Below are 42474 nucleotides of genomic sequence, written 5' to 3'. Positions count from 1 at the left end.
GGCGCGCCTGCGCCCAGGCGATTTCGTGACCGGCCCCGGCCCACGGTTCGTCCGCGGCCAGCACGGCGCGCACGGTCAGCCAGGCCTCGCCCCCGCCCACCGCGGGCAGGTCGGGCACGGGGATCTCCCCGGTGTCCCGCGCGGCCACGTCGGGCGTCTTCAACTCGCCCTGCGCACCAGGCACCCCGTCGACCTCCAGGGTCCACAGGAAGCGCAGGTGCGCGAGGTCCCGCACGTCGTACCTGTTGCGGACGCTCACCCGGCCCGCGGCGAGATCGATCGCCATGCGTACGGGTTCGACGGCCCTCCGGTAGGCGGCCAGCCCCGGGGACGGCGTGCGGTCGGGGCGGATCAGGCCGTCCACGCAGAACGTGCCGCCGTGCGGCCGGTCGCCGAAGTCGCCGCCGTACGCGAAGTACTCCCGGCCGTCCTCGGTGGTGCGGCGGAATCCGTGGTCGATCCACTCCCAGACGAAGGCGCCGGCGCACCGCGGATGCCGCTCCAGCGCCTCCTGGTAGTCCTCCAGTGAACCGGGGCCGTTGCCCATGGCGTGCGCGTACTCGCACAGCAGGAACGGCAGGCCCCTCCTGCGCTCCTCCAGTTCGGGCAGTCCTTCCGTCTCGGGCGGTGCGTCCTCGGCGCGGCGGCCGATGCGGTCGACGTCGGCGACGGGCGCGTACATGAGGCTGTAGAAGTCGGAGTGCCGGTAGGTGCGGTCGCGCTCGTAGTGCAGGGGCCGGGAAGGATCTCGGTCTCGCGTCCAGGCCTCGAGGGAGGCGAGGTTCTCGCCCGCGTGGCTCTCGTTGCCGAGCGACCAGATGACGATGCTCGGGTGGTTCTTGTCGCGCTCCACCATGCGGCGCATCCGGTCCATGAGCATCGGCCGCCAGCGCGGGTCGTCGACGGGGTTGCCCTCCCATGCCGCGTGGATGAAGCCATGGGTCTCGATGTCGCACTCGTCGACGACCCACAGGCCCAGTTCGTCGCAGAGGTCGAGGAAGGCCGGGTGGGGCGGGTAGTGGGCGGTGCGGACGGCGTTGACGTGGTGCTGCTTCATCAGGAGCAGGTCGGCGCGCATCGTGTCGACGGTGAGGGCGCGGCCGTGGTCGGGGTCGTGCTCGTGGCGGTTGACGCCGCGCAGCAGGACGGGGCGGCCGTTGACGGTGAAGCGCCCGTCGACGACGGCGACCGTGCGGAACCCGATCCGCAGCCGGACCCGCTCCCCGGCGGACGTCAGATCGGCGTCGTACAGGCGGGGTTGTTCGGCGCTCCAGGGCGCGACACCGGGCAGGGTGACGGGTTCGCCGGCCGGGTGGCCGTGCAGGCCGAGTTCGGGGACGGAGACGCGGGCGGGCAGCGGGGTGTCGATGCGCAGGTGTCCGAGGCGCCGCTCGTGGTCGTAGCCGGCGTGCACGAAGAAGTCGTCGATGCCGTCGGCGGGGCGTTCCAGCAGGGTCACGTCGCGGAAGACGCCGGGCAGCCACCACATGTCCTGGTCCTCCAGGTAGCTGCCGGACGACCAGCGGTGGACGCGGACGGCGAGGTGGTTGCGGCCGGTGCGCAGTGCGGTGCCCGCGGCGAACTCGGACGGCAGTCTGCTGCCCTTGGACATGCCGAGCTCGCGGCCGTTCAGCCACACCTTGAAGCACGAGTCGACCCCGTCGAACCGCAGCACGGTGCCGTGCCGGCGCCATTCCGCGGGCAGGTCGAAGACACGGTGGTGGTCACCGGTCGGGTTGGCGTCGGGGACGTGCGGCGGGTCGATGGGAAACGGGTACGCGGTGTTGGTGTAGCGGGGCGTGCCGTGGCCGTGCAGCACCCAGTGCGACGGCACGGGCAGCGGGGACCAGGCGGGGTCGGCGGGCGCGGGCCCGGCGAGGAAGTCGAGCGGCGCGTCGGCGGTCGGCGAGAGCCTGAAGGACCAGGTGCCGCCGAGGTCGAGCCGGGCGGCGTCGGAGGGCGGCGGCGCGACGCGGGGCGGACGCAGGCCCGCGCCCGGAGTCAGGTCCTCCCAGTACGGCAGCGCTTCCGTGGCGTCCGGCATCAACGACCCGTCCCCTCTTGACTTTTGACCTGCGTGGCGTCTCCATGGACACAATGGAGACATATACGGAGATACCGGCTGGAAGTGTGCAACTGCTTCCCCATCTCGGCCGCATCGACTACCTGGACGTCCCCAACCCCTTCGCCCAGCGCCTCGCCCTGGTCAGGGCGTATCTCATGAGCCTGGACAGCGACTGCCTGCTGCGCGCCCACCGCTTCGAGGCGGGCCTGTTCGCACCGGGTGCACCCGCGCCGACGACCGCCTGGCACGGCGGCTGGGAGGCCCTCGACTCGCAGTTGCGCGGCCACTTCCTCGGGCACTGGCTGTCCGCCGCCGCGCGCCTGTGCGCCACGGCCGCCGACGGAGATCCGGTGCTGCGCGCCCGCGTCGACGACGTCATCGCCCAACTCGCTCTGCTCCAGCGGGAGAACGGCGGCGCCTGGGTGTTCTCGATCCCCGAGAAGTACCTGCACCGCATCGCCGCGGGCCGGCCCGTGTGGGCGCCGCACTACACCGTGCACAAGACCCTGATGGGTCTGATGGACGCCCACCGCCTGCTGGGCAGCCAGGTCGCGCTCGACATCGTGGTGCGGGCCGCGCCCTGGTTCCACCGCTTCACCGAGGACCTCGACCGGACGGCGCTCGACGATCTGCTCGACCACGAGACGGGCGGCATGCTGGAGGTGTGGGCGGACCTGTACGCCGCGACGGGCGACAAGACGCATCTCGACCTCGTCCGCCGCTACGACCGGCCGCGTCTGTTCGAGCCGCTGCTCGCGGGCGACGACCCGCTCACGAACCGGCACGCGAACACCACGATCCCCGAAGTCCTCGGCGCAGCACGGGCGTTCGAGGCGACCGGCGACGAGCGGTGGCGGCGCGTCGTCGAGGCGTACTGGCGGTGTGCGGTGACCGGGCGCGGCCGGTTCGCGACGGGCGGGCAGACCAGCGAGGAGGTATGGACACCACCGCACGAGTTCGCCGCCCGCCTGGGCACGCGCACCCAGGAGCACTGCGTCGTGCACCACATGGTCCGCCTGGCCCACACCCTGCTGCGCTGGACCGGAGACCTCGCCTACGCCGACCACATCGAGCGCACCGTCCACAACGGCGTCCTCGCCCAGCAGCATCCGCGGACCGGGATGCCCGCCTACTACCTGCCGTTGCGGCCCGGCTCGGTGAAGAAGTGGGGCACGCCCACCGACAGCTTCTGGTGCTGCCACGGCACGATGGTGCAGGCCCACACCCTGCACACCGCGCACGCCTGGTACCTCCACGGCGACGGGAGCGGGCTGCTGCTCGCCCAGTACGTGCCGTCCACGGTGCGGTGCGAACTGCGCGGCGTGCGGATCGAGTTGGAGCAGCGTCCCGATACGGGGATCGGTTCGCACATCGCCGCGGGCGGGGCGGCAGGGGCGGTGCGGCGGCCGGACCGGTGGGCCGTGGAGGTGGTGGTGCGGGCCCGGCGGCCCGTGGAGTTCACGCTCGGGCTGCGGGTACCGGAGTGGGTGACCGGCCCCGTGACGGTCGAGGTCGACGGGGTGCCGCAGCCGGTGCCCGACGGGCCGGGGCTCGTGCAGGTGCGCCGGTCCTGGCACCGGCAGACGGTGCGGATCTCGCTGCCGACCGGGCTGCGCGCCGAGCCTCTGCCGGACCGGCCGGACACCGTGGCGTTCCTCGACGGGCCGGTGGTGCTTGCGGGCCTGTGCGACGAGGAGCGTGAGCTGGTGGGGGACGTGACGCGCCCCGAGTCGTTCCTGGCTCCCGACGAGGAGCGCGAGCCGTTCCGCTGGAGCGGCGCGTGGCGGGCCCGCGGGCAGAGCGCCGGACTGCGGTTCATACCGTTGCACGAGGTGACCGACGAGCGGTTCGCGGTGTACTTCCCGGTGCGGACCGCCCCGCTCACGCATCGAAACCCCACTCCCCCGGCACCGTGAACTCGTGGCTGCCGGGCGGCACTTCGCGGACGTCACGGCCGCCGCCCGGCAGCGGCAGCTCCACCCGTGAGTCCGCGCCGGGCGGCAGGGTGACGGTGAGCCGGAACGCGTGGGGCGTCCGGTGCCAGGCCACGGACACCCGGCCGCGCGGGGTGTCGTACCAGGCGCTCGCCCAGGTCAGATCGCCGACCGGGGCGGGCCGGACGACGATCCGCTCGTACGCGACGGAGTCCGCGGCCTGCCGCAGCCCCGCCAGCGACCCGGTGAGCCACTCGGCGGCGGCCCCCAGCATGTAGTGGTTCTGCGAGGAGCCGCGCGTGGGCCCGTCCCAGCGTTCGGTCAGCGCGGTCGCGCCGTGGGCGAGCTGGTAGCCGTAGCTGGGGTTGTCGGTCCGGCTCAACAGGTCGAGGACGACGTCGTCGCGGCCGCCGTCGGACAGCGCGCGCAGCAGGGACGGCAGGGCGATCTCGCCGACGGTGACGTGGTCGCCCGCCGCCCTGATACCCGCGACGAGGTGGTCGAGGACGGCCGCCCGCTCCCCCTCCGGCACGGCGCCGGCGGCCAGCGCGAGCGCGTCGCAGGCCTGGCTGCCGCTGCCATACGTGGGGTGGCGCGGGTCGGAGAACTCGTCGTGGAAGGCGCGGGCGACGGCGGCGGCGCGGGCCCGGTGGGCGGCCGCGTCCCCGGTCCTGCCGATCGCTTCCGCGATGTCGCCGAGCGCGGCGAGGATCCGCTGGAGGGCGAAGGTCGCGGTGACGGCCTTGGGCGTGGAGTCGTCGAACGCGATCCAGTCACCGAGTCCGTGCTCCAGGATCAGCCCCGCGCCGTCGCGGGAGCGGGAGTCGAGGTGGGCGAGGTAGCGCAGCATGTGCGGGTAGTGGGCGCGCAGGGTGGCGGTGTCGCCGTAGGTGCGGTGCAGCCACCAGGGGGCGAGGACGATCGCGCCGCCCCAGTTCGCGTCGTCGCGGAACTTGTCCTCGAAGACGGTGTACTCGGGGGCGATGTCCGGGACGAGTCCGGTGTCGGTCTGGGCGTCGGCCATGTCACGCACGAGCTTGCGGTAGTAGGCGGCGACGTCGTAGCAGCCCGCGACGGCGGGGAACACGAGGTGGGCCTGTTCCAGCCAGCCGAGCTTCTCGCGGTGCGGGCAGTCGGTGAGGACGCTGTACATGTTGCCCTGCACGGCCCGGTCGATGAGGCGGTGGATCCCGTTCAGCAGGTCGGACGAGCAACGGAAGCCTCCCGCCCGGGTGTTGGCGACGCGCATCGCCTCGCCGCGCACCGCGTCCGGGGCGGGTGGTGCGGGCAGCCCTTCGACCTGGAGGTAGCGGAAGCCGTGGTAGACGGTCGCCGGGTGCCAGCTCTCGCCGTCCGGGTCGCCGCGCAGGGTGTAGCGGTCGAAGCAGGGGGTGCCGGTGAAGCGCTGGTTCACCGTGCCGTCGGGGGCGAGGAGTTCGGCGGGGCGGATCACGACCGAGGTGCCCGCGGGACCGGTGACGTCGAGACGGGGGCGGCCGGCGATGTTCACGCCGAGGTCGAAGACGTGGACGCCGGGCCGGGGTTCGCTCAGGGCGACGGGGGTCAGGGTCTCGACGACCTCGATCGGCGGGTGGGCCCGAGCGGTCAGGGCCACCGCTCCCGGCAGGGGCGCGGCGACGGCCGGACGCCAGCCGCCGCGGTCGGCGCCGGGGCGGTGCCAGCCGGCCTGCTCCAGGCGTGCGTCGTGCTCCTCGCCGCCGAACCAGGCCGAGACGGTGACGGGACCGGGCGCGGCGGACCAGTGTTCGTCGCTGACGAGGGTCGTCGACGTGCCGTCGGCGAACTCGGCGTACAGCAGGGCGAGAGCGCGCGGGTCGCCGTGGTCGGCGCGCAGTTTGGTGTAGCGGCCGTCGGTGTCGAGGACGCGCGCGATGCCGTTGCCCAGGCTGATGCCGACGGTGTTGGGCCCCGCGCGCAAGGCGTCGGTGATGTCGTACGTGGCGTACAGCAGGCGCTGGTCGTAGGCGGTGCAGCCGGGTTCGAGGAGGGCGTCGCCGGCCCGGGTGCCGTTGACGAACGCTTCGTACACGCCGAGCGCGGTGGCGTACAGGCGGGCCCGCACCGGGGCGTCGGGCAAGGTGAAGTCGCGGGCGAGCAGCGGCAGTCGGTCGCCCGCGCCGAGGTCCGGCGCCGTGATCCACCGAGCGTCCGACCAGTCGTCCTCGGTGGGCAGGCCGGTCTCCCAGGTGGCGGCGGCGCTCCACGGCGAGGGCCCTTCGTCCCCCCAGACGCGTACCCGCCACCACACGCGCTGCCGGGCGCCCGGCGGCTTGCCCGCGTAGCGGACGCCGACGTGCGCTGGACCGGGTACGCGTCCGCTGTCCCACAGATCGCAGGTGCCGGAGGCGAGGAGTCCCGGGGCGGTGGCTGCTTGGACCTGGTGGGCCTGCTGAGTTCCGGCTGACAACTGCCAGGTGAGGTCGGGGTGTTGGTTGTCGATGCCGAGGGGATCGGTGAGGTGGTCGGTGCGCAGGGTGTGCGGGGCGGCGGTCATGGGGCTGGCTCCCTGGGGGCAGTCGCGGTCGGTACGGCTCCGGTGCGGCCGGCGGCCCGTTCGAACAGATCGACCGGTCCGGCCTGACCGCCTTTGAGGAGCGCGGTGACACCGTTCAGGGCGGGGTCGGCGAAGGTCAGTCGGCACAGGGCCGCGCCGGGGGCGAGCAGCGTGTCGATCTCGGCGGTGCGGGCGTCCAGGCGACGCAGGACGCGGCCTGCGGTGTCGCCGCCCGCCACGACGAGCCGGGTCGCCCCGGCATCGGTGACGGCGGTGCGGGCGGCGTGCGCGAGGGCGTCGCCGAGCGTGTCCCCGGGGTCTGTGCCGCTGTTGGGGCCCGCGTGAACCATGGCTCCGGGTGCCTGTCCGTCGAGCGCTTCGCGTACGGCGTCCCGTAACCGGGCGAGAGCCGCGGGTGTGGTGTCGCAGCCGCGCCTCGGGTCGGCGGGCACCTCCACCGTCCGCCAGCCGCGGTCGCGGGCGTGGGCGATCTGGGCGGCGGTGCGCGGGGCACGGCTGCCGGAGACGACGAGGGTGCGGGCGGGCGAAGGCGCCGAGTACGGTCTCGTCGCCGGTGCTCCGGCCAGGACTTGGGCCACGGCCAGCGTGAGGCCGCCCGAGCCGATGGCGAAACGGGCCGGGTCGGCGGCTCCGGTGGTTCCGATGGTTCCAGTGGTTTCTGTGGTGAGGACGAGCCGGGCCGCGTACCGCGCGTGCGCGGCGGTCAGGGCGTCGAGGACGACCAGGCCCGGCGCGGCGGCGAGGACGGCTTCGTAGCGCGATCGGGCCTGCGCGAAGGGCAGTTCGTAGGCGCTCACGTCGAGCGAGGCGACGGGAAGCCGGGTCTGCCGTGCCAGGTGGCGGCGCAGATCCGACTCGGTCATGGGGGTCACCGGGTGCCGGGACATGGTGGGCTGCCGGTCGAGGCGGTGCACGTGGCCGTCGTCGTCGGTGGCGAAGTGGTGGCCGAAGACGGTGTGGCGGCCGAAGTCGGGCTGTGCGGCGAGCAGCGGGACAGGCGCTGCGCCGAAGACGTCGCGGCCGATCTCCGCGGCTCGTCCCAGGCTGCCCCGGTGCGGGGCCGAGTCGGCGGTGGAGCACATCTTGTACTGGACGAACCCGGCGCCGGTCGCCCGCAGCGCTTCGAGCGCGGGCCCCACCTCGGCGTCCATGGCGTCGGTGGACAGGGCGCGGGCGGTGCCCGCGATGCCGATGACGTCGCCGACGGGAGCAGGTGACGCGGCGACGCGGCCCGCCCAGGAGAAGACCAGCGTGCCGCGCAGTCCGGCCCGATGGCACTGCGCGAGGGCGTCCGTGGAGCCCGTCACGTCGTCGCCGTAGAACGCGAGGCGGGGCCGAGGGCTCATGCGCCGAACCGTTCGAGGGCGCGGGCGAGCGGCCGGTCGCGGGCGGCACGCCGGTCGAGGGACTCGCCCGCCACGGCGGCGTGCCAGGCCGAGCGCATGGCCGCGACCCCGTCGGCCGGCCCGTCCGGGTGAGCGTGGATGCCGCCGCCCGCGAGCACCAGCAGGTCGCTGGTGCCCAGGAGCCGGTACGTGCGGTGGGCGAGGCCCGGGTGCTGGCCGGAGGACAGGACGGGCAGCGTCTCGTAGCCGTCGAACAGCGGGCTGCGGACGGCGCGCACGGTTGCGGCGACGTCGGCGTCGGACTCGTAGAACTTGCTCGCGACGCCGCCCACGTGCAGCTGGTCGACGCCGACCAGGCGGGCCAGCTTCTGGAAGACGACAGGACCGAGGCCGATCTGCGGGCTGCGCAGCAGGGCGCCGCTCATCGCGCGGTGGCCGTGGATCGGCAGGGTGCTGCGGCGGCGCAGGTACGCGACGCCCGCCGGGCCGACGGTCTGGACGCACACCATGACGCAGGTGCCGCCCGCGTCGCGCACGAGGTCGTGATGGGCGGCGAGGCGGTCGATGTCGTCGGTGATGTTGAAGGCGTACATGGTGCGTCGGCCCGTGCGGCGTGCGGCCTTGTCGAGTTCCTCGGTGACCACGGCGACGCGGTCGCGCAGTGGGGCGTGCGGTGGGTTCGCGGTGAGTTCGTCGTCCTTGACGAAGTCGATGCCGGCGAGGGCGAGTTCGCGGACGAGGGTGCGCAGCGCGTCCAGGTCGAGGCCGACCCCCGGTTTGACGATGGTGCCGATCAGGGTTCCGTCGGGCCTGCCGGTGAGCCGCCGGGTGCCGGCGACGCCGAACGCGGGGCCCGGGTAGCGGCGGGCGAACGCGGGCGGCAGGTCGAGGTCGACGAGGCGTACGGCGGCGAGTTCGCGCAGTTCGAAGAGGTTGCCCGCGACGGCCGCGAGGAGGTTCGGCAGGGAGGGGCCGAAGTTGTGGAGCGGGAACGCGATCCGGACGCGGGCCCGGTGCGGCACATCCGTGGCGCCCGAGGGTGGTCCGGCGGCGCCGGGCAGCGGCGGGAGGCCGTCGTCGGGCAGCTCGGTGACCTCGATGACGCGTGCCCCGAAGCGTTCCCGCAGCCGTGCGGACTCACCGGGTACCCGCACGAACGTGCCGGTCGACTGCTCGCCGGCGAGGATCTCTGCGGCTTCCGCGGGTGGCAGATGGGTCGCGATGTCGTAGGTGGCCAGCACGTGTGTGGCGCTCATCAGGGCCTCCTCACTGTTCGGCGCGGGTCAGCGGCCCGGCCAGTAGGCGGGCCGGCTGGTCAACGGGACGGATCCAGGCGGTACTTGACCGTGTCGTGGCCCCCGTCGAACGCCTCGAAGACGTCCTGCGCGGCATCGAGCGGCAGCGCCTCGGCCGTCGCGAGCGGGCGTACGTCGAGGGTGCGGGCGCCCACCGCGCGGGCCGCGGCGCGGAAGTCGTCGGGGGTGTACAGGCAGGCGCCCCTGACGTGGATCTCCTTGAGGACGAGCGGGTTGAGGGCGGCCGTGACGGGCCGGGCGAACATGGGCAGGACGATCACGGTGCCGCGCGGGCGGCACAGGGTGAGCGCCTCGTCCAGGCAGGTGGGGTGGCCGGAGGCGACGACGACCGCGTCGAAGGCGTCGGCGGATTCCGTGAGGTCCTCCGTGCCGACGTCGCCGACGCGGCGGGTGCGGCAGCCGGAGACGTACGCGGCCAGCGTCAGGGCCGCCTCGCGCACATCGCTGACCAGGACGTCCGCCGCCCCGTGGAGCCGGGCCGTGGCCGCGGTGAGCGCACCGACGGCGCCCGCGCCGAGCACCGCGACCCGGCTGCCGTGCCGCACGCCCGCCGCCCGTACGGTGTGCCAGGCCACGGCGGCCGGCTCGATCAACGCGCCCTCGTCGTAGGTGAGTTCGTCGTCGATGGGGACCAGGGTCTCGACGGGCAGGGCGACCCGGCCCGCGAGCAGCCCCGGGAGTCCGGCGCCGGGCACCCTGCGGTGCGGGCACAGGTGGGCGAGGCCGCTCTCGCACCGCTCGCAGCGGCGGCAGGCGGCCAGGGGCAGGACGGCGACGCGCGTGCCATCGGCCGGTCCCCGGCCGGACGCGGCGCGCACGACGCGGCCCGCGCCCTCGTGGCCGAGGACGACGGGTGGGCTGCGGAAGGGATGGTGGCCGCGGAACGCGGCGAGATCGCTGCCGCACAGGCCGACCGAGCGCAGCTCGACGAGCGCCTCGCCCGCCGCGGGCCGCGGAGCCGCGACCCGCTCGACCTCGATTCTCCGGACCTGTCTCAGTACGGCTGTGCGCATCAGCCCTCCGAACCGTCTCCGTCCACCCGATCCGAGAGGCTGGCATGCCACCTGGTGCGAGCGGTTGTCCGGAACCGTAAAGCCGGTGCGACGCCTCGTCAACACCCCCGATTCATCGATGAGTTGGCGCTGTCCTGCACTTTCTGACCCCTTGACGCTCCTCGTCGGCCGCGCCTAGCGTTCTTGACGTTCGCCCTCATCAGCGCTCCTCCGGACTCCGAGACGGCGAGATCCCCATGCCTGGCATACCAGCAACACTCCTTCTGGAAGAACGGGCCGAGCTGGCCATGAACGCGGTCGTCAACCTGGCCGACCCGGACCTCGACGGCCTCCCCTTCTTCAGCGCCGACCTGCTCGCCGACCCGGCGGAACTGCGGCACGGCGACTGGGACTACGGCTCCAGCCACGGCCGGCTCACCGACGCCTGCGTGCTGGCCCGGCGGATGACCGGCGCCGCCTGGTGGGCACCGGCCGAGAAGGCGTACAAGAAGACGCTCCTCGACCTGCTCGGCCCCGACGGCCTGACCTGGCGGCGCACCCATCCTCGCGGCCACTGGGAGGCGACCGCCGGCCTGATCGACCAGCGGGCGACGCTGCTCGCGCTCACCACCTGGTTCCAGGACGACGGCGACGAGCAGGTGCGCGCGGCCGCCGACCGGCTGGTCGGGGCACTGCACCGGATCGCGGTGAAGGAACGCGACGTCTGGTACTACCCGGCCTCCGAGTACACGCGCGACGGCTGGCCGTCGGCGCACGCCGTGCAGCTGCACCTGGCGCCGGACCCGGCGTCGTTCTGCGGCCGCCTGATCATGCCGCTGCTGCGCTGGCACCGGCTCACCGGCAACGCACAGGCGTTGGAGCTGTGCGGCTGGTTCGCCCGGCTGATCACCGAGTACAGCGGGGTGTTCGCCGATGACGGTTCGTTCAACGCGGCGCTCGCCTACCGCAGCGGCCACTTCCACACCCGGCTCGGCACCCTCGACGGACTCGCCAAGTACGCCGTGCACACCGGTGATCACGCGCTGACCGCGTACGTGCGCCGTTCGTTCGACTGGGCACTCGCGCGGTGCACCGCGTACGGCTGGACGCCCGGCGATCTGGCCGGGCAGCGGTTCGAGCACGAGACGTGCTCCCTCGTCGACCTGATCGGCATCGGGACGACGCTCGCCGGGGCGGGGCACACGCGGTACTGGGCGGTCGTCGAGCGGTTCCTGCGCGGGCACCTGACGACGTCCCAGCTGACCGACGTCGACTGGGTGCGCTCCGCGCCCGACCGCGAGGGCGACGAGCCCGGCTGGGTGACCCGGCACCGGGTCGGCGAGCGGGTGCGCGGCGCGTTCGCCGGGTACGGCGCTCCGAACGACTACGTGAACGACGCGGTCCTCGGCCGCGGCCACACCGCCGACGTGCAGGCGTGCTGCGTGGGCTCGGGAGTGCGGGGCCTGTTCACCGGATGGGCGGCGGCCGTGACCGGGGACGAGCGGCTCGTCCGGGTCAACCTGCTGCTCAACCGAGGCAGCTCCTTCGTCGACGTGCACAGCCATCTGCCGCACGAGGGCCGCGTCGACCTCCATGTCCGCCGCGACTGCGCCGAGTTGCGGATGCGGGTGCCCGACTGGGCGGGCCACGCACACCTGCTCGTCGCCCGCGGCGGGCACACGGCGCGCGGCGGCGAGCCCGGCATGTGGGCGCCGGACGGCACGCTGCGGTTTCCGGCACCGCGCGCGGGCGAGCGGATCACCGTCACGTTCCCCCTCGCGGAGCGTGTCACCGAGGAGACCGCGGCCGGCCGCTCGTACCGGGTGCGCTGGCGCGGCGACGACGTCATCGGCATCGAACCGGAAGGCAGGACCCGCCCCATGTACACCGCCCGCACCGTCGAACCGCACGCGCCGCTGCGCGAGCACGCCCTGCACGTACCGGCCGAGGAGTGGTCCTGGTGAGCGCACCACGACGCAGAACGTTCCTGGCCGCCGCGACGGGGGCGTCGGCCGCGCTGTGGCTGTCCGCGGGCCCCGCGCGGGCCGCGACCGCGACCGACCGGCGGGCCGCCCGCATCCTCGCCGGCATCCGCACCCCGCGCTTCCCGCGCCGCACCGTGCCGATCACCGACCACGGCGCGGTGGGCGACGGCGTGCACGACTGCACCAGCGCGATCCGGGCCGCGATCGACGCCTGCGCCGCGGCGGGCGGCGGGCGGGTCGTGGTGCCGCCCGGCGACTGGCTGACCGGAGCCGTCCAGCTCCGCGACCGCATCGACCTGCACCTGGAGCAGGGCGCCACCCTGCGGTTCCGGCAGGACCCGGCCGCGTACCTGCCCGCGGTGTACACCCGCTACGAGGGCACCGAGTGCTTCAACTACTCGCCGTTCGTGTACGCGTACGGCTGCCGGACGGTGGCGCTCACCGGTCGCGGCGTCCTGGAGGGGCAGGCCGACGCGGACCACTGGTGGAACTGGACGAAGGGCGTCGACGGCGGCCCCTCCCCCGAGTCGCCCGACAAACAGCAGCTGCTCGCCTGGGCCGAGGCCGGCGTGCCCGTCGAGGAGCGGGTCTTCGGCGAGGGGCACCATCTGCGGCCGAACATGGTGCAGTTCTACCGCTGCCAGGACGTCCTCATCGAGGACGTCACCGTCCGCGACTCACCGATGTGGAACATCCACCCGGTCCTGTGCACCAACGTGACCGTGCGCGGCGTCACCGTGGACAGTCCGAACGGCCCCAACAACGACGGCTGCGACCCGGAGTCCTGCGCCTACGTCCTCATCCAGGACTGCGTGTTCGACACCGGCGACGACTGCATCGCCTTCAAGGCCGGGAAGAACGCCGACGGCCGGCGCGTCGACGTGCCCATGGCGCACGCCCTGGTGGAGCGGTGCGAGATGCGCGACGGGCACGGCGGCGTCACCATCGGCAGCGAGACGACGGGCGGGGTCCACGACATCGTGGCCCGCGACTGCCGTATGTCCAGCCCCGACCTGGACCGGGCCATCCGCATCAAGTCGAACCCGGTGCGCGGCGGCCACATCCGCGACGTGCTGTGCGACGGCATCGAGGTCGGGCAGGTCGGCGAGGTCGTCGTCGAGGTCGCCCTCAACTACGAGCGGATCGACACCGGCCCCTACTACCCCGATGTACGTGGCATCCAGGTGCGGAACCTGACGGCACAGAGCGGGCCCCGCGCGTGGACGCTCCTCGGCAACGACGCGAACCCGATCCGCGACGTCAGGTTCACCGACTGCCGCTTCGACGGCATGACGGGACCCAACGAGGTGGTCGACGTCGAGAGCCTGGTGCTGACCCGGGTCACCGTGAACGGCCAGGAGGCGACGGCCTGATGGACACCGCAGCCCCCTGGCGGGAGGCCGACGCGATCGTGGCGCGGGTGGTGCGCCCCCGCTTCCCCGACCGGGACTTCCCCGTCCCCCGGTACGGCGCGGTCGGCGACGGCCGCACCGACTGCACGACGGCACTGCGCCGCGCGATCACCGCCTGCCACACGGCGGGCGGCGGGCGGGTCACCGTTCCCCCGGGCACCTACCTCACCGGCGCCGTACGGCTGCGCAGCGACGTCGAGCTCCATCTGGAGGAGGGCGCGACGCTGTGCTTCCGCCAGGACCCGGCCGCGTACCTGCCGCCGGTCCTGACCCGCTTCCAGGGGGTGGAGTGCTACGGCTACGCGCCGTTCGTATACGCGCGCGACGAGCGGAACGTGGCGGTGACCGGGCGCGGGGTCCTCGACGGGCAGGCCGACGAGGAGCACTGGTGGCCATGGTCGGGGCAGGCCGAGTTCGGCTGGCGGCGCGGCATCCGGCACCAGGAGGAGGACTGGCCGCGACTGTGGCGGCAGGCCGAGGACGGCGACCCCGTCGAGCGCCGCGTCTACGCGGACGGCTGCCGGTTCCGGCCCAACTTCGTGGAGTTCCAGAGCTGCCACGGGGTCCTCGTCGAAGGGGTCACCATCATCCGCTCCCCCATGTGGGAGATCCACCCGGTGCTGTGCAGCAACGTGCTGATCCAGGACGTGACGATCGACAGCCCCGGCCCCAACAACGACGGCATCGACCCCGAGTCCTGCCAGGACGTCGTCATCAGGCGCTGCGACATCACCGCGGGCGACGACTGCATCGCCATCAAGTCGGGCCGCGAGGCCGACGGCCGCCGGATCGCGACGCCCAGCGAGAACATCGTCGTCGAGGACTGCGTCCTGCGGCACCGGTACGGCGCCGTCACCCTCGGCAGCGACATGACGGGCGGCATCCGCAACGTGTACGTGCGCCGCTGCCGGATCGGCGGTCCCGGGCTCTACTTCGGCCTCTACATCAAGACGAACTCCGTGCGCGGCGGCTTCGCGGAGAACATCCACCTCGCCGACCTCACCGTCACGCACCTCACCAAGGAGTTCGTGACCTGCGACTTCGAGCGCGGCGAGGGCGACACGGGCGCCTACCCGCCACAGGTGCGGGACATCAGCATCAGCCGCGCGACTGTCGGCCGGGCCCGTCGCGCCGTCCTCGCCCGCGGCTACGCCCACGCCCCGATCCGTGAACTGCGCCTTTCCGACGTGCACTTCGGGAACCTCGCCGAGCCCGATCTCGTACAGCATGTGGAAGGTCTCGTACGGGAGAAGGTGACCGGTGGAGGGTGACATGCGGCCGGGAAGGTTCGACCACTGCCCCTGGGAGTTCTGGAGCCGCAGCGACGAACGGCAGCAGGCCGACCAGCTCGCCCACCAGAAGGAGCTGGCGGAGCGGATCGGGGACGCCGCCTTCGGCGAGCGGGTGTTCGTGTCGCCGTGGGCGGGGGTGCACGCCGACGCGCTGCACCTGGGCGACCGGTCGTACATCGGCGCGCACGCCGTCGTGACGGACGACGTGCGGGCCGGCCCGGACTGCACTCTCAACCCGTTCTCGACCGTCCGCGGCCGGATCGTCCTCGGCGACGGGGTGCGGGTGGGCGCCCACACCTCGCTGCTCGGCTTCAACCACGGGTTCGCGCCTCAGGAGCCGGTGCACCGCCAGCCGCTCACCTCGCAGGGCATCGTCATCGGCGACGACGTGTGGATCGGTTCGCACGTCGTGGTCCTCGACGGCGTCACGATCGGCGACCACTGCGTCGTCGGCGCGGGCGCGGTCGTGACGAAGGACCTGCCCGCGTGGTCGGTGGCGGTGGGGAACCCGGCCCGCCGGGTACGGGACCGGCGCGACACCGGGAGCGCCCCGAAACCGCCGGCCGGCCTGGACGCGCGGCTGGAACGGTTCGCGGAGCGGGCCAGGGAGCAGGTTCCGGCGCTCCTCGCCCGCTGCCGCACCGACGACACCTGGGCGGACCGCCCGGGCGCCGCACCGACCGTGCGGGCGCCGTGCGACGCCGTGGAGATCTCGGCGCTGCTGCTCGACGGGCCGCCGCCGGGCTCCGACGGGGCGGAACTCGCCGTAGGTATGCGGCAGTTGCAGGATCCGGTGAGCGGGCTCGTGCCCGAGGTCGGAGGAACGGCGCCGTCACTGGACGACGACGCTGCGATGTACCACGTCCTGTGCGTCGGGTACGCCCTGGAACTGCTCGGTTCGGGGTTCGCGCACCCGGTGCGGGCCGTCACCGAGCTGTCGCCGGAGGAGCTCGTCGCGCGTCTGGACCGGTTGCCGTGGCGGACGGAGGCGTGGCGCAGCGGGCACTGGGTGGACGGCGTGGGCACCGCCCTGCGGTTCGCGGCGCCGTCGCCGCTCACCGAGACCCTCTTCGGGTGGCTGCTGACCCGGGCCGACCCGGTGCACGGCCTGTACGGGGCGCCGGGCCCCAAGGACGGCTGGCGGCAGCCGGTGAACGGGTTCTACCGGGCGACGCGCGGCACGTTCGCGCAGTTCGGGCTGCCGCTGCCGTACCCCGAGCGCGTCGTGGACAGCGTGCTCGGGCACAGCAGGGACCCGGCCTGGTTCGGTTCGGACCGGGGTACCGCCTGTGACGTCCTCGACGTGATCCATCCGCTGTGGCTGTGCGCCCGGCAGACCGGACACCGGGGCGGCGAGGGCCGGGACTGGGCGCGGGGGCAGCTGGAGCGGGTCCTGGGCCGCTGGCAGGACGACGCCGGGTTCTCCTTCGCGCTCGAACCCGGCGACCGCGCCCCGCACACGCCGGGCCTGCAGGGCACCGAGATGTGGCTCGCGGTCACCTGGCTCCTCGCCGACCACCTGGGCCTCTCGGACGCGCTCGGCTACCGCCCGCGCGGCGTTCACCGCCCCGAGCCGGCGCGCACCGGCACGGGCTGAGCGGCGAGGCCGCCCGCGGCCCGCATCCGCAGCGCCTGCGACAGCACCTGGGCCGTCACCCACGACGGGTTCCAGGTGTTGCTCGTGCCGCGGTCCTGCCAGTTGGTGGGGAAGAACCCCTCGGCCTGCTCGCCCGGCTGCTGGAACCCCCACTCGCCGGGCCGCGTGCAGACGCCCTGCCCGAAGGCGGCGAGGGTCGTCTCGCCGAGCCGCCGGTACACCGGCCGGTCCACCAGGTCGCCGAGGCGCGCGAGTTCATGGGCCGGGAAGAACACGTCGACGTGGTGGTTCTGCACGCTGACGCCCGGCCACCCGGTCGTCTCGAAGCCGCCCTGGAAGGCCGGACTCCACTGGTAGACCCAGGTGAGCAGCCAGTCCGCGGCCTCCTGCGCGCAGACCGCCCAACGCTTCTTGCCGGTGAGCCGCAGCAGTTCGTACGCGCACAGGAAGTAGCCGATGCCGCCCTCCTTGTCCTCGCAGGCGGCGTCGAGGGTGGCATGGGCGAACGGGGTGGAGAAGTCGTCCGCATGGCGGCGCCGGTACTCCTCCGTCAGTGCCTCGGCGTGACGCAGCAGGGCGCGGTCGCCGGTGACGCGGTGGGCCTTCAACAGGGCGAGGACGCACGGGAGTGCGGCCGCCGAGCCGGCGCCGGGCAGCGGTGTGCCGTCCGGCCGCCAGCCGTACGGGGGCGGCCCCTCCCCGCAGGTGGCGCGCACCCCGTCGGTGAGCGCGTGCACCCAGCCGTACGGCACGGCGTGGCCGTGCGCGCGGAACAGCAGGATGACGTCGGCGAGGTCGGCCAGGGTGTCGCCGTAGGCGCGGGCGGACACGAAGGGGCCGGTGCCGTCCCGTTCGAACCCCGACCAGGTGCCCGAGTCGGTGGCGTAGAAGCTGAGGCGCAGTCCCGGAGCGTCGGGGGCGGCGCTGCCGTCGAGGTAGAAGTTCACGGCGCGGCGGGCCCGTTCGACGCGCCACGAAGCGCCTTCCTCGACGCCGATGCGGGCGTCGCACCACGCGAGTTTGAGGGCCTGCCCCGTCCAGCCGTACAGGAATCCCGGGGTGTGGTCGGGTCCGGTGAACTTCAGGTAGCCCGCCGCCCCGTCGCGGTCGTGCCAGCGGCGGTCCAGGGCGGACGTCTTGAGCCGGATCAGGTCGTCGAGCTCCAACGGGCGTGCCCCGCGCGGCCGGTAGAGGTCGATGCCCCGGTGGACCAGGGCGCGGAAGCCGTGCCCCGGGCGGGTGGGGCGGCCCCAGTCGACGGCGTGGCGGCTGTGGTGTTCGGCGCCCGGCGGCAGCGTCCGGTACCCGTCGTCGCAGGGGGCGGTCCGGCCCTTGTGCACGTAGGCCGTGTCCGGCTGTCCGGCGAAGAGCAGTGCGCCGCTGACGCCCAGCAGGCAGATGCCGCGCCCGCCGGACAGCGCGCCCAGGGATCCGTCGCCGGGTTCCGCCGCGTAGAGGGTGGCATACCACCTGTGGGAGGGCGCGCCCCACTCCGCGTGGGCGGCGGGCACGGGGAGCCGGTGGTCCTCGACGACCAGGCCCTCGTCGGGGCACGGGCCGAGCCGCGGCACGACGCGTGAGGGGTCGGCGGACGGGTTGCCGCGGTACAGGACCTGGGGCAGCGTGACGGACTCGGGGCGCAGCGCGGGCAGGGGCAGGCACACCCCCAGCACGGCTTCCCGGATGTGGTGCTGGGACGTGTTGCGCCAGGTCACGTCCAGGCGGAGCATCCCCCGGACGAAGGCGCAGCGCAGGTCGGCGACGAGCCCCGGCGGCCCGTCGTCGAGCTCCACGCTCACCGCGAGGGACCGGTCGTCGCAGTCGGCCCGCCAGCTGCGGAGTCCGGGGCGCAGGACCGCCCACGGCCGCCCCACGGACACCACGAAGAGGTCGTGCAGGTCGACCTCGAAGCACCGGCCCCCCGGGTGCGCGGCATGTCCGAAGCCGAGACGTGGCCGGCCGTCAGGCCCTTCGGCCAGTTCCAGCCACCTGTCACCGTCAGCGATGCGAGACATTACCAACTCCCCATCCATGCACAGGTGTTGACCGCACTCACGGTCGACGGAACCATTGTGGCATTCGAGTGGCATGCCAGTGGAGTACCGCGACGAAAGGGACCCCGCATGAATGCACAACCACACGACCAGAACCCCGGGCAGGAGCCGTCGGGGCCGAGCCGCCGGAAGATCGTGACGGCCGGGGCGGCGGTGGGGGCCGCGGCCCTCACCGGCGTCTCGCTGGCCGCGTCGAGCCCGGCGCAGGCCCGTCCGGTGACCGCGCCGAGAAGCGCGGCGGGGGCGGCCGCGTGCACGACGATCCCGAACAAGTACAACGAGCCGTTCGAGGTCTGCGACGACGAGCTGTTCGTCTTCATGGCCAACTACAAGCCGTTCGAGAACCCGGGCTTCTTCGACAAGGTCATCGGGGACAAGATGCGCGCGGCGTTCCCCGGTCTGAAGATCAAGGCCGTGGCCTGGGACTACCCGGTCCGCTACGAGGACCTCGACAAGGCCGGCGTGGTGCCGGACATCATCATCGAGGACCCGCGCCGGCGCGTCGACCGCGACCTGGAGCCGCGCGGCTGGGTGCGCGACCTCACCGCCGACCTGGCCACCGCGGGCATCGACGTCGGCTCCCTCAACCCGGCCACCGTGGAACTGGTCAGAGCGCGCTCTGACGGCGGCCTGTACGGCGTGCCGCTGTTCGTCGACGACTTCGTCCTGTTCCACAACAAGAAGATCTTCGACATGAAGGGACTCAGGCCGCCGACGAACGGAGTCACGTACGACGAGGCGTTCCGCCTGGCCAAGAAGCTCACGTTCGAGCAGGACCTGGTGGCCTACAAGGGCTACCTCCAACACCCCGACCTGTACCTGGAGTTCAACCAGCTCGGTCTGTACCCGTTCGTGCCCGGGTCGAGCGAGAACCCCGCGCCCGAGGACATCCGGGTGAACATCACCTCGGAGGGCTGGCAGCGGCTCGGCACCAACCTGGAGCGCTTCCTGCTCCACCCGCACAACATCTTCACCACGGTCGACGACTACCTGCTGACCGGCCACGTGGCGATGGCGGTGGACAGTCTGTGGAAGCTGCCCGCGTACGCCCTCAGCCCGCTCTACCTCCAGGAGGACGACGCCGAGGAGTGGCGGGAGCTGGCCAAGGGCGTGCAGCTGGGGGTCACCTCGGTGCCGGTGCTCGGCGGCGGTGACACGTCGGGGTACCAGCCCAACACCATCGCCGCGTTCCTGCCGCCGCAGTCGACGAAGAAGGCCGAGGCCCTCCAGGTCCTCAAGTGGCTGGTCTCCCAGGAGGCACAGACGGAGCTGGCCCGGCACGCCATCAAGCCGGCGCTGCGCTCGGGCGCGGTCGAGGCGGCGTTCGGCAAGGCGATCCCGGAGCTGGCGGGCGTCGACACGTCGGGCGTCTTCTGGGCCGAGAACGCGGCGGTCAAGAACTACAAGAACACCGAGTACTGGGACCTGCCCATGTACATGGTGTTCCGGCAGCACGTCCTCAAGGACGGCCTGCGGGTGTCGTCGGCCCTGAAGGTGGCGGAGACCGTCGACATCCCCGCCTACATCAAGGCGCAGGCCGCCTCCGGCAAGGACTGGTGAGGACCGCCCTCAGCTCCTGCGCAGCCGTATCGCGAGGTACGGCTGCGCGGGGAGCTCGACCTGGAGGGTGCCGCCGGACACGGGCGCCTGCGGGCTGAGGGTCATGTTCCAGGTGTCGATCACGTCGACGGTCCAGCGGCCGTTGGCGAGGTCGAAGGGGCGGCGGGGATAGCGGTGCGGGCCCAGGTACTGGAGCACGTACTCCCCCGCCACCTCCAGGGTCGAGGCGTCGTACGTCTCCGGGGTGTGCGTCAGGCCCTCGCCCGGCGCGTCGTCGAGGACGGCGCGCAGGAACGCGACCCGCTCGACCGCCGTACCGCTGAGCTCCCCGCCGCCCGCGCTCCACGGCGTGGGACCCCAGGACTCGGCGTGCGCCGCATAGCCGCCCCGGCACACGGCCTCCCACATGCGGGCGGTCAACTCCTGCCCAGGAAGCGCTTGTTCGGGGTCGTCGACGGCGTCACCCTCGGCGCCGCAGTCGTCGACGACGACCGGTTTGCCGAGGGTATGCACGAGGCCGGAGACGGCGCGGGTCTGCGCATGCCGCACGGAGGCGTGGGTGATCCACGGCGCGCCGAAGTCCGTTTCGGGCGGGCCGTGCACGGTGAGCGGGTGGTGGCCGTGGTCGTGCTCCTGGATGTCGGTCTGCGCCTCGTGGTCGGCCGGCGCGCTCCACCAGACGTGGGGGTGGTGGGCCAGGCGTCGGACGGTGGCCGCGATGGTGGACCGGTCCCCGAGGACGATCTCGGCCTGGAGGCCCGACCGGCCGCAGGCGGCCACCTGGTGGTCGAGGACGTCCAGCGGGAGCGACGCGGACGCGGTGAGGCGGACCCGGTTGAAGGGCCCGCCCGCGAGTGCCCGCAACGTCCTGGGGTCGGCCTGGGGAACGGTCGTCGTGATCGGATGGTAGGGAGTGCCGTCGGCGTGGCGGAAGCGGGTGCCGTGCACGTGGACCGGGCCGTGGGCGCCGTTCATGGGTCTCCTGGTGAGGCGGGTGTGCGGGTGGGACGGGGCGGGGCGCGCTCCTCAGGCGGTCCGGGACGACGTCAGCCGCACGGCCAGGTCCGGGCGGTGGTCCAGGGGGACGCGGACCCGGCCCGTGCGCGGCGGTCCCGACAGCGGGGTGACCGTCATGTTCCACGTGTCGATCAGGTCCACTCGCCAGGGTCCTCCGGCTTCCGGCAGCTCGACGTCCCGGTGCGGGTGCCGGCGGTCGCCGAAGTAGACGAAGCGGTCCTCGGGCGCCGCCTGCTCCCACAGGCGCCGCAGGAACGCGACCCTGGGCACCGCCTCGCCCTGGAGCCGCCCGCCCCGGGAGATCCAGGCGGCACCGTCCGGATCCTCTTCCGGGTAGCACTCACCGTGGCCCACGTACGCGCCGGCGGTCATGCCGTGCCAGAACTGGCGCAGCAGGGCCTGGCCGGTGAGGTTGCCCCACCGGCGGCCGAGGATGCCCTCGTAGCCGATCTCGTCCAGCACGACCGGCTTGGGCACGCGGTCGAGCCACTCGGGGGCGAACGAGGCGTCCCAGTGCTGGACGGACTGGTGGGTGGTCCACGGCGCACGGAAGTCGAAGACGCTCTCGTACTCGTACATGCGGGTGCCGTTGTGGATGGACCTCAAGTGCTGGTAGGGGTCGAGGCGTTGGACGTGACGGCCGATGTGGTGCCAGTCGTCGAGGGTCTTCGCCTTGTTGAAGTCGTACTCGTTGGCGATCGACCACCAGACGTTGCGGTACGCGGCGAGGCGCGCGACCGTGTACCGCACGAGGGCGAGGTCGGCCTCGCGGCTCATGTCGTCGACGCCCCAGTGCCCTTCGTCGTAGGGGTGGAAGAGGATGACGTCGGCTTCGATGCCGAGGCCGCACAGGTCGCGGACACGGCGTTCGAAGCGTGCGAAGAACTCCGGATCGAACCGCGTCGTGTCCAACTCACCAGGGGCGGGCGGCTGTTGGCCGTGTCCCGGGTACGGCAGTCGTGGCGGGTTCATCGCGCGGGTCGGCAGGAGGCACATGCGGACCTTGTTGAACGGGGAGTCGGCGAGCGAGCGCAGGGTGCGCTCCTCCAGCTTCTCGTCCTCGTCGTGGGTCCAGTGGTAGCAGGTGGTGCCGAAGGGGTGGTACGGGGTCCCGTCGGCGTGGGCGAAGGTGCGCGGGCCGGCCACGCGGACCGGTCCGTGGTTGGCGGGGCCCGCGGGCAGACAGTGGAACCTCCCCTCGGCGCCGTCCAGCCGGGGCGCGTTCGAGCGGGTCGTGTACGTCCAGGGGCCGGTCCTGTCCGGCATGAACCGCACCCGGTAGGTGCCGTCGCCGTCGTAGAAGCCGTCGGCCCGCACCACGCGGTGCCCGTGCCGGAACTCGGCGCCGAACTCGACGTCCTGGTAGGGGTTTCCGTCGGCCGAGCCCGGCAGCGACAGCTCGAAGGGGTCCCATCGCTCGACCGCGTCCACCGCGCTCACCGTCGCCCCTGCCTGATCCATTCCTCGGTCACCGTCGCGTGCCTGATGGTCTTGCGGAGGTAGGAGTACGCGACGTGGATCCGGTCGTCACGGGTCTGCAGGAGGCACGGGTAGGAGTAGCCGTACTCGGTCTCCCGGTACTCGTCGTCGGCGGTCTGCAGATCGCGGCGCCAGGGCCAGGTGCGGCCGTCGTCGTCGGAGAGGGCCAGGGTGAGCGGCGTGCGCAGCGCCTTCTTGCGGCGGCCCGCGCCCGATCCGACCCAGCGGTACTCGCCGCGCTCCAGGCTCGCATGGTTGTAGACGAGGGCGAGGGCGCCGCTGCGCAGCCGCACGGCCTGAACCGCCGAGTTGTTGTTGGGGAGTTCGGTGGGCACGGGAGTGGTCCAGGTGCGGCCGGCGTCCATGGACACGGTCGCATGGATGCGGTCGGCGGCGCGGCTGCGGAGCAGCCCGAGGAGGGATCCGTCCGACCGGGGCACGACGGACAGCTGCACCAGATGGTCGCTGCCGGGGACGTCGTACTCCTTCCAACTGCCGCCCTGGTCCTCGCTGATGAGGACCGTGGAGTGCTCACCCGTGCTGCGGCAGCGGTAGGCGGGCAGCAGCCAGGAGCCGTCGCCCGGGTCGAGCGGCGGGTTGCGGACGAAGATGCCGGGGCCGTCGTGGGCGATGCGCGGGGCGTCCCAGGTGCGGCCGCCGTCGCGGGAGGTGCGCGTGACCAGGCGGGCCGTCTTCTGGTCGTGCGGTTCGTCGGACGGGTGGAACAGGTGGATCGTGCCGTCGGGGAGCCGGGCGATGACCGGGTTCTGTTCGGCGCGGTCCGGGTCGGCGGAGAGGGCGACGGGCGTCGTCCACCGGTCGGCGCCCGACGGCAGCCGCGACAGGACGACGTTCGTGTCGCGGTCGCCCTCGTCGGGGCCGTTGAACCAGGCGCAGAGCAGGTCGCCGTCGTCGAGTTCGAGGAGGCACGCGGCGTGGCTGTCGCGGGGGTGGAGGGTGGGCAGCAGCGCTTCGTGGACGGCCGGGTCGCCGGGGCGTTCCCGGACGACGCCGTCGAAGCGCGGGTCGTGCGTCACCTGGTCTTCGGTCACGGTCCGTCGACTCCCTTCAGGTCGAGCTGGCCGGCGAAGTGGCAGGCCGAGGTGCGGCCGGGTGCGACGAGCCGCAGGGCGGGCACGTCGGTGCGGCACACGTCCTGGGCGTAGGCGCAGCGAGGGTGGAACGGGCAGCCGGACGGCACGTTCGACGCGTCGGCGACCTCGCCGCGCAGCACGATCCGCTCGCGGCGCCGGGCCGCCGGGTCGGGGTCGGGCACGGCCGACAGGAGTGCCTCGGTGTAGGGGTGGAGGGGCTGGCCGTACATCTCCTCGGTGGCGCCGGTCTCCACCACTCGGCCCACGTACATGACGGCGACCTCGTCGGCCATGTACTCGACGACGCCGAGGTCGTGCGAGATGAACAGGTAGGTGAGGTCGGACTCGTCCTGGAGATCCTTCAGGAGGTTGAGTATCTGGGCGCGGACGGACACGTCGAGGGCGCTGACCGCCTCGTCGGCGACGACCAGGCGCGGTGCGAGCGCCAACGCCCGTGCGATGCCGACGCGTTGGCGCTGTCCGCCGCTGAACGCGTTCGGGTAGCGGCGCAGGTACTCGGGGCGCAGTCCGACGCGGCGCAGCAGTTCGGCGACGCGTTCCTCGGTCTCCTTGGCGCTCAGGCGCAGGTTCACGCGCAGGGGTTCGCCGACGATCTGGAGGAGGGTCATCCGCGGGTTGAGGGAGGCGAACGGGTCCTGGAAGACGAGGCGGATCTCGCTGCGGTAGGGCTTGAGGCCCTTCTCGTCGAGGGCGGCGAGGTCGACGGCGGTGCCGTCGGTGCGGTGGTAGACGATCTCGCCGGACGTCGGCGGGTGGACGCGCAGCAGGCAGCGGCCGAGGGTGCTCTTGCCGCAGCCGGACTCGCCGACGAGTGCGACGGTGCGGCCCGCGGGGATCGTCAGGTCGACGCCGTCGACGGCCCGTACGGTGCCGACGGTGCGGCCGAACAGGCCGCGGCGGATGGGAAAGTGCTTGGTCAGGCCGCGGGTCTGCAGCAGGGCGGTGTCGGTGCGGGTGGCGGCGACGGTCATGAGGCGGCCTTCCCCTCGTCGTCGCGCACGTCCTCGTAGCGCAGGCAGCTGACCGTGCCGTCGGTGCCGGCGGCCGGTGCGGGCAGGGGTGCCGGGACCCGGCCGGGCACGGTGCTGTCGCAGCGGCCGGCCATGAACTCCTCGCAGCGCGGATGGAACGGGCAGCCCGGTGGTCGCGCGTACGGGCCAGGCACCATGCCCCGGACGGGACGCAGCCGTTCGCGTCCGCCCGAGCCGAGCTTGGGGACCGAGCGCAGCAGCGCCCGGGTGTACGGGTGGCGGGGGCTGCGCAGGACCGTGTCGGTGGTGCCGGTCTCGACGACCGAGCCGAGGTACATGACGGCGATCCGGTCGGCCATCTGCGCGGCCACCCCCAGGTCGTGGGTGATGAGCATGACGGCCATGCCGGTGTCCCGCTGGAGTTCGCGCAGCAGGTCGAGGATCTGTGCCTGGGTGGTGACGTCGAGGGCGGTGGTGGGTTCGTCGGCGATGAGCAGGTCGGGGCCGCAGGACAGGGCCATGGCGATCATGGCGCGCTGCAGCATGCCGCCGCTCATCTGGAACGGGTACTCGTCGGCGCGCCGCTCGGGCGCGGCGATGCCGACGCGGCGCAGCAGGTCGACGACGCGGGTGCGGGCCTCGGCCTTCGTGGCCCGGCCGTGCAGGACGAGCGACTCGCCGATCTGGTTGCCGAGGGTGTGCATGGGGCTCATCGAGGCGATGGGCTCCTGGAACACCATGGCGACCTTGCGGCCGCGCACCGAGCGCAGTTCGGGGCCCGGCGCGGTGACCATGTCGACGACGCGGTCCGCGTCGTGGACCCGGATGCTGCCGCCGGTGATCCGGCCCGGCTTGTCGATCAGGCGCAGCACGGAGCGGGCCATGACGCTCTTGCCGCAGCCCGACTCCCCCACCACGGCGAGGACCTCGCCCCGGCCGATGGTGAGATCGACGCCGGACACGGCCCGTACGGTGCCGTCGTCGAGTTCGAAGCAGGTGTGCAGGTCCTCGATCTCCAGGATCGGCGCGGCTCGGGTGCTCACGTCACTCCCCTCCTCGGGCGCATCACTTGGCGGATCACTTGTACGGGTCGGCGGAGTCGCGCAGACCGTCGCCGACGAAGTTCATGGCGAGGACGGTGACGAACACCGCGACGCCGGGGATCAGCAGCCACGGAGCGGTCTCCACGGTGCGGATGTTCTGAGCCTCCTGGAGCAGCACGCCCCAGCTGACGGCGGGTGACTGCAGGCCGAGGCCGAGGAAGCTCATCGCGGTCTCGCCGAGGATCATCCCGGGGACGGCCATGGTCAGCGAGGCGATCACGTGGCTGGACATCGACGGCACCATGTGCCGGAAGATGATCCGGCCCCGGCCGCAGCCGTCGAGCCGTGCCGCGGTGACGAAGTCCTCCTCCCGCAGCGAGAAGAACCGGCCGCGCACGACGCGGGCCAGACCCGTCCAGCCGATCACCGACAGGATCGTGGTGATGGCGAAGTAGCGGGCCAGCGGCCCCCATTGGTCGGGGACGGCCGCGGACAGGGAGAGCCACAGCGGCAGGGTGGGGATGGACATCAGGAACTCGATGACGCGCTGGATGGCCAGGTCGGGGGTGCCGCCGAAGTAGCCGGAGATCCCGCCGAAGAGGAGCCCGAGCACGAAGCTGACGGCGACGCCGACGAGTCCGATGGAGAGCGAGACGCGCGCCCCGTGGATGATCCGGGAGAACACGTCGCGGCCCGCCCGGTCGGTACCGAGGAAGTACACCTTCTGGTCCGGGTCCGCGGACGCGAACAGGTGCCGGTCCCAGGGGATGACGCCCCACATCTTGTACGCGTCGCCCTTGGCGAAGAAGGTCACCGGGATCCGCTTGCCGGGGTCGACGGTGTGGATCTGCTCGAACGTCTCCGGGTCGCGCTTGGTGGTGTAGCCGTTGGCGTACAGCCGCAGTCCGTCGTCCCAGCTGAGGTCGACCTTGACGATCTGCGGCGGGGCGTAGGTGTGCTTCTCGTCGACGGCGCTGGGCGAGCCGGGCGCCAGGATTTCGGCGAAGGCGACGACGAAGTAGGCGAACAGCACGACGACGGCGCCTGCGAGGGCGAGCCGGTGCTTGCGGAAGCGGCGCCAGACGAGGCGCCAGGGCGAGGCCTGCCCGCCGACGACGGGTGCGTCGTCGGCTTCGTCGACCGTTCGCTCGACCGTGGTGGTCACCATGGGCCGCTCACCCTCCCTCGTAGCTGTGCCGGATCCTGGGGTCCCACCAGGCGAGGGCGAGATCGCTGATCAGGGTGCCGATGACGGTCAGGGTGGAGAGGATCAGGATGAAGCTGCCGACGAGGTACATGTCCTGGTTGAGGACGCCGCCGAGCATGAGGGGCCCGGTGGTCGGCAGGTTCATCACGATCGAGATGATCGTCTCGCCGCTGATGAGTCCGGGCAGCAGCCAGCCGACGGTGGAGAAGAACGGGCTCATCGACGTCCGCACCGGGTACTTGAGCAGCAGTTTCCACTCGGGCAGTCCCTTCGCCCGCGCGGCGACGACGTACGGCTTGTACAGCTCGTCGAGGAGGTTGGCGCGGATGATGCGGATGGCGCCGGCGGTGCCGGAGACCGCGATGATCAGGATCGGCAGCCACAGGTGGCTCGCGGCGTCCAGGACCTTGCCGAGATTCCAGGCGGCGTCCTGGTACTCCGGTGAGAAGAGGCCGCCGGGACTCTGTCCGAACCAGCGCATGCCGACCCACATGAGGACGAGGGCGAGCATGAACTCCGGGACGGCCATGCCGATGAAGCCGAAGAACGTGGCGGCGTAGTCACCGGGCGAGTACTGGCGCACCGCGGAGTAGATGCCGATGGGCCAGGCGATGGCCCAGATGAGGAGCATGGTGGCGACGGAGAGGAAGAAGGACAGGCCGACCCGGTCCCAGATGAGGTCGCTGACGGGCCGCATGTTCCAGGCGAAGGCCTGGCCGAAGTCGCCGTGGAACACGATGTTCGTGATCCACTTCCAGTACTGGGCGAAGAAGGACTGGCCGAGGCCGTACCGGTCGCGCAGTGCGGCGACCTCGGCGGGTCCCATGATCTCGCCGCGCTCCTCGGCGTTGGCCTGGAGCGTCGAGACGTAGTCGCCCGGCGGAAGACTGATGATGAAGAACGTCGCCAGCGAGACGGCCCACAGGGTGACGGCCATCCATCCCAGGCGCCGGACGAGGAACGCGAGCATGCGCTGAACTCCCGTCCGCCGTCAGGCCTTCGACTTGAAGTAGTACGTGCTGGGGTTGCTGGGCCCCGGTGCCTGGTGCATGCCGGCGGCGCTGAACGACGTCGGGACGTTGCGCAGGGCCGTCTTGGTGATGCCGTAGTCCTTGGGCGGTGTGGAGATGCCGATGTAGTAGAACTCCTCCTTCGTGATCTCCAGGATCTGCCGGGCGAGGCGGGTCGCCCGGGCGGTGTCGAAGGTGGCGCGCATCTGGTCGAAGAGTTCGAGCTGCCGCTTCACGCGGGCCGGGGGCTCCTCGCCGTCCTTGCCCTCGCGCAGGTACCACTTGGCCCACTGGCCGCCGTAGCGGGAGGAGCCGCGGGGGTTGCTCGGCAGGTAGTAGTGGTCGCCGCCGTCCCCGGTGCGGACGTCGAAGTTGTTGCAGTCCCAGGTGGACGCCTCGGCCTTGCCGGCCTCGACCCGCTCCCAGTAGAGGGTCTCGGCGACGCGGGAGACGGTGGCGTCGACGCCGACCTTGCGCCAGTCGGAGCGGATGAGGTCCATGGCGTCGACCTGGTCGGCCATGTCGGAGACGACGAGGACGGTGAAGGCCAGCGGGTCGCCGTCCTTGGTGAGCCGGATGCCGTCGCCGTTGCGCTTGGTGTAACCCCCTCGGTCCAGGGCCTCGTTCGCCTTGGCGACGGAGTACTCGGTGTACTGGGTGCCCAGTTCCTCGTCGTACAGCTCGTTGCCGGGATTGGGCCCGGCCTGCCAGGGCTTGCCCTGTCCGGCGAAGACCGTGTCGATGATCTTCTGGCGGTTGATGGCGTAGGAGAGCCCGACGCGGAAGTCCTTGTCGGCGTACAGGGCCCGCTTCTTCCTGTCGGGGTGGGTCTGGTTGAAGCCGATGATCATCGTGTTGGCGGAGTCGGGCTCGACGTCGATGATGCGGTAGCCGCCCTTGGCGCGGTTGCGGGAGATCACCGGCTTGTTGCGGACGGTGCCGAACTGGTAGAGCTGCATGTCCAGGTCACCGTTGGAGATCTTGAGGACCTCGACCTCCACTTCCTGGAGGATGTCGACGACGACCTTGTCGATGTACGGGAGTTGCGCGCCGTCGGAGTCGACCTTCCAGTAGTAGGGGTTGCGCACACAGGTCACGCTGCTGCCCTTGGTGACCTCGGTCTTCGGCAGCCAGGCGTTGACGGTGGGCATCTTCGGGTTGCTCCACGCCTCGGAGACGACCGGCAGATAGGCGATCCAGTCGGCCAGCCCGGCGTCCTTGGCCAGCTTGTTCGCGTCCTTGTTGTACCTGGGGTGGAACTGCTTGAGATAGTGCTTGGGCAGGAACATGAAGATGCCGGTGGTACCGGCGATCTCCTCCAGGAAGCCGGGCTTGGGCTCGTCGAAGACGTACTTGACGGTGAGGTCGTCGACGGCTTCGAAGCGGGCCGGCTTGCCGTTCTTGTTCAGCCACAGCGCGTAGAGCCCGTACGGGTGGTACTTGGCGTCCGCGTTGTAGTCGTCGAAGGCGAACGCGAAGTCGTCGACGGTGAGCGGCTTGCCGTCGGACCACTTCATGCCCTTGCGCAGGTGGAACACGAACTCCTTGCCGCCACCGATCACCTCGTACTTCTCGCAGACGTTCGGCAGGATCTTCGTCTTCGTCACGCCCTGCCACTCGGGTGCCCAGCGCACCAGCGGCTCGTAGCCCATGCTGAAGCGCAGCCAGCCCATGTCCTCCGGCGTGATCATCGCGGAGTGCCAGGTGCCGCCGTAGACGCCGGTCTCCTGGAGCGGCTTCACCTCAAGCGGCTTGCCGGGCAGGCGCTCCTCGACCTTGGGCAGCTTTCCGGCGTCGGCCTGCTTCTTCAGGGACGGCGCCTCCTTGCCCTTCTGGCCGCCGGCCGAGTCGCCGTTGTCGGCGTCGGTGTCGAAGAAGCCGCAGCCGGACAGGGCGCCCGAGAGGGAGGCGGCGGCGAGGACGCCGCCGCCCGCGCGCAGCAGGGTGCGGCGGGGCAGACGGGTGCGGTCAGGAGTCATCTCCACGCTCCTTTGCGTCGAGTGCCGCCGCCTCGAGGTCATGGACGAGAGGCACCACGGTGGCGGTGAGGCCGCGCTCCTCCTCGGCGCTCAGGCGCGCCAGCGGGGGTGCGGCATGGGCGGACGTGATGCGGCCCTGGGCCGCGAGGACGTACTTGGCGGTGCTGACGGTGGCGGACAGGGTGGGTTCGCTGCGGGAGCTCGCCATCGCGTCGAGGAGGTCCTCCAGTTGTTCCTGGAGGGCACGGGCCCGCGCGAACTCACCCGAGCGGGCCGCCTCGTACAGGGCGACGAGGTGGCGCGGCGTGAGGTTGGCGAGCGAGCTGGTGGCGCCCGCGGCGCCGGCGTACAGGGACAGGTCGGACAGGCCGCTGGCGCCCGCGAAGCAGTCGAGGCGGATGTCCCGGCGTGCGGCGCGGCGCATCAGGCGGCGCAGCCAGGTCAGGTCGCCGGTGCTGTCCTTGATGCCGGACAGCACGCCTTCGGCGGCGAGTTCGAGGACGCAGTCCGCCGTCAGGGCGGACTTGGTGAGCTGCGGGAAGTGGTAGGCGAGGACGGGGAACCCGGCGGCGTCGGCGATCGCGCGGTAGTGGTCGCGCAGTTCCGCGGTTCCGTACGGGGTGAAGTACGGGGCGATGACGGCGAGTTCGTCGGCTCCGGCGTCCACGGCGGCACGGGCCTGGCGGACGCTGAGGGCGGTCGCCGCGTCGCCGACGTGGGCGATGACGGGGACGCGGCCGGCCGCCGTCTTGGCGGCCACGGTCACGGCGAGGCTCCGCTCGTCCTCGTCCAGGGCGTGGAACTCCCCCGTGGTGCCGTTGATCCACAGGCCGTGCACGCCCGCGTCGATCAGTGCGTTCAGGTGGCATTCCAGGGACGGCCGGTCGAGCTGACCCACATCGGTCATGGGTAACACGGTCGGCACGATGATCCCATGGAGCGCTTGTCGCGGCATGGTCACCTCGGAGAAGCTCAGAGGGATGTCGGTGGTATGCCACGAGTTTGTTGAGGGGCGCCAAGGCCGTCAACCCCCGTGACACACCCAATAGTTGACTTCGCATCTCCCGAGACGCGCGGCTCACCTGCGGCATACCATGAGGGCGCACTTGCACCGGCAGCACTGGGAGGCGGCATGATCCGAGCGCGAGCGGCACAGCAGGCCCGCGCTGAGGAGGGCACGAGCGTGGAGAACGCGACGGGCACGGACCTCGGACCGGACGAGAGCCTGGAGGCGCGGGCCTCACGGGCCATCGTGGAGTGGCTGACGGTGGAGAACCCGGCCCCGGGGCAGGCGGTGCCGGTGCGGGAGTTCGCCCGCCGCCTCGGCATGAGCCGTACGCCGGTGCGCAGCGCGGTGGGCCGCCTCTACGAGCGGGGCCTGCTCGCGTACGACGCGACGGTGGGCTTCACGGTGGCGATACCGTCGCTGTCCAGCGTGTACGAGCTGTTCGAGCTGCGGCTGATGCTGGAGTCGCACGCGCTGCGGCTGTTCGCCGACCGCACCGACCGCGAGCCGCCCGCCCGGCTGCGCGAACTGGTCGTCGAGGCCGACGAGTTGGCGCGGGAGGCGCTGGCGGACCCGACGCGGTACGCCGACTTCCGGGACAACGACGCCCGCTTCCACCGGGAGCTCGTGAAGCTGGGCAGCCTGCCCATGCTGCTCGACCTGCACGACGACCTGAATCTGAGCATCCACGTGACGCGCGCCGGTCTGAAGGCGCCCATCACCCCGTCGCGGCTGAACGTCGCGGTGGACGAGCACCGGGCGATCGTCGACGCGCTGCAGTCCGGCGAGCGGCTGCGGGCGCGGGAACTGCTGGAGGCGCACATCCTGCGGGTCCGCGACCAGACGATCGCCTTCCTGGCACGGCCCAGCCTGTGAACCCCTGACTCCTGGAGGTCCTGTGGACGGCCCGGTACTCCCCTCCCCCGGCGCCCTGTCGGCACACCGCCCGCCGCCCGACGCCGGGGTACGGGTCACCGGCGGCCTGTTCGGCCGCTGGCTCGACGTGAACCGCGCCGGGAGCATTCCGCTGGCGCTGCACCATCTGGAGACGTCCGGCGCGCTCGGCAACCTGCGGATCGCGGCCGGTCTGGAGTCCGGGTCCTTCCGGGGGCCGGTGTACGCGGACTCCGACGTCCACAAGATGCTGGAGTCGGCGGCCTGGCAGCTGCAGCACACCGAGCACGACGCCGGGTTGAGCACCTTCCTGGACGAGGGTGCGCGGCTGCTCGCCCGCGCCCAGGAGGACGACGGCTATCTCGACTCCCACTACCAGGTGGCCGAGCCGGAGCGCCGGTACGCGCGCCTGGTCGACAGCCACGAGCTGTACTGCGCGGGCCATCTCCTCCAGGCCGCGGTGGCCGTGCACCGGACCACGGGCGGCACGGAACTGCTGACGGTGGCGCGGCGGCTCGCCGACCATCTGTGCGCGGTGTTCCTCGACGATGCGGGTCCCGGGCTCGACGGGCATCCGGAGGCGGAGACCGCCCTGGTCGAGCTGTACCGGGTCACCGGCGACGAGCGCTGCCTGACGCTCGCGACGCGGCTGGTGGAGCGGCGCGGGCACGGCCTTGTGGGCCGGCACAAGCACGGGACGCGGCACCGCCTCGACCACCTCCCGGTCCGTTCGGCGCCGTCGGTCACCGGGCACGTGGTGCGGGCGCTGTACCTGGAGGCGGGCGCGGTCGACGTGGCGGTGGAGACGGGCGACAAGGAGCTCCTCGCCGCCAGCGCCGCACGCTGGACGGACATGGCGGCCACCCGCACCTCGCTGACCGGCGGCCTGGGGTCGCGGCAGGTCGGGGAGGTGTTCGGCGAGCGGTACGAACTCCCGCCCGACCTGGCGTACAACGAGACGTGCGCGTCGGCGGCGAGCATCCAGTGGTCGTGGCGGCTGCTGCTCGCCACCGGCGAGGGCCGGTACGCGGATCTCCTGGAGCGCACGCTGTACAACGCGTTCGCGGCGGCCCGCTCCGCCGACGGGCGCACCTACTACAAGGGCAACCCGCTGCAGCGCCGCCCCGATCACGCGGAGGCCGTGGGCGATCCCCGCTGCCGCGACGAGTGGTTCTACTCGGCGTGCTGCCCGCCCTCCGTGACCCGCCTGGTCGCCTCCCTGCCGCACTACGCGACGACCACGGCCGACGACACCCTGTTCCTTCACCTCTACGCGCCGATGCGCATCGCGTGCACGCTGCCCACCGGACAGGTCGCGCTGCGGGTGGAGACGGAGTACCCCTGGGACGGCACGGTCCGCATCACGGTCGAGGACGCCCCGGACGGTGACTGGACGCTGGCTCTGCGGGTGCCGCCGTGGAGTGCGCGCACCCGCCTCGACGGGGAGCCGGTGGCCCCCGACGCGCAGGGGCGGCTGCTGCTGCGGCACGCCTGGCGGGCGGGCGACGAGGTGGTGCTCGACCTCGACATGACGCCACGGCTGACCGCGGCCCACCCGAGGATCGACGCGCTGCGCGGCAGCGTCGCCGTCGAGCGCGGCCCGCTCGTCTACTGCTTCGAGCAGACGGACCAGCCGGCGGGCACCGACGTGGACGAACTGGCGCTCCCGGCCGACGCGGAGCTGCGGGTCACCCACGTGCCCGACCTGCCGGGCGTCGGCCGGACCGTGCGGATCGAGGCCGATGCGGAGACCGTACGGGCCCCGCACCGGGACGGGCTGCCGTACCTGAGCCCGGACACGCCGCTGGAGCGCCGCCCGGCGACCGCCACCGCGGTGCCCTACTTCCAGTGGGACAACCGCGGCGACGGTGCGATGCGCGTCTGGGTTCCGGTCACTTATTGATCTTGACGAGGCTGAACTTCGCCGTCGCGTAGTGCGCGACGGCGTTCGCCTCCTTGTTCCCCTCGACGAACAGGCCCGCGTAGACCTGGTCCCCCATGGGGATGCGTTCGTAGCCGGCCCGCGTCCACTGCAGGGAGTCCGGGGAGATCTCCGAGGTGAACTCGTCGCCGCGCAGCGTGATCCGCAGCCAGTACGGCTTGTCGTCGAGCAGCTCGTCCTCCTCGTACGGGTACCGGCCGTCGCTCATCTCGGGGCCGTTCGCGTGGATGCGCTTCACGGCGCACTTCAGCCCGCCGTTGGCCACGTAGAGGCCGATGAGGTTGAACGGTGAATCGGGGGTCAGGTTGTCGCGGATCATGATGCCCGCGATGACCTCCTGGTAGACGGCGCTGAGCGAGTCGACGCGGGCGATCAGCTCCACCACCTCGTCGCCGGGGCTGTCGATCTTCTGGTAGACGAAGTGGCAGCTGTCCTTGCGCCCCTTCATCTTGCCGGAGCCGCTCAGGGTGAACTTCCCCGACTCCAGGGCCGCGGCGCCCGCGATGGGCACGTCCCCGAGGTCCATCGCCGTCCAACTCCCGAGGTCCGTCGTCTTGTTGACGTGGACGGGGACCGGCGAGGAGGTGGTGGACGTGCCGGTGGAGTCGGTGGCGCGGGCGGTGAGGTGGTGAGTGCCGGCCGTGGCGCCCTTCCAGGTGATCTCGTACGGGGCGGAGATGGCCTCGCCGATCTTCTCGGCGTCGGCGTAGAACGCGACGGCCGCGATGTCGGCGCCGCCCCGGGCGGTGGCGTCGGCGCGCAGGGTGAGGTCCGCGGTCCCCGTGGCGTTCGTGGTCACGCTGTCGGCGGCCGGGCCGGTGAGGGCGACCTCGGGGTTCGGCGCGCCCACGGACTTCAGGGAGTTGAGGTACAGCTCCAGGTTGCTGTAGCCGGTCTGCGGGTCGATGGCGGCGCCGTCCGCCGGGTCCTTGGGGTCGAGGCCGTGGGCCTTCTCCCAGGCGTTGGGGATGCCGTCGTGGTCGCTGTCCTTGGGAGCCTCTGCGGAGGCCAGGGGGACGACGCCGCCGACCTCCTTCTGCGAGTTGATCATGCGGCCGGTGCCGTTGCGCACGTCGTTGATCACGCGGGCGTCGACGGCGTCGCGGCGCGGCAGGACCGCACCCGCGTCCGCCAGGACAGAGGCGTAGGCGTCCTTCGCCGACTGCGCCTCGATCGGGTCGGGGAACTCCAGGGGCTCCGCGCTCAGCGTGCAGCCGCCCGCCGAGAAGTCGATCCCGCGGACGTTGTCGGCGGTGATGTCCGAGTGGCCCTCGATGACGTTGCCGCTGACGTGCCAGGTGCCGCCGCGGTCGGGCGAGACGATGACCGGTGCGATGGCGGCGAGGGTGTCGGGGCCCGGCTTGTAGTAGTTGCCGATCATGTTGACCCCGGCGACCCACTCCCCGCCGTAGCAGGACGTGTAGCCGTAGTTGTAGATCACGTTGTTGCGGTGGTCCACGTTGCTCGGCACGTCCTCGACGAAGCTGAACCGCGGGTTCCGGCCGCCCTGGTGGACCAGGAGGTTGTGGTGGTACGTGACGTTGTCCCCGCCCCACAGGCCGCCGTAGCCGTGCAGTCCCTTCGGGTGCACGGACTGGGCGAGGCCCTCGGCGATGATGCACCACTGCAGGGTGACGTTCTCGTTGCCGTACACGGAGCAGCACTCGTCGACCGCCCAGCTGAAGGAGCAGTGGTCGATGATGACGTTCCTGCACCCCTCCATGCCGAAGGTGTCGATGGGGGTGCCGAGGGTGTCCGTGCCGCGGAAGCGCAGGTGGCGCAGGATGATGTTCGACTGGTCGTTGATCTTCGTCTCGTTGCCGACGACGCAGATGCCGTCGCCGGGGGCAGTCTGTCCCGCGATGGTGATGTTGGAGCCGAGGATGTCGAGTCCGCCCTTGAGCTCGATGTTCCCGGAGACGCGGAAGACGACGGTGCGGTCGCCCGCGGAGACGGCGTCGCGCAGCGAGCCGGGGCCGGAGTCGGCGAGGGTGGTGACCTCGTAGACCGACAGGCCGCGCCCGCCGGTGGCGTAACGGCCGCCGCCCTCCGCGCCGGGGAAGGCGAGGACCTCACCCGCCGCGTCGGCCGCGGCGGCGAGCTTCTCGGCGGCCTGGGCGGAGGGCAGGTGCAGGGCGGCGGCACCGATCAGCGCGCCCGCGCCGACGACGAAGGCGCGGCGGCCGAGCGGTCTCGCGGTGTCGGCCGCATCGGCGGCCGGATGTCCATTGAGCTGGGTCATGTCGGAGCTCCTCAGGGGGTTTCGGGCATGCGGTGGCCACGTCGGTGGCTCGGACGGTGGGCGCGCAGGGTCAGGTGGTGCGCGCGATCAGGCAGTGATCGAGGTCAAGCGGTGCGCGGAACGATTCGGTACGTGGCGCCGGGGCGCGTCGCGCAGACGACGACGTTCGCCTCGGGGCGGCTCGTACGGGGCGCGCCGGCCACGTCCACCGGCGCTTCGGTGCGCAGGCGCAGTTCGCGGCCCTGGAGGGAGTAAACGGTGGCGCGGGTCAATGCGCCGTCGGACCAGTGCGCGTCGATCTCGAACCCGCCGCGCGCCCGCAGGCCGCGGAACGAGCCGGCGGGCCAGGCGGCGGGCAGGGTCGGCAGCAGCGCCACCTCGTCGGCGTGGCTCTGCAGCAGCATCTCGGTGATGCCGGAGACGCCGCCGAAGTTGCCGTCGATCTGGAACGGCGGGTGCAGGTCGAACAGGTTGGGGGCGGTGCGCGCCGGGGTGAGCAGGCTCGCAAGGTGCTGGTAGGCGCGCTCGCGGTCGAGCAGCCGCGCCCACATGTTGATCTTCCAGGCGAGCGACCAGCCCTGACCCGCGGTGCCGCGCAGTTCGAGGCTGCGCACGGCGGCCGCCGCCAGGTCGGGCGAGCGCCGGGGGTCGATCTGGGCGCTGGGGAACAGCCCGTACAGGTGGGAGACGTGACGGCTCCTGACCAGGGCGGCCTCCTCCCAGTCGGTCAGCCACTCCTGGATCTGGCCGAGGTAGCCGATCCGGGTCGGGGCGAGCCGGTCGCGGGCCTCGCGCACCCGCTCGCGCAGTCCCGGGTCGCGGTCGAGGACGCGGGCGGCCCCGCCGAAGGCGTCGAAGAGGTCGCGCAGCAGCTGCATGTCCATGGTGGGGCCCGCGCAGATGCTGACGCTCTCGCCCTCGTCCTGGTGGTGGGTGACCTCGGGCGACTGCGACGGGTTGGTGATGAGCCAGCCGTGCTCCGGGTCCTGGGTGAGGGTGTCGAGGAAGAACTCCACGGCCCCCTTCATCACGCGGTAGTCGTCGCGCAGCGCGTCCTCGTCGCCGGTGAAGCGGTAGCGCTCCCACAGCATCAGGCAGAGCCAGGCACCGCCGGTGGGCCACATTCCGTACTGGGCGAAGTCGACCGGGGCGGTGCCGCGCCAGCCGTCGGTGTTGTGGTGGGTGACCCAGCCGGGCGCGCCGTAGTGCGTCCGTGCGGTACGGGCGCCGGACTCGGCCAGCTCGTGGATCATGGCGACCGCGGGTTCCCAGCACTCGGCGAGGTTGGCGGGCCCGGCCGGCCAGTAGTTCATCTCAAAGTTGATGTTGACGGTGTACTTGGACTCCCAGGCAGGCGCCATGCTGTCGTTCCACAGCCCTTGGAGGTTGGCGGGCTGGCCGGGCGAGCGGGAGCAGGACATCAGCAGGTAGCGGCCGTACTGGTAGTAGAGCGCGGCGAACTGCGGGTCCTGCCCGTCGCCGAACCGGCCGATCCGCTCGTCGGTGGGCAGCGCCACCCGCTCCGAGGTGCCGAGGTCGATGCCGACCCGCCCGAACAGCCGCCGGTGGTCCTCGACGTGCCGCTCTCGCAGCCGGCCGTACGGGGTGCGGACGGCCGGGTCCGACCAGCGGCGGGCGCGGGCGACCGGGTCGGCGCCGACGTCCAGGTAGTTCCGGTAGCTGGTCGCCATGGAGACGACGAGGGTGACGGCGTCGGCGCCGGTCACGGTGAGGGTGCCCGCCGCCGCGTCGGTGCCGACCCGGCCGCCCTCGGCGACGGCGTGCGCGGTGGCCCGGAAGCGTACGGCGCCATCCCGTCCCTGCCAGGCACCGCTCACGCCGTCGAGGGCGATGGTGCGGTCGTCGACCGCCGAGGGCGTGGCCTGTTGAGGGGTGCTGAAGCGGGCCGTGAAGCCGACCTCGCCCGGGGTGTCCGCGGTGAGGCGGACGACGACGACCTGGTCGGGGGCGCTGGCGAAGACCTCACGGGTGTGGCGGACGCCGCCGCGGGTGTAGCGGACGCGGGTGACCGCCGTCTCCAGATCGAGTTCGCGTGTGTAGTCGCCGACGTCGCCGGTGGCGGTGAGGTCGAGTTCGAGGTCGCCCAGGACCTGGTAGGCGGCCTGCTCGCTGGGACTGCCCATGAACGAGCTGTCGACGAGTTTCTGGGCCTGGTTCCACTTCTCGGCGAGGACGAGGCGGCGGATCTCCTCGAGGTGGTCGACGGCGCCGGGCCGGTCGTAGTCGTGGGGGCTGCCGGCCCACAGGCTGTCCTCGTTGAGCTGGAGCCGTTCGGTGTCGGTGCCGCCGAACACCATGGCGCCGATCCGGCCGTTGCCGACGGGCAGCGCCTGGAGCCACTCGTCGGCCGGGGCGAGGTACCAGAGCCGCATCGGGTTGGCGGCGGCCTCGCCGTCGGCGGCCACGGCCGCCGTGAGGGGCAGCGCGGTGGCCGCCGCGGTGGCGCCCGCCACCGCGAGGACCCCGCGTCTGCTGATGTCAGTCATCGTCAACTCCTCTGCCTGTACAGGCGATTGAGGTCGGACACGACAGGTCGTACGGGCCGCCCATCGGCCAGGGCGGTGCGCAGCAGCTCGGACGCGGCGCGCTGGAACGCGGGGAAGCCGACTCCACGGGGCCGCACCCAGGAGCCGTCGACGGTGTCGAGCGTGGTGCGGAAGAAGCCGCCCCAGCGGCGGTCGGTGCGCGGGTCGGTCCAGGCGGCGCGGGCGGCGGGCTGTCCGCCGGTGACCGGGAAGAGTCCGCACTGGACGGGGTCCGCGAGCAGCCGCCCTAGGTGGTCGCGCAGCGCCTCGCGGATGAGCGGGTCGGCGGCGCGGCGGCGGGACACGGCGAGCCCGGTGCCGCCGAAGACACTGCCGGGGGTGCCGCCGGGCCGGGCGGTGGGGGCGGCGCCGAAGGTGAGCGGGTAGGGGCCGCACCGGGTGGCGGCCGCGTGGCCCGGGACCAGGGGGCAGTACGTCGGACCGTCGGCGCCCGCCAGGGCCGCGAGGACGTCGTCGGGCCGCTGCCGCCACAGACGTTCGTCGCTGCGCGCGGCCAGCGACGCCATGGTCTCCAGCGCCTGTTCGCCGACTTCGGCCGACACGAACTCGGCTCCCTCGCCCGGCCGTTCGCCGAGGCTGAGGCTGAGCGCGCACAGGGTGAGCAGGGCGTGCGGGCCGCCCAGGCACAGGGTCATCGGCAGCGCCGACGCCAGCACCTCGTCCCAGGTGACGGGGAGCGCCTCGCCGCGCAGGATGTCAGCCCGGCCGGCCGACATCTGCGCCGTCACGTCGTACGGAACCGCCCAGGGACGGCCGCCCCACTCGTACGCCGTGAAGGCGGGGCCGACGGATCCCGCCCGCCACCGCGCCAGTGCCGCCGTGCCGAGGAGGTCGTCGAGCGGCATCAGACAGTCCGCGGCGACCGCGGCACCCAGCCAGGCGTGCTCGATCTCCAACAGGTCGTACTCCGCCGCGAGTTCGGCGACGGGCACATCGTCCGTGCACCGGTGGGTCCAGCGCACGGGCAGGCCGACGGTCTCGCAGCCCGGCGGCAGCCCGGCGTCGATGCGGGAGAGTTCGGCCAGCGGTGCCGAGGCGCCGGGGCGGTCGCGGGTGAGGCCGCGCAGCGCGTCCGTCGTGGTGGGCGGTGCGTCGGGAGGGCTGCTCGACGAGGGGTTCATCTGGGCTCCTGACGGGCGGCGGGTGAAGGAAGGAGGCGGGGCGCGGGCGGGCCCGGAGCCGTCGGGCCCGCCCGCCGTGCGCGCGTCAGTCCCGTGTCACCTGGGGCTGGGGGTAGGGGAACGAGTCCGTGACGCCGATCTTGTCGTACTCCATGAGGGAGGCGTCGAAGCCGTCCTCCCAGTCGCCGTTGGTGACCTTGTTGCACTGGTACGCCTGGTACTTCTGGTCGGTCACCTTGCCGACCTGCACATTGGAGATGGCCCAGCCGCAGCCGCCCGCGTCCATGTGCACGCCGCGGGTGCCGGAGTCCGGCATGGAGGCGTCGGGGACGACGTCGCCGATCACGACCTGGTTCAGGGAGTTGACGACCGGGTGGTCGTCGGAGGCGTTCTGCAGGCCGTACGTGTAGAAGGCGCCCATGTCACCGCTGTCCATGCCGGTGTTCTCCAGGCGGATGTAGGAGATGTCGTTGCCGTCGGTGTAGGTCTGCCCGTTGACGGAGACCTCGGGGCGGCTGCGCAGGCTGATGCCGTAGCGGGCGCTGTGGTTGACGACGATGTGGCTGATCGTGTTGCGCCCGGTGTCCTGCAGTTCGAGGCCTGAGGCGTCGCCGGGCACCAGTTCGCCGACGTGGTCGATGAAGAGGTTGCGGAAGGTGTTCTCGTGCGCGACGTCGCCCTCGCCCGGGTAGGGCCCTTCGACCCGGATGCCGTCGGCGCCGAGCCGTTCGAGCAGGCTGTCCGTGATGCGTACGTGGTCGTTGGCGGTGAGCAGGTAGATCGCGGTGAATCCGGTGTCGGTGATGTGCATCCTGGTCAGGTCAATGCCGGTGGTGTTGGTCAGGCGGATCGCGCCGAACCGGTTGCGGGGCATCTCGATCTGCCGGTCGTACGTGGGGTATTCGTGCACCACTCCGGAGTCGCCGGACTCGTTCCAGCCGTAGCGGTACCAGTCGGGGAAGTCGGTCTGGGTGACGCCGAGTCCGTCGAACGCGACGTCGTGCAGCCGCTTCTTCTGCGAGGAGCCCGCCAGATCGAGGACCGTCTTGACGACGGGCCTGCGCACGTCCGCCTTCGCGATGTCGCCGTCCTGCGGCTTGTAGTAGAGCCAGCCGTCCTTACGGTCGGCGTACCACTCGCCGGCCTGGTCGAGGAAGTCGAGCGAGTTCTCCAGGAAGTAGCGGGAGCCGCCGCGGCTGTTGTGGAGCGCGAATCGGGTCGGGTACTTGAAGGTGAGCTGGCTCTTCTTCATGTTGTAGTCGCGGATGTCGACGGTGTCGGTGAACCAGGACCAGCTGCCGCCCGACCAGACCGTCACCCGTCCCTGACTGAGGTCCCAGTCGGGGTCCCAGTCACCGGGGTTGGCCCACATCCAGGTGTGCACCGCCTCGTACGTCGGCTCGGGCAGGTACGAGGTCAGGTACGGCGCCCATTCGTCGGCGGCCTGCCGGTTGGGGTAGCGGGCGTTGGTGACCCGTGCCCCGCCGTCGTACAGGGTGTAGAACGGCTGGTCGACGGGGACCTTGGCGCGGTAGACGCCGTCCTTGTACGCCTCCCAGCCGGTGACCGGGACGGAGCCGGTCAGCCGGGCCTTGCCGGGGCCGTCGACGCTGCGGTAGACGACCTGGTGGCCGTCGGCACCGGAGTCGCGTTCGTCGAGGCCGATGGCCTTGTCCACCGGGTAGTCGCCGGCGTGCAGGTTGACGTGGACGTCGCAGCGCATGCGGCCCGGCCGGTTCAGGCCCTTGTCGCGGATCTCGTCGCGGGCGCGGGTGACGGTCTTGTAGGGGTCGTGCTCGGTGCCCTTCGCCTTGTCGTCGCCGTCGGTGGCGACGTACAGCTCGACGGGAGCGCACTGCGAGGGCGCCGCGTCCGCCGGGGAGGAGCCGGGCACGAAGGACGTGCCGACCAGGAGCAGTCCGGCGGCGGCGAGCAGCCAGGTTCTCGCGCGGCGGGGTGCGGGGGTGACGGATGTGCCTGACACGGGGCCTCCTTGCCTCGTGGGCGGGACGTACGGGTGGCGTTCCGGTCCGTTCACTCGGTGGTCGCGCGCCAGCGCTCGTACTCGGCGCGCGTGTCGGGGGTCAGCGGGTAGTAGTCGGTGAGCGCGCCGCCGCCCTCGATGCGGGCGCGGCTGAACCGCTCCCACTGCTCGTGGTCGCGGGCGGCGGCGATGATGTCGGGGGCGGTGCGCCGGGGTACGACGACGGGGCCGTCGTCGTCGGCGACGACCAGGTCGCCGGGGAGCGCGAGCACGCCGCCGCAGGCGATCGGCACGTCGTAGGCCCAGGGGAAGAGTTCGGCCTGCGAGGCGTAGTGCGGGGTGACGCCGGTGGTCCAGATCGGCACCCCGGTCTCGCGCACCCGCGGTGCGTCGCGGACGCAGCCGTCGACGACGATCCCGGCGCCGCCCTTCTGCCGGAAGTAGCGCACCAGCATGTCGCCGAAGCAGCCCGTGGTGGCCGAGCCGTACGCCTGGACGACCAGCACGTCGCCGGGCTCGATCGTCTCCAGCACGGCCCACAGGGCGGTGTGCCGCTCGACGTACTCCTGGCCGAGCCCGGAGGCGATGTCCTCGCGCTGCGGCATGAACTGGAGCGTCCGGACGCGTCCGGCGATCTTCTGTCCGGGGTGCAGGGGGCGGGGGCCCGTGACGAAGGTGCGGCGGATGCCCTGGGCGTGGAGTTTGGCGCAGGCGGTGGCGGAGGACACGGCGGCCAGGCCGTGGACCGTGTCGGTGTCGGCGGGGGCGGGCAGCGCGCCGCGCACGGGCAGTTGCCAGATGGGTTCGT

The 42474-nt window shown here is 72.3% G+C and carries 28 protein-coding genes; 8 read left to right on the top strand and 20 right to left on the bottom strand.

All coding sequences use genetic code 11. From position 1 onward, the window contains the following. A partial coding sequence (locus M4J07_RS20900; RefSeq protein ID WP_255974114.1) for a glycoside hydrolase family 2 TIM barrel-domain containing protein occupies positions 1 to 2044 on the bottom strand: 2044 nt, incomplete at its 3' end. 86 nt (positions 2045 to 2130) lie between these two features. On the opposite strand from M4J07_RS20900, the gene M4J07_RS20895 reads away from it, so the two are divergent. Further along, the gene (locus M4J07_RS20895; RefSeq protein ID WP_255974112.1) at positions 2131 to 3981 is read left to right on the top strand and encodes a beta-L-arabinofuranosidase domain-containing protein; all 1851 of its coding nucleotides are present in this window, start codon (positions 2131 to 2133) and stop codon (positions 3979 to 3981) included. Here M4J07_RS20895 and M4J07_RS20890 read toward each other — a convergent pair. From M4J07_RS20890 to M4J07_RS20875, 4 genes are read right to left on the bottom strand one after another with little or no spacing between them, the layout of a single operon-like run. Beyond that, positions 3947 to 6514 carry an alpha-L-rhamnosidase gene (locus M4J07_RS20890; protein ID WP_255974110.1) on the bottom strand — a complete coding sequence of 856 codons (2568 nt, stop codon included), beginning with the start codon at positions 6512 to 6514 and terminating at the stop codon, positions 3947 to 3949. The two genes, M4J07_RS20895 and M4J07_RS20890, sit on opposite strands and share 35 nt — an antisense overlap. Further along, entirely contained in the window at positions 6511 to 7881 is a 1371-nt protein-coding gene (locus M4J07_RS20885; protein ID WP_255974109.1) for a four-carbon acid sugar kinase family protein, read from the bottom strand. The genes M4J07_RS20890 and M4J07_RS20885 overlap by 4 nt, the downstream gene beginning before the upstream one ends. Further along, a complete protein-coding gene (locus M4J07_RS20880) occupies positions 7878 to 9137 on the bottom strand; it encodes a RuBisCO large subunit C-terminal-like domain-containing protein (protein ID WP_255974107.1) in 1260 nt (419 codons plus the stop codon). The genes M4J07_RS20885 and M4J07_RS20880 overlap by 4 nt, the downstream gene beginning before the upstream one ends. A gap of 59 nt (positions 9138 to 9196) precedes the next feature. Next, a complete protein-coding gene (locus M4J07_RS20875; protein WP_255974106.1) occupies positions 9197 to 10210 on the bottom strand; it encodes a zinc-dependent alcohol dehydrogenase in 1014 nt (337 codons plus the stop codon). Positions 10211 to 10446: 236 nt separating this feature from the next. Here M4J07_RS20875 and M4J07_RS20870 point away from each other — a divergent pair, with 236 nt between their 5' ends. From M4J07_RS20870 to M4J07_RS20855, 4 genes are read left to right on the top strand one after another with little or no spacing between them, the layout of a single operon-like run. Then, complete coding sequence (locus M4J07_RS20870; protein WP_255974104.1) at positions 10447 to 12153, top strand: glycoside hydrolase family 127 protein; 1707 nt, start codon at positions 10447 to 10449, stop codon at positions 12151 to 12153. Then, the gene (locus tag M4J07_RS20865; protein WP_255974103.1) at positions 12150 to 13547 is read left to right on the top strand and encodes a glycoside hydrolase family 28 protein; all 1398 of its coding nucleotides are present in this window, start codon (positions 12150 to 12152) and stop codon (positions 13545 to 13547) included. Before M4J07_RS20870 ends, M4J07_RS20865 begins: the two co-directional genes overlap by 4 nt. After that, positions 13547 to 14857, top strand: a complete 1311-nt coding sequence (locus tag M4J07_RS20860) for a glycoside hydrolase family 28 protein (protein ID WP_255974101.1) — start codon at positions 13547 to 13549, stop codon at positions 14855 to 14857. Before M4J07_RS20865 ends, M4J07_RS20860 begins: the two co-directional genes overlap by 1 nt. 1 nt (position 14858) lies before the next feature. Then, positions 14859 to 16475 carry an acyltransferase gene (locus M4J07_RS20855; protein ID WP_255974099.1) on the top strand — a complete coding sequence of 539 codons (1617 nt, stop codon included), beginning with the start codon at positions 14859 to 14861 and terminating at the stop codon, positions 16473 to 16475. On the opposite strand, the gene M4J07_RS20850 is transcribed toward M4J07_RS20855, so the two are convergent. Continuing rightward, positions 16439 to 18490: a hypothetical protein gene (locus M4J07_RS20850; RefSeq protein ID WP_255974098.1), complete on the bottom strand. Its 2052-nt coding sequence runs from the start codon at positions 18488 to 18490 to the stop codon at positions 16439 to 16441. The two genes, M4J07_RS20855 and M4J07_RS20850, sit on opposite strands and share 37 nt — an antisense overlap. Before the next feature lie 108 nt (positions 18491 to 18598). Here M4J07_RS20850 and M4J07_RS20845 point away from each other — a divergent pair, with 108 nt between their 5' ends. After that, complete coding sequence (locus M4J07_RS20845) at positions 18599 to 20089, top strand: ABC transporter substrate-binding protein (RefSeq protein ID WP_255974096.1); 1491 nt, start codon at positions 18599 to 18601, stop codon at positions 20087 to 20089. 9 nt (positions 20090 to 20098) lie between these two features. Here the strand turns inward: M4J07_RS20845 and M4J07_RS20840 are convergent, their stop codons facing one another. The 9 genes from M4J07_RS20840 to M4J07_RS20800 are packed head-to-tail and all read right to left on the bottom strand — an operon-like array spanning position 20099 to position 30865. Further along, the gene (locus M4J07_RS20840; protein ID WP_255974095.1) at positions 20099 to 21064 is read right to left on the bottom strand and encodes a DUF5605 domain-containing protein; all 966 of its coding nucleotides are present in this window, start codon (positions 21062 to 21064) and stop codon (positions 20099 to 20101) included. A 51-nt stretch (positions 21065 to 21115) separates the two neighbouring features. Further along, positions 21116 to 22567 (bottom strand): DUF5060 domain-containing protein, encoded by a 1452-nt coding sequence (locus M4J07_RS20835; RefSeq protein WP_255974093.1) that lies wholly within the window; start codon positions 22565 to 22567, stop codon positions 21116 to 21118. Next, positions 22543 to 23637: a sialidase family protein gene (locus M4J07_RS20830; protein ID WP_255974091.1), complete on the bottom strand. Its 1095-nt coding sequence runs from the start codon at positions 23635 to 23637 to the stop codon at positions 22543 to 22545. Before M4J07_RS20830 ends, M4J07_RS20835 begins: the two co-directional genes overlap by 25 nt. After that, positions 23634 to 24671 carry an ABC transporter ATP-binding protein gene (locus M4J07_RS20825; protein ID WP_255974089.1) on the bottom strand — a complete coding sequence of 346 codons (1038 nt, stop codon included), beginning with the start codon at positions 24669 to 24671 and terminating at the stop codon, positions 23634 to 23636. Before M4J07_RS20825 ends, M4J07_RS20830 begins: the two co-directional genes overlap by 4 nt. After that, positions 24668 to 25714 (bottom strand): ABC transporter ATP-binding protein, encoded by a 1047-nt coding sequence (locus M4J07_RS20820; protein ID WP_255974087.1) that lies wholly within the window; start codon positions 25712 to 25714, stop codon positions 24668 to 24670. Before M4J07_RS20820 ends, M4J07_RS20825 begins: the two co-directional genes overlap by 4 nt. 34 nt (positions 25715 to 25748) lie before the next feature. Then, on the bottom strand, positions 25749 to 26882 hold the full coding sequence (locus tag M4J07_RS20815; RefSeq protein WP_255974085.1) for an ABC transporter permease: 1134 nt from the start codon (positions 26880 to 26882) through the stop codon (positions 25749 to 25751). Between the two features lie 7 nt (positions 26883 to 26889). Then, positions 26890 to 27891: an ABC transporter permease gene (locus M4J07_RS20810; protein ID WP_255974083.1), complete on the bottom strand. Its 1002-nt coding sequence runs from the start codon at positions 27889 to 27891 to the stop codon at positions 26890 to 26892. A 21-nt stretch (positions 27892 to 27912) separates the two neighbouring features. Continuing rightward, positions 27913 to 29910 (bottom strand): ABC transporter substrate-binding protein, encoded by a 1998-nt coding sequence (locus tag M4J07_RS20805; protein WP_255974081.1) that lies wholly within the window; start codon positions 29908 to 29910, stop codon positions 27913 to 27915. Continuing rightward, positions 29900 to 30865 (bottom strand): dihydrodipicolinate synthase family protein, encoded by a 966-nt coding sequence (locus M4J07_RS20800; protein ID WP_255974079.1) that lies wholly within the window; start codon positions 30863 to 30865, stop codon positions 29900 to 29902. Before M4J07_RS20800 ends, M4J07_RS20805 begins: the two co-directional genes overlap by 11 nt. Before the next feature lie 177 nt (positions 30866 to 31042). Between M4J07_RS20800 and M4J07_RS20795 the strand changes: the two genes are divergently transcribed. After that, complete coding sequence (locus M4J07_RS20795; protein ID WP_255974077.1) at positions 31043 to 31792, top strand: GntR family transcriptional regulator; 750 nt, start codon at positions 31043 to 31045, stop codon at positions 31790 to 31792. 22 nt (positions 31793 to 31814) lie between these two features. After that, on the top strand, positions 31815 to 33713 hold the full coding sequence (locus M4J07_RS20790; RefSeq protein WP_255974075.1) for a glycoside hydrolase family 127 protein: 1899 nt from the start codon (positions 31815 to 31817) through the stop codon (positions 33711 to 33713). Here M4J07_RS20790 and M4J07_RS20785 read toward each other — a convergent pair. From M4J07_RS20785 to M4J07_RS20765, 5 genes are all read right to left on the bottom strand, one after another. Further along, complete coding sequence (locus M4J07_RS20785) at positions 33703 to 35994, bottom strand: Ig-like domain-containing protein (RefSeq protein WP_255974073.1); 2292 nt, start codon at positions 35992 to 35994, stop codon at positions 33703 to 33705. The genes M4J07_RS20790 and M4J07_RS20785 overlap by 11 nt on opposite strands. A 104-nt stretch (positions 35995 to 36098) precedes the next feature. After that, positions 36099 to 38501, bottom strand: a complete 2403-nt coding sequence (locus M4J07_RS20780; RefSeq protein ID WP_255974071.1) for a glycoside hydrolase family 95 protein — start codon at positions 38499 to 38501, stop codon at positions 36099 to 36101. Between the two features lie 2 nt (positions 38502 to 38503). Then, positions 38504 to 39682: an extracellular solute-binding protein gene (locus M4J07_RS20775; protein ID WP_255974069.1), complete on the bottom strand. Its 1179-nt coding sequence runs from the start codon at positions 39680 to 39682 to the stop codon at positions 38504 to 38506. An 85-nt stretch (positions 39683 to 39767) separates the two neighbouring features. Continuing rightward, entirely contained in the window at positions 39768 to 41666 is a 1899-nt protein-coding gene (locus M4J07_RS20770) for a right-handed parallel beta-helix repeat-containing protein (protein ID WP_255974067.1), read from the bottom strand. A 50-nt stretch (positions 41667 to 41716) separates the two neighbouring features. Further along, the coding region (locus M4J07_RS20765) for a ribonuclease activity regulator RraA (protein WP_374215063.1) at positions 41717 to 42474 on the bottom strand (758 nt) is incomplete at its 5' end.

This window comes from Streptomyces longispororuber (assembly GCF_024448165.1).
Classification (GTDB): domain Bacteria; phylum Actinomycetota; class Actinomycetes; order Streptomycetales; family Streptomycetaceae; genus Streptomyces; species Streptomyces longispororuber_A.
The sequence above is the reverse complement of the archived record's forward strand: the minus strand, read 5'-3'. Positions and strand labels throughout refer to the sequence as shown.

Coding starts and splice junctions, on each gene's coding strand:
- M4J07_RS20780 (WP_255974071.1), bottom strand. CDS start 38,501: ATGACTGACATCAGCAGACGCGGGGTCCTCGCGGTGGCGGGCGCCACC.
- M4J07_RS20785 (WP_255974073.1), bottom strand. CDS start 35,994: ATGACCCAGCTCAATGGACATCCGGCCGCCGATGCGGCCGACACCGCG.
- M4J07_RS20890 (WP_255974110.1), bottom strand. CDS start 6,514: ATGACCGCCGCCCCGCACACCCTGCGCACCGACCACCTCACCGATCCC.
- M4J07_RS20810 (WP_255974083.1), bottom strand. CDS start 27,891: ATGCTCGCGTTCCTCGTCCGGCGCCTGGGATGGATGGCCGTCACCCTG.
- M4J07_RS20855 (WP_255974099.1), top strand. CDS start 14,859: ATGCGGCCGGGAAGGTTCGACCACTGCCCCTGGGAGTTCTGGAGCCGC.
- M4J07_RS20875 (WP_255974106.1), bottom strand. CDS start 10,210: ATGCGCACAGCCGTACTGAGACAGGTCCGGAGAATCGAGGTCGAGCGG.
- M4J07_RS20840 (WP_255974095.1), bottom strand. CDS start 21,064: ATGAACGGCGCCCACGGCCCGGTCCACGTGCACGGCACCCGCTTCCGC.
- M4J07_RS20880 (WP_255974107.1), bottom strand. CDS start 9,137: ATGAGCGCCACACACGTGCTGGCCACCTACGACATCGCGACCCATCTG.
- M4J07_RS20845 (WP_255974096.1), top strand. CDS start 18,599: ATGAATGCACAACCACACGACCAGAACCCCGGGCAGGAGCCGTCGGGG.
- M4J07_RS20795 (WP_255974077.1), top strand. CDS start 31,043: ATGATCCGAGCGCGAGCGGCACAGCAGGCCCGCGCTGAGGAGGGCACG.
- M4J07_RS20860 (WP_255974101.1), top strand. CDS start 13,547: ATGGACACCGCAGCCCCCTGGCGGGAGGCCGACGCGATCGTGGCGCGG.
- M4J07_RS20885 (WP_255974109.1), bottom strand. CDS start 7,881: ATGAGCCCTCGGCCCCGCCTCGCGTTCTACGGCGACGACGTGACGGGC.
- M4J07_RS20835 (WP_255974093.1), bottom strand. CDS start 22,567: ATGGATCAGGCAGGGGCGACGGTGAGCGCGGTGGACGCGGTCGAGCGA.
- M4J07_RS20805 (WP_255974081.1), bottom strand. CDS start 29,910: ATGACTCCTGACCGCACCCGTCTGCCCCGCCGCACCCTGCTGCGCGCG.
- M4J07_RS20775 (WP_255974069.1), bottom strand. CDS start 39,682: ATGAACCCCTCGTCGAGCAGCCCTCCCGACGCACCGCCCACCACGACG.
- M4J07_RS20825 (WP_255974089.1), bottom strand. CDS start 24,671: ATGACCGTCGCCGCCACCCGCACCGACACCGCCCTGCTGCAGACCCGC.
- M4J07_RS20800 (WP_255974079.1), bottom strand. CDS start 30,865: ATGCCGCGACAAGCGCTCCATGGGATCATCGTGCCGACCGTGTTACCC.
- M4J07_RS20870 (WP_255974104.1), top strand. CDS start 10,447: ATGCCTGGCATACCAGCAACACTCCTTCTGGAAGAACGGGCCGAGCTG.
- M4J07_RS20815 (WP_255974085.1), bottom strand. CDS start 26,882: ATGGTGACCACCACGGTCGAGCGAACGGTCGACGAAGCCGACGACGCA.
- M4J07_RS20850 (WP_255974098.1), bottom strand. CDS start 18,490: ATGTCTCGCATCGCTGACGGTGACAGGTGGCTGGAACTGGCCGAAGGG.